The 57671-nt window shown below is 41.4% G+C and carries 37 protein-coding genes and 2 pseudogenes; 15 read left to right on the plus strand and 24 right to left on the minus strand.

Translation table 11 applies throughout. From position 1 onward, the window contains the following. Window positions 1-242: 242 nt before the first annotated feature. On the plus strand, window positions 243-866 hold the full coding sequence (locus V7K67_RS33710; protein WP_334733782.1) for a J domain-containing protein: 624 nt from the start codon (window positions 243-245) through the stop codon (window positions 864-866). A gap of 109 nt (window positions 867-975) precedes the next feature. Here the strand turns inward: V7K67_RS33710 and V7K67_RS33715 are convergent, their stop codons facing one another. Together V7K67_RS33715 and V7K67_RS33720 are read right to left on the minus strand one after the other, a co-directional pair. Beyond that, the gene (locus V7K67_RS33715) at window positions 976-2178 is read right to left on the minus strand and encodes an aminotransferase-like domain-containing protein (protein WP_335170274.1); all 1203 of its coding nucleotides are present in this window, start codon (window positions 2176-2178) and stop codon (window positions 976-978) included. A gap of 500 nt (window positions 2179-2678) precedes the next feature. Beyond that, a pseudogene (locus V7K67_RS33720) lies at window positions 2679-3076 on the minus strand (hypothetical protein); the annotation flags it as partial. A 122-nt stretch (window positions 3077-3198) separates the two neighbouring features. Here V7K67_RS33720 and V7K67_RS33725 point away from each other — a divergent pair. Beyond that, a complete protein-coding gene (locus V7K67_RS33725) occupies window positions 3199-4287 on the plus strand; it encodes a sulfonate ABC transporter substrate-binding protein (RefSeq protein ID WP_334733780.1) in 1089 nt (362 codons plus the stop codon). Between the two features lie 305 nt (window positions 4288-4592). Here the strand turns inward: V7K67_RS33725 and V7K67_RS33730 are convergent, their stop codons facing one another. After that, window positions 4593-5918 carry a DUF58 domain-containing protein gene (locus V7K67_RS33730; RefSeq protein WP_334709886.1) on the minus strand — a complete coding sequence of 442 codons (1326 nt, stop codon included), beginning with the start codon at window positions 5916-5918 and terminating at the stop codon, window positions 4593-4595. A gap of 252 nt (window positions 5919-6170) precedes the next feature. Between V7K67_RS33730 and V7K67_RS33735 the strand changes: the two genes are divergently transcribed. Beyond that, window positions 6171-6401: a DUF1989 domain-containing protein gene (locus V7K67_RS33735; RefSeq protein ID WP_334733779.1), complete on the plus strand. Its 231-nt coding sequence runs from the start codon at window positions 6171-6173 to the stop codon at window positions 6399-6401. On the opposite strand, the gene V7K67_RS33740 is transcribed toward V7K67_RS33735, so the two are convergent. Together V7K67_RS33740 and V7K67_RS33745 are read right to left on the minus strand one after the other, a co-directional pair. Continuing rightward, window positions 6391-7269 carry a peptidoglycan recognition protein family protein gene (locus tag V7K67_RS33740; protein ID WP_334733778.1) on the minus strand — a complete coding sequence of 293 codons (879 nt, stop codon included), beginning with the start codon at window positions 7267-7269 and terminating at the stop codon, window positions 6391-6393. The genes V7K67_RS33735 and V7K67_RS33740 overlap by 11 nt on opposite strands. A 303-nt stretch (window positions 7270-7572) precedes the next feature. After that, window positions 7573-7752, minus strand: coding sequence for a hypothetical protein (locus V7K67_RS33745; RefSeq protein ID WP_334733777.1), 180 nt, complete (start codon window positions 7750-7752; stop codon window positions 7573-7575). Between the two features lie 168 nt (window positions 7753-7920). Here V7K67_RS33745 and metH point away from each other — a divergent pair, with 168 nt between their 5' ends. The 3 genes from metH to rpmB all read left to right on the plus strand — a co-directional run bounded on the left by metH (window position 7921) and on the right by rpmB (window position 14241). After that, complete coding sequence (gene metH, locus V7K67_RS33750) at window positions 7921-11448, plus strand: methionine synthase (RefSeq protein WP_335170277.1); 3528 nt, start codon at window positions 7921-7923, stop codon at window positions 11446-11448. Between the two features lie 403 nt (window positions 11449-11851). Beyond that, window positions 11852-13840 (plus strand): molecular chaperone HtpG, encoded by a 1989-nt coding sequence (htpG, locus tag V7K67_RS33755; RefSeq protein ID WP_334733775.1) that lies wholly within the window; start codon window positions 11852-11854, stop codon window positions 13838-13840. Window positions 13841-14004: 164 nt separating this feature from the next. After that, window positions 14005-14241, plus strand: coding sequence for a 50S ribosomal protein L28 (rpmB, locus tag V7K67_RS33760; protein ID WP_292718775.1), 237 nt, complete (start codon window positions 14005-14007; stop codon window positions 14239-14241). Between the two features lie 185 nt (window positions 14242-14426). Here rpmB and V7K67_RS33765 read toward each other — a convergent pair whose 3' ends face one another. Continuing rightward, complete coding sequence (locus tag V7K67_RS33765) at window positions 14427-15077, minus strand: DsbA family protein (protein ID WP_335170280.1); 651 nt, start codon at window positions 15075-15077, stop codon at window positions 14427-14429. A gap of 670 nt (window positions 15078-15747) precedes the next feature. On the opposite strand from V7K67_RS33765, the gene V7K67_RS33770 reads away from it, so the two are divergent. From V7K67_RS33770 to V7K67_RS33780, 3 genes are read left to right on the plus strand one after another with little or no spacing between them, the layout of a single operon-like run. Continuing rightward, window positions 15748-15957, plus strand: a complete 210-nt coding sequence (locus V7K67_RS33770; RefSeq protein WP_334710035.1) for a DUF2997 domain-containing protein — start codon at window positions 15748-15750, stop codon at window positions 15955-15957. Between the two features lie 39 nt (window positions 15958-15996). After that, window positions 15997-16383: a DUF1257 domain-containing protein gene (locus V7K67_RS33775; RefSeq protein ID WP_012406942.1), complete on the plus strand. Its 387-nt coding sequence runs from the start codon at window positions 15997-15999 to the stop codon at window positions 16381-16383. After that, window positions 16383-16844 carry a ferredoxin gene (locus V7K67_RS33780; RefSeq protein WP_179067272.1) on the plus strand — a complete coding sequence of 154 codons (462 nt, stop codon included), beginning with the start codon at window positions 16383-16385 and terminating at the stop codon, window positions 16842-16844. The genes V7K67_RS33775 and V7K67_RS33780 overlap by 1 nt, the downstream gene beginning before the upstream one ends. Before the next feature lie 918 nt (window positions 16845-17762). Here the strand turns inward: V7K67_RS33780 and V7K67_RS33785 are convergent. From V7K67_RS33785 to V7K67_RS33815, 7 genes are all read right to left on the minus strand, one after another. Next, entirely contained in the window at window positions 17763-18047 is a 285-nt protein-coding gene (locus V7K67_RS33785) for a YiaA/YiaB family inner membrane protein (protein WP_179067271.1), read from the minus strand. A 611-nt stretch (window positions 18048-18658) separates the two neighbouring features. After that, window positions 18659-20272 carry a DUF4335 domain-containing protein gene (locus tag V7K67_RS33790; protein ID WP_334733773.1) on the minus strand — a complete coding sequence of 538 codons (1614 nt, stop codon included), beginning with the start codon at window positions 20270-20272 and terminating at the stop codon, window positions 18659-18661. Between the two features lie 244 nt (window positions 20273-20516). Continuing rightward, window positions 20517-21122 (minus strand): DUF3038 domain-containing protein, encoded by a 606-nt coding sequence (locus V7K67_RS33795; RefSeq protein ID WP_334733772.1) that lies wholly within the window; start codon window positions 21120-21122, stop codon window positions 20517-20519. A gap of 566 nt (window positions 21123-21688) precedes the next feature. After that, the gene (locus tag V7K67_RS33800; protein ID WP_335170283.1) at window positions 21689-22339 is read right to left on the minus strand and encodes a Uma2 family endonuclease; all 651 of its coding nucleotides are present in this window, start codon (window positions 22337-22339) and stop codon (window positions 21689-21691) included. Between the two features lie 17 nt (window positions 22340-22356). Beyond that, entirely contained in the window at window positions 22357-24837 is a 2481-nt protein-coding gene (locus tag V7K67_RS33805; protein ID WP_334733769.1) for an endonuclease MutS2, read from the minus strand. A gap of 622 nt (window positions 24838-25459) precedes the next feature. After that, entirely contained in the window at window positions 25460-26425 is a 966-nt protein-coding gene (locus V7K67_RS33810) for an acetamidase/formamidase family protein (protein ID WP_334733768.1), read from the minus strand. A gap of 332 nt (window positions 26426-26757) precedes the next feature. Further along, the gene (locus V7K67_RS33815; RefSeq protein ID WP_334733767.1) at window positions 26758-27378 is read right to left on the minus strand and encodes a hypothetical protein; all 621 of its coding nucleotides are present in this window, start codon (window positions 27376-27378) and stop codon (window positions 26758-26760) included. 152 nt (window positions 27379-27530) lie between these two features. Here V7K67_RS33815 and V7K67_RS33820 point away from each other — a divergent pair, with 152 nt between their 5' ends. Next, complete coding sequence (locus V7K67_RS33820) at window positions 27531-28763, plus strand: DUF4336 domain-containing protein (RefSeq protein WP_334733766.1); 1233 nt, start codon at window positions 27531-27533, stop codon at window positions 28761-28763. 615 nt (window positions 28764-29378) lie between these two features. Next, window positions 29379-30648 (plus strand): annotated as a pseudogene (locus V7K67_RS33825) (RNA-guided endonuclease InsQ/TnpB family protein). Between the two features lie 144 nt (window positions 30649-30792). Here V7K67_RS33825 and V7K67_RS33830 read toward each other — a convergent pair. The 3 genes from V7K67_RS33830 to V7K67_RS33840 form a co-directional block, all read right to left on the minus strand. Next, window positions 30793-32127 carry a GTPase family protein gene (locus V7K67_RS33830; protein WP_334730027.1) on the minus strand — a complete coding sequence of 445 codons (1335 nt, stop codon included), beginning with the start codon at window positions 32125-32127 and terminating at the stop codon, window positions 30793-30795. Between the two features lie 375 nt (window positions 32128-32502). After that, window positions 32503-35115, minus strand: coding sequence for a PAS domain-containing hybrid sensor histidine kinase/response regulator (locus V7K67_RS33835; RefSeq protein ID WP_334730026.1), 2613 nt, complete (start codon window positions 35113-35115; stop codon window positions 32503-32505). A gap of 324 nt (window positions 35116-35439) precedes the next feature. After that, on the minus strand, window positions 35440-36138 hold the full coding sequence (locus tag V7K67_RS33840; protein WP_334730029.1) for a rhomboid family intramembrane serine protease: 699 nt from the start codon (window positions 36136-36138) through the stop codon (window positions 35440-35442). Between the two features lie 191 nt (window positions 36139-36329). Between V7K67_RS33840 and V7K67_RS33845 the strand changes: the two genes are divergently transcribed. From V7K67_RS33845 to V7K67_RS33860, 4 genes are all read left to right on the plus strand, one after another. Continuing rightward, window positions 36330-38462, plus strand: a complete 2133-nt coding sequence (locus V7K67_RS33845) for a tetratricopeptide repeat protein (protein ID WP_335170286.1) — start codon at window positions 36330-36332, stop codon at window positions 38460-38462. A gap of 560 nt (window positions 38463-39022) precedes the next feature. Next, window positions 39023-41458, plus strand: coding sequence for a hybrid sensor histidine kinase/response regulator (locus V7K67_RS33850; protein WP_335170288.1), 2436 nt, complete (start codon window positions 39023-39025; stop codon window positions 41456-41458). Beyond that, a complete protein-coding gene (locus V7K67_RS33855; RefSeq protein ID WP_335170289.1) occupies window positions 41455-42750 on the plus strand; it encodes a hybrid sensor histidine kinase/response regulator in 1296 nt (431 codons plus the stop codon). Before V7K67_RS33850 ends, V7K67_RS33855 begins: the two co-directional genes overlap by 4 nt. Before the next feature lie 747 nt (window positions 42751-43497). Further along, complete coding sequence (locus tag V7K67_RS33860; RefSeq protein WP_335170290.1) at window positions 43498-44889, plus strand: right-handed parallel beta-helix repeat-containing protein; 1392 nt, start codon at window positions 43498-43500, stop codon at window positions 44887-44889. A gap of 158 nt (window positions 44890-45047) precedes the next feature. Here V7K67_RS33860 and V7K67_RS33865 read toward each other — a convergent pair whose 3' ends face one another. From V7K67_RS33865 to V7K67_RS33900, 8 genes are all read right to left on the minus strand, one after another. Beyond that, window positions 45048-47294, minus strand: coding sequence for a GumC family protein (locus tag V7K67_RS33865; protein WP_334730021.1), 2247 nt, complete (start codon window positions 47292-47294; stop codon window positions 45048-45050). A 607-nt stretch (window positions 47295-47901) separates the two neighbouring features. Further along, window positions 47902-49098 (minus strand): glycosyltransferase family 4 protein, encoded by a 1197-nt coding sequence (locus V7K67_RS33870; RefSeq protein WP_335170291.1) that lies wholly within the window; start codon window positions 49096-49098, stop codon window positions 47902-47904. Beyond that, window positions 49082-50383 carry a UDP-glucose/GDP-mannose dehydrogenase family protein gene (locus tag V7K67_RS33875; protein WP_334708383.1) on the minus strand — a complete coding sequence of 434 codons (1302 nt, stop codon included), beginning with the start codon at window positions 50381-50383 and terminating at the stop codon, window positions 49082-49084. The genes V7K67_RS33870 and V7K67_RS33875 overlap by 17 nt, the downstream gene beginning before the upstream one ends. Before the next feature lie 88 nt (window positions 50384-50471). Beyond that, complete coding sequence (locus V7K67_RS33880) at window positions 50472-51725, minus strand: O-antigen ligase family protein (protein WP_334730019.1); 1254 nt, start codon at window positions 51723-51725, stop codon at window positions 50472-50474. Window positions 51726-52181: 456 nt separating this feature from the next. Then, window positions 52182-53180, minus strand: coding sequence for a glycosyltransferase family 2 protein (locus V7K67_RS33885; protein WP_334708381.1), 999 nt, complete (start codon window positions 53178-53180; stop codon window positions 52182-52184). Between the two features lie 66 nt (window positions 53181-53246). Beyond that, the gene (locus tag V7K67_RS33890; protein ID WP_334708380.1) at window positions 53247-54680 is read right to left on the minus strand and encodes an oligosaccharide flippase family protein; all 1434 of its coding nucleotides are present in this window, start codon (window positions 54678-54680) and stop codon (window positions 53247-53249) included. Between the two features lie 355 nt (window positions 54681-55035). Then, window positions 55036-56487, minus strand: coding sequence for a sugar transferase (locus V7K67_RS33895; protein ID WP_334730017.1), 1452 nt, complete (start codon window positions 56485-56487; stop codon window positions 55036-55038). 772 nt (window positions 56488-57259) lie between these two features. Next, window positions 57260-57385, minus strand: coding sequence for a hypothetical protein (locus V7K67_RS33900; protein WP_335170292.1), 126 nt, complete (start codon window positions 57383-57385; stop codon window positions 57260-57262). Window positions 57386-57671: the final 286 nt, after the last annotated feature.

Here is a 57671-nt window from a genome sequence, read left to right on the forward strand (position 1 = left end):
ACTCCTAACTCCTAACTCCTAACTCCTAACTCCTAACTCCTAACTCCTAACTCCTAACTCCTAACTCCTAACTCCTAACTCCTAACTCCTAACTTCCAAATCCCCACTCCCCCCTCCCTTCTTTAAACAAACTGTCAACATTGAACTTTAAAAAAGCAAATTAGCCCTTATTATTGATAGTTCAGGCATAAAGCTGATAGCTGATAGCCTCTAGCTGGATATTCGATAGCTCATAGCTCAAGATGGATCTTGGAGATTGCTACCGTTTATTGGGTTTAAGGTCGGGAGCTTCTTTTGCTGACATCAAAGCGTCTTATCGACGACTGGCGCAGCAATATCATCCCGATATCAACCCAGATGACAACAAAGCCAAAGATAAATTTATTGCCTTAACAGAGGCTTACAAACTCCTGCTGACAGTAGTACTGCCAGAGGAAACTGCTGCACATTCAAGTCAAGTGTCAACGTCTGGGCGTGATGATGCCAAGACAACGCAGCGGCAAAAAACACCAGTAACAACGGTAACAAGCCAAGAATCAGGGAAACCAAAGCCGCCTAATCTGTTGGAAATAGAAGAACGGCTGAAGTGGAAGACTTATGAGCAATTGCAGCGCTTTTTGCAAGAAAGACGATTTCCCCAAGCGATCGCCCTGGCGGAAGCTTTAGCAGATCGGTTGTCAACAGATGCAGAAGTTCGCCAATGGCTAGCGATCGCTTATCAAATTTGGGGACGGGCGTTAATTTCTGAAAAACAACTACTTAAAGCCAGAATTTATCTCAAAAAAGCTCTGAAGACAGACCCCCATAATAAAAGTCTCTGGTATGAAGTCCAGCGCGATTTCCAGCGCTTGGAGCAAATTTTTTAATATTCAAACCATTTGTAGTAAAGGCACAGTCATGCTGTACCCCTACCATTTAATTTTGTTTGGGTTTTAGATTATTATCAATCCAAAATCCAAAATCTAAAATCCAAAATTAGTTTCGCCATCCACGCAACACTGTTCCCAAGACAGCAATTCCCTCGACAATCTTCTCCGTTGTTTGAAAGCTAAAAGCTAGTCTGATGGCATCATCTCCCTGGCCATTGGCATAGCAGCGAGTTCCTGGCAGAAAACTGATGCCGTATTCATTGGCAGCAGTTAAGAGTGCTTTGGCGCTGATATGTGGCGGCAATTTACACCAAACGAAAAAGCCGCCACCTGGTCGTAAAGCAACTACATCACTGGGAAACTCTTGAGCGATCGCTTCTAACAACAAATTACACTTATGTTTGTAGCAGGCGATTAGCTCCTGAATGTGATGATCTAGTTTGCCTGTAGCACAGTAGCGGGCGACCACGTGGCTGATAAATGGCCCCACAGGCCCCTCACTTTTGAACATTGCCAGCCTTTGAATAATTGCTGGATCGCCGCAAGCCCAGCCCAGCCGAATACCAGGCGCAATAATTTTTGAGAAGGTACTCACGTATAAAACCCACCCCTCTTTGTCAAGGCTCGCCAGTGAGGGCACTATTTCCCCTTGGAAGCGCAAATCGCTATAAGCATCGTCTTCCACCACTAGCACGCCATATTCAGCCGCTAACGCTACTAGTTTTTGGCGGCGAGATAACGGCATGGTCGCACCTGTGGGATTATGAAAGGTGGGGATGGTGTAAATAAATCGGGGTCGAATCCCCTGTTTCTTCAAATCGCTCAAAGTTTCTTCTAAAGCGTCCACATCCATTCCCAATTCATCTACAGGAATGGTAATTAGGCGTGCGCCAGCCTGGAAAAATCTAGTAACTACTCCCAAGAAGGTTGGCCCTTCCACAATTACCACATCACCAGGTTCGACAAACACATTTGGTAGCAAGCCCAAAATCTGACCAGAACCGTAGCCAATAATCACGCGATCGCGATCGGCAGGGATTCCTTGAGCCTGCAACCGGAAGATAATTTGCTCATAAAGTTGGGCTGAAGGTGGCCCGTAATTGAGAGCGATCGGAGCCTCTTCTGCCAGCACAGCCGCACTTGCAGTAGCCAAGTCGGCATGGGGAAAGAGAATTGGGTCAGCTAGTCCGTAGGCAAAGCTAACAGTGATAATTTTGGTTAACTCAGTGCCGTAAGTTGGTGGTGCGATCTTTCTAGCTCGTTCGGCGAATAAATCAGTAATTTGGTAAGCAGGGGTAGTAGGAGCCATAGAGGGCAAGTTGTCTTCTAGGTTGATGAATATATCAGAATTTTCGGTAAGAAATACTGATAGTCAGCTTTATTCTAAATCTGAATAATGCTACCGTATTTTCTAAGTAAAGTTTGGCTAATGTTTCATAAATATCTCATAGCAAAAATTTCGGATCATTTTTGAATCGAGCGTTTGTAACCTTCTGAAATGTTTAATATTTTTACTTTTGGAAAATTAAAAACACCCACATTTTTGTGTTTAACACTATGGCTAATTCTTAAAAAACTTTAGGTTAACAATCACCGAACAGGGCAAAAGTAAAAAGTTAAAAGGCAAAAGAAAGAAAATTGAAGAAGAATTCAGAAGTCAGAATTCAGGAGCGGAGCCGGAGACGTTTCCGTTAGCTCCGGTCAGCAATCTTGACGCTCGTTCGCTCTTAGCGTCTCCCCGAATCACATTGGGAGAGGCTAACGCCAAGGGAGAAGACAAAGGCTTAGCTGCGCTATCAATCGGGGATTCAGACCGCCATAAATTGTTTTAATCGGTATATTGGTTTCATTGAATTTTTGTGCGGCAATCATTTCTGCCGCACATTGCCCTAAACCAGGTTTTAAATCACCTTTTTTGGCTTCAATAATCACGATGACAGGAGCTTCAATAAATATTTGTTCGGGTGAGCGGCTAATTAAAAAATCACATACTCCACTTAAGCCTAGCTCTGATGCGACGGTAAAATCTTCACCGGAAAAAAGCTGACTTTGCATTCCAGAATTTTCCGAACTTCTACGAGTATTGGACTAATAATTAACTCTGAACGAGCTTTTTCTGAACCAGTTGCCGTTGCTAGTGGTAGCCCTTCGCTTAGTGCTTCTTTGAGGTAAAGACTAGGTTCTATGGACTGTGTTTCGGGTAAAAAGATGCGAACCCATGTTTTGTGTCCAAAGTCCAATATAATACGGTAAGTCAATAAACTTGTCGGAGTTTTGCCGTAGGTTTACTGGAATCTAATATTTCTTGACCCCTGAAAGCAGAGTGATAATGTTGACTAAGTTCTCTCCAACCCAACTGTTAGGTATGGCTTTTGCCTTCCTCCAGAGGTTCCAACAACGAAGAATCCGCACTTTTTCCATACTGTTTGCAGTAGGACTTGGCTTAACTTTGGCTCTCTCTGCTTGTTCTCCAAGTGCAAGCGACAACTCTAACTCTGGCACACCGCAGACAACCCAAACCACCACCCCCAGTCCAGCAGCTAGCGGTATTACAGTTCGCATCGGCTACCAGAAAGCCTCAACTGTCCTCTATGCCCTGAAGGCAAGAGGGGAATTAGAGAAAGCTTTCGCGGCTTCGGGATCTTCCGTAACTTGGGCGGAATTTCCGGCTGGCCCCCCAATGCTAGAGGCATTGAATGCAGGCAGTATTGATTTTGGCTATACCGGAGAATCACCACCTATATTTGCTCAAGCTGGGGGTATTCCTTTGGTTTATGTTGCCTACGATCCTTGGAGTCCCAAGGCTGAAGCTATTCTAGTACCTAAGAATTCACCTATTAAAAGTGTAGCTGAACTCAAGGGCAAAAAAGTTGCCTTTGCCAAAGGTTCTAATGCTAACTACCTATTAGTGAAAGCGCTGGAAAAAGCAGGGATACAGTACAGTGACATCAAGCCAGCAACTCTGCCACCAGCCGATGCTCGTGCTGCCTTTGAGGGAAATAACGTTGATGCTTGGGCAATTTGGGACCCTTACTTAGCCGCAGCAGAAGCAGCAACAGGCGCACATACTCTAGTAGACGCGACGGGATTAGCCCCCAATCGTGGTTATTATTTGGCTGCAAAATCTTTTGTTGATGCCAAGCCGGATGCTTTGAAAATAGTTTTGGATGGAGTCAAGAAAGTTAGTGACTGGGCAAAAAATAATCCTACTGAAGTTGCTAAGTTTCTTTCCCCAGCCTTGGGTATAAATGCTCCTGTGCTGGAAACAGCAGAAAAGCGGCGTGAGTATGATGTACTTCCGCTCACCGATGAAGTGATTACTAAACAACAAGAAGTTGCAGATACCTTCTACAAAATTAAATTGATTCCAAAAGAAATCAAAGTTAAGGAAATTGTTTGGCAAGGTAAATTGAATTAGGACTTACGCAAAAACCCTCTCAAACTCTCATTCCTCCGTCGCCATGGAAACACTGGAAATACTTCTCCAATCAATAAGCGAAATAATCAACAGTTTTAATTTCTTTACCCCTCACGGGGATGGAAACGGCTATTTCGTGGCAGCCATTAGTCACGAAAACCAATTTAACTGTTTTAATTCCTTTACCCCTCACGGGGATGGGTGCGACTATCGGTTGCACGTAGAGTCAGAATTCTAAACCAAGGTACTCAGGACTGAGTGTGGTAAAGAGTCTGGGAGCGCCTATTACTTACCCTCAACCTTGGTCAAAGTTGATTTCGCGCTTTGAGTTGCAGATATCGCTCAACTAACTGATCGGCAATTTGATTTGCTGGTGCATCTAGTACCAATACACCTTTTTGTTTTAGTTGGGCATAAGCCACTTGTCGTTGCATTAATAAATCTAGTGACACTGCACGCGCATAAGCACCTGTAACATCATCTGTGAAGGTGTTTGCTAAACGATCAACTTGCGGATCTCGCAGAGTAACGCAAAAGGGGAGATAGCGGGGCGCTAGTTTGGAGAGTGCGGCTAGGAGTTCTGTAGAGGCAGTGACATCAACTAAATCGGTAATCACTACTACCAGCGCCCTCCGAGTTTGTCGCTGCAAAACATTTGTCACCGCCCCCAAATAATCAGATTCAAATAACACTGGTTGAATTGGAGTCAGGCGATCAATTAGCTGATTCAGATGATGTTGACCGCGTTCTGGGGGAATCCACGTATGCATCTGGCGATCAAATACACCAACACCCACGCGATCGCCTCGATGTAAACCTGCCAAAGCTAAGGATAAAGTTGCATTTAAACCCCAGTCAAATCGCTGCAAACTCTGCACTTTTGCTGTCATCAACCGTCCACGATCGAGTAATATCAGTAATGTTTGTTCTTGTTCTGGTTCCAGCACTCTCACCAGTGGCGTGGCATTACCATAAGCGCCAACCCGACGGGCGGTAGCTTTCCAATCAATAAACCGCAAATCGTCACCGGTACGATAGTTTCGCAGTTCGGCAAACTCTGTACCAATACCAGTTTTGCGAGATTGGCGCATTGATCCCGATGATTGCAGTGTCAGACGAATTGTGAGCGATCGCAATCCGACTAAATCAGGATAAACTTTCACTGGCAGACTTTGGGGGATTTGCCAATCATCCCAAGCTAGTCCCCAAAGCCCCAACTGTCGGACTTGGATATTGCCCCAAGGAAACTCTCCCCGCTGTGTCGGGTGGACGGTATACGTCAATTCCTCCGTGCTGTTGCTGGGAATAATCGCGTTCAGTGCAAGTGCAGACACACCAAATCCTGTTGGGTAATAGTCGCGAATTTCAATTTGGGCGTTGGTATTTGGCGATGTCACCTTCAGCACCACGGGATTATCCCGCCCAATGGATAACCGTAATGGTAATTCGCGGGTAATTTGCACACGAGAACGCCGCACCCGTAAACCATCTACAACCATCAGCCCGAGAACGATGGCATCAAATAGCACAGTGATGGCGATGGCTGCTCTAACGGTCAGAAATAAGGATAGGATCGGGGCGATCGCTATACCCAAAACCAATAATAAATAAACTCGTCTGGAAGGAACCATTTTTTAGGGCGAGAAGTTAATTTTTTGGGGGCAGGGGGGAAGAGGGGCAAAATGTAGATAAGTAAGTCGGTGAGAAAAATTCAATGTATATGAAGAAATATAAATTAGCTGTCGGGTGTGTTATGCCTTATAGCAACACACCTGAGATTGTTGACGGTGCGGCGCTTGGCGACAACACACCCGACATTAAAATTCCTTAACATAGCTGGAAATATTAGCACCGACTTACTTAATCAGATTTCGAGTCTCATTATGGTCGCAACGTTACCCATTGAACTCGAACTAGCAACAGCAATTTACGATCAAGAGTTGGCTGCCCGTCAGCCCTGGTCTGGGATCGTCAAAAAATGGCAAATTTTGTGGATTATCGATCTACTAGGCAGTCAAGCTGTTGATACATTATTTTACAACGCTGATAATAGCTCAGAGCGTTATAGCGCTCCCGATACTATTGTCCGTCAAGGCAACATTTTTACTTACTAATTCGATAAATTGGTCTAACCTGACGAAAAGTATTAAGTAAGTTCAGAAATTTATTCCCATCAAAATTTATTGGGTCAACTTTTTTACCAGAACGGTCTACTAAACGGTGGGTAGTAATGCGATGGTCTGGGACTTGACTTTGAGCAATTAACCAAGCAAGAGAATGATATTGAGCTTCCGTGTAGCCGCTATGGGTTTGTTGACTACTACTGTCATAACTATCTGGCGGTGTTTCCAAAGAGACGTGATAAGCAAAATTATTCACAGACGCAGGCAAATTCGGATTAGTCTGTACAGTTTCCACTCCCTCTGGAGTCTCAAATACTGAGTTAGCAGCACCAAAAGCCCGCTTTTCTGGCGGTACTAGATAAACCACTACCCCGTCTAACTTGACTAAAGCGTGGTAACTTGCTTGCACACCTTCATCGTTATGGGCTTCTTGAAAAAAATTAACGGCGCTGGAAGCAGAATAACCAGTTTCATGGATAACGATAATTGGTTGGTTGTGGAGAGTAACGCCGTTCACATCTTGGGTGTACCGTTCTCCATAGTTACTGGGGTCAACTGAAGCAACTTGATAACTAGGTCTGTAGCGTGTAAAAGCTTGAGTGGTTATATACCTTGCTACAGGCTTGTTAATCTTGACTGGGGACTTGATAACATTTTGAAATTTCTTCTCTGGCTCTTTCGCTGATTGGAATTGCACCTGCGGATATTGACTGAAGGCCATAACCGATGGATTGGATATATGGGATGTTGTCGGATTATTGTGTAATTTTGTCGCTCGTCCAATTATCAGCACTACAACTAAAGCCATGAACATCAGCGAGATTAGTAGCACCCTAGTCGCCCAGTCTTTAAACCTCATTTTTCTAATACCCGTAAAAAGGTAGATATTAACTTATAGCTCAACTCGCGTGTCCCTTATAGAGGCACATTTCTGTAAACCCCTACCGCTTATGGTATCCAAAGAATAATCGCTATAATACCTTAATTCTAGTCAAATATACTTTTATAATCCCTGCAATAGTACACTCATTCACGAGTATCAAAGGGTGCGTTACGCTTTCGCGCTAACACACCCTATGATCGCTTGATAATTGCGATGTCTACGACGGGCTGTTCGGTGACGCACCACCAACAGGCGATCGCTTATTGTAAGATGGGTTTATCATCTTGGATAACGTTTATCAAAATCTAATTGACGAAAACGAATGGGATAAATGCGAATCCACTGAACTGCTTTCTCATCATCATCTAATAAAACTCCTGCTGTACAGACTGTTTCCTGATATTTGGTGCTAATTGAAGGGTATGTTTTAGTTGCAATTAAAATTTTCCTTCTTTCCATACAGCAACCTCTATATGAACTAGCTAACTAAGTGATATTATAAACACATTACTACTTTCAGTATGGTATCAAAATTTTCCATTATATACTGCCGAAACTCTCAAAATTTGGGAAAATAATAAAGTAAGTCGAATTTTATACGACTAACCCAAATTCTTCTAGGAAAATATGACTCATCCTTTCCTTGAACGCCTGCGTAGTCCAGATAGCCCAGTCCTCGTTTTCGACGGGGCGATGGGAACCAACTTACAAACCCAAAACCTCACCGCAGAAGACTTCGGCGGCCCACAGTATGAAGGTTGTAACGAATACTTAGTCCATACAAAACCCGAAGCAGTTGCTAAGGTTCACCGAGACTTTCTCGCCGCTGGTGCTGATGTCATTGAAACGGATACCTTTGGCAGTACCTCCCTGGTGCTGGCAGAATATGATTTGGCAGATCAAGCCTACTACCTCAGCAAGACAGCCGCAGAATTAGCCAAGCGTGTCGCTGCGGAATTTTCCACGCCAGAAAAACCCCGGTTTGTGGCAGGTTCCATCGGCCCCACAACGAAACTTCCTACCTTGGGACATATTGACTTTGACACCATGAAAGCTACTTTTGCGGAACAAGCAGAGGCGCTGTGGGATGGTGGTGTCGATTTATTTCTGGTGGAAACTTGTCAAGATGTGCTGCAAATTAAGGCGGCGCTGAATGGTATTGAAGAGGTATTTGTTAAGAAGGGCGATCGCAGACCGTTGATGGTGTCGGTGACAATGGAAAGCATGGGCACAATGTTGGTAGGTTCAGAAATCAGCGCTGTGCTGACAATTTTGGCACCTTACCCAATTGACATTCTCGGTCTAAACTGTGCCACTGGTCCAGACTTGATGAAACCACACATCAAGTATCTGGCAGAACATTCACCTTTCATCGTTTCCTGTATACCCAACGCGGGTTTACCTGAAAACGTTGGCGGTCAAGCACACTACCGGCTGACACCGTTAGAATTACGGATGTCGCTGATGCATTTTGTTGAAGATTTAGGTGTCCAAGTGATCGGGGGTTGCTGTGGGACGCGTCCAGAACACATTCAACAATTGGCAGAAGTTGCTAAAGACCTGAAGCCAAAAGTTAGACAGCCTAGCTTAGAACCAGCAGCAGCATCAATTTACACCACTCAGCCTTACGATCAAGATAATTCCTTCTTGATTGTTGGCGAACGTCTCAACGCCAGTGGTTCCAAGAAGTGCCGCGATTTGCTAAATGCCGAAGATTGGGATGGACTCGTTTCAATGGCGAGGGTACAAGTCAAAGAAGGCGCACATATCCTCGATGTCAACGTCGATTATGTGGGACGCGACGGTGTGCGGGATATGCACGAACTAGTTTCGCGCATTGTTAATAATGTGACACTGCCGTTAATGCTTGACTCCACCGAATGGGAAAAAATGGAGGCGGGTTTAAAGGTTGCCGGTGGTAAGTGTTTGCTGAACTCCACCAACTACGAAGATGGGGAACCGCGCTTTTTAAAGGTGCTGGAGTTGGCGAAAAAGTACGGTGCTGGTGTAATCATTGGTACTATCGATGAAGATGGGATGGCCCGAACAGCAGACAAAAAGTTTGCGATCGCGGGGCGCGCATACCGTCAAGCTGTAGAATATGGCATACCACCCACAGAAATATTCTTTGATACCCTCGCGTTGCCCATTTCCACCGGGATTGAAGAAGACCGAGAAAACGGTAAAGCCACGATTGAGTCTATCCGGCGGATTCGTGAAGGATTACCTGGATGTCATGTGATTTTGGGTGTTTCCAATATTTCCTTTGGTTTGAATCCAGCCTCGCGGATGGTGCTGAACTCAGTATTTTTGCACGAGGCGACAACGGCGGGAATGGATGCAGCCATTGTTAGCGCTAACAAGATTTTACCGCTCTCTAAGATTGACGCACGCCATCAAGAAATTTGTCGCCAGTTGATTTATGATGAGCGGAAGTTTGAGGGTAATGCTTGCGTATACGATCCTTTGGGAGAGCTTACCACAGTGTTTGCTGGGGTGACAACTAAGCGCGATCGCTCCTTAGATGAAAGTCTCCCTATCCCAGAACGTCTCAAACGCCATATTATCGACGGCGAACGCATTGGCTTAGAAGAACATCTGAAAAAAGCCTTAGAAGAACATCCCCCCTTAGAAATTATCAACACCTTCCTGCTAGATGGGATGAAAGTTGTCGGGGAATTATTCGGTTCTGGACAAATGCAGCTACCCTTCGTTTTGCAATCTGCGGAAACCATGAAAGCGGCGGTGGCGTTTCTAGAACCCTTCATGGAAAAATCAGAATCAGGCAACAATGCCAAGGGAACCTTTATCATTGCCACAGTCAAAGGCGATGTCCACGACATTGGTAAAAACTTGGTGGATATCATCTTGTCTAACAACGGTTACAAGGTGATTAACCTGGGAATTAAACAGCCAGTAGAAAACATCATCAACGCTTACGAACAGTACAAACCTGATTGTATTGCCATGAGTGGTTTGCTGGTGAAATCCACCGCCTTCATGAAAGAGAACTTGGAGGTATTCAACGAAAAGGGAATTAGTGTCCCCGTGATATTAGGTGGTGCGGCGTTGACTCCCAAATTTGTGCATGAAGATTGCCAAAAAACCTATAAAGGTAAAGTTGTTTATGGCAAAGATGCCTTTTCTGACTTGCACTTCATGGATAAATTAATGCCAGCAAAGTCCGCTGGTAACTGGCAAGATTTGCAGGGGTTTTTGAATGAAGTCGAAACGGCTGAAGTTTCGACGAATGGTAACAAAGAACCAAAAGCTACAACTGCTGAAGAAATATCTACTGAACCAAAAGTAGTAGATACGAGACGTTCCGAAGCTGTGGCTATAGATATTGAACGTCCCACTCCGCCTTTCTGGGGAACGCAGTTGTTGCAGCCTAGTGATATTCCCATTGAGGAAATATTCTGGCACTTGGATTTACAAGCTTTAGTTGCTGGACAGTGGCAATTCCGCAAACCAAAGGAACAATCTAAGGAAGAATATCAGGCTTTCTTAGCGGAGAAAGTCTACCCAATTTTAGAAACTTGGAAACAGCGGATTATTGAGGAAAATCTGTTGCATCCCCAGGTGATTTATGGGTATTTCCCTTGTCAAGCCGAGGGGAATTCTCTACATATATATGACTCAGAGAATCAATCACAACAGGTTGCAACTTTCGAGTTTCCCAGACAGAAGTCTTTAAGGCGGCTGTGTATAGCAGATTTCTTTGCACCGAAGGAGTCGGGAATTATTGATGTCTTCCCGATGCAAGCGGTGACTGTAGGGGAAATTGCCACAGAGTTTGCCCAAAAGCTGTTTTCTGCTAATCAATACACCGATTATCTGTATTTCCACGGTATGGCGGTGCAGGTGGCGGAAGCTGTGGCTGAGTGGACACACGCCAGAATTCGCCGGGAGTTGGGCTTTACTGTTGAGGAACCTGATAATATTCGGGATATATTGGCACAACGCTATCGTGGCTCGCGGTATAGTTTTGGGTATCCAGCTTGTCCAAATATTCAGGATCAGTACAAGCAACTGGAGTTATTGCAGACTGACAGGATTAATTTGTATATGGATGAAAGTGAACAACTTTATCCAGAACAGTCTACCACTGCGATTATTGCTTACCACCCATTAGCAAAATACTTTAGCGCGTAGAATCTGACCCTAATACCCTTTGGTGTTAGTACCCCCAACCCCCAATTGGGGGGCTTAATTCAATTTTTAAACGCAGAGGGGCGCAGGGGAAAGCGCAGAGGAACACAGAGGTTTGCCTAATTTATTCGTTACTAATTAATGAAATGTTGTACTTAGACGGCAGTCTCAATTAAACTAATAGACCTGCGTTGATGAAAATCGGAAGTTGGGAGTAGGGAAATCCGAATCAGAAAATGGGGGCAAACAATGCTCAAAAAAGGTGCGATTGCCTAAGTTATGCTTTTAAAATCCTAATTGGTATCATGTCCTTCTGTGTTCTCCGGGTTTATCCTGGAAAACAGAGGGTTAGGCTGTATTAGCCACGATCATCATTTCAGATACTAACATCGAAAAATTACCAATTATGCTAGAACAAGGCACTATCAGTATTCATACTGAAAATATTTTCCCGATCATCAAGAAGTCGCTTTACTCAGATCACCAAATCTTCTTGCGGGAACTGGTATCTAACGCTGTAGACGCCATCCAAAAGCTAAAAATGGTATCCCGCGCTGGAGATTACGCTGGAGATATCGGCGAACCAGAAATTGAAATTGCCATTGACAAAGATAAGAAAACCCTATCCATCTCTGATAACGGTATCGGGATGACCGCAGATGAAGTTAAGAAATATATCAATCAGGTTGCCTTCTCTAGTGCTGAAGAATTTATTCATAAGTATGAAGGCAAATCAGATCAACCGATAATCGGCCACTTCGGTCTTGGTTTCTACTCTTCCTTTATGGTGGCGCAAAAGGTAGAAATTGATACTCTATCTTATCAAGAAGGAGCGCAGGCAGTTCACTGGAGTTGCGATGGTTCTCCAGCTTTCACTCTCAAAGACTCGCCCCGGACAACTCGCGGTACTACTATTATTCTCAGTCTGCAAGGGGAAGAGGAGGAATTCCTAGAATCAGCACGAATTAAGAATCTTGTCAAGACATACTGCGACTTTTTGCCAGTCCCAATTAAACTTGATGGCGAAGTAATAAATAAGCAAAAAGCACCGTGGCGAGAGTCTCCGAATAATCTGACTCAAGAAGATTATTTAGAGTTTTACCGCTACCTGTATCCTTTTCAGGAAGAACCTTTGTTATGGGTACATCTAAATACTGACTATCCCTTTATCATCAATGGGATTTTGTATTTCCCGAAAATGAGGCCGGATGTAGATGTTACCAAAGGGCAGATCAAGCTATTTTGCAATCAAGTTTTTGTTAGCGACAACTGCGAAGAAATTATCCCGCAATTTCTGATGCCGATGCGGGGTGTGATTGATAGTACCGATATTCCTCTAAATGTATCGCGCAGTGCCTTGCAAGGCGATCGCACCGTGAAGCGAATTGGTGACTACATTGCCAAAAAAGTAGGCGATCGCCTCAAAGAACTTTTCCGCGATAATCGTGAACAATACATTAGTGCGTGGAAAGACCTGGGCACTTTTGTCAAATTCGGCGTTCTCAATGATGATAAATTCAAAAAACAAATCGAAGATATCATCGTCTTCCGCACCACTGCCAAGCTGACAGAAAAAGTTGCTGCTGAAACGCCAGTGGTTGAAGTCCAATCTTCAGACGGGGATGCTTGGCAAGATGTCACTCCTTCACCCAATTCTGAGAACTCAGCACCCAGCGCTCCCTATACTACGCTGAAAGAGTATCTAGAACGCAACAAAGAACGCCACGAAAACCGCGTTTTCTACAGCACCGATGGAACAACCCAAGCTACATACATAGAACTGCACAAAAATCAAGGTTTGGAAGTCCTGTTTATGGACTCCTTTATCGACACCCACTTTATCAACTTCCTAGAGCGGGAATATCAGGATGTCAAATTTACGCGGGTGGACTCAGATTTAGATAACACCCTGCTAGAACAAGACAAAGCGACGGAAATTGTCGATCCTAAGACGAACAAAACTCGGAGTGAGACGATTAAAGAGTTATTTGAGAAATCCCTCAACAAACCCAAACTCAATATCCGTACCGAAGCTTTGAAATCAGACGATCCTCAAGGTACACCACCTGCGATCGTGCTTTTACCAGAAATTCTCCGCCGCCTGCGCGAAATGAACGCTATGATGCAGCAGCAGTCAGCAGAGTTTCCCGAAGACCACGTTTTGCTAGTGAATACCGCTCACCCGCTAATTCAAAATCTGGTAAATATCAACCAAGGTAGTATCATTCAAGGTGACGGTCAATCGCCTACAGATCAGTTAGTCAACTTGATTTGCCAACACGTCTACGATTTAGCGCTGATGTCTCAGAAAGGATTTGACGCTGAAGGCATGAAATCCTTCGTCGAGCGATCGAATGAGGTACTCACCAAGCTGACGGAACAAGCTAGTAAGTAGTGCTGAGTTAGGAGTTAGGAGTTAGGAGTTAGGAGTTAGGAGTTTGGAGTTATTTCTCCCCTGCTTCCCCCACTCCCCACTCCCCACTCCCCATTCACCACTTCTGTTGCCTTAGACCTAAAATGGAAAGGCTGTATTAAAATAACAATCTGGAGATACTTGCTATGTCCCGTCGCTGTGAACTAACTGGTAAGAAGGCAAATAACGCTTTTGCTGTTTCCCACTCCCACCGCCGTACTAAACGCCTTCAGCACGCTAATCTGCAAAACAAGCGTGTTTGGTGGGAAGGCGGAAATCGCTGGGTGAAGTTAAAGCTGTCTACTAAAGCAATCAAAACCCTACAAATTAATGGGTTAGAAGCAATGGCAAAAGAAGCTGGCATTAACCTAAATCATTACTAAGTAATGTGGATTTCATAACCCGATACTTTTGTAGGGTGTAATATAGGTGATTTGTCGGGGCGCACAGCTAGCTGTGCGCCCCTAATGTTTATTACTTGGAGAACTTACTTGCGTTGCAAGGAAACTCTTAACGGGGAACAGAAGCGAATAGATGTGTACTGGTACAAATTCTGTATAAAAATGGGCTAAATTATACATAATTTTTTTACCTTTTCTGTTACCCAATCAACACGATCCTTTCCCCAAAATCTCTCGCCTTCGACTACCCAAGTCGGGACTCCGGGACAACCAAACTGCTCATATTCTGCTAAAGCTGCTACTGCTGCCTGTTTGGCTGCTTCGCCGTATGCTAATTCTAGAATGCGATCGCCATTTAACCCAACATCATTTGCAACTTTCCTAATCACAGACTCATCGTTGACATCAAGTAGGTCAATGTATGTCGCTCGAAAAAAAGCGGCATCAAGCAAATGCTCTTTCCCAGTTCCACAAGCAGCGTAATACGCTCTGGCCGGAAGTTCTTCGCGACCAAGCTGCATTTTCTCCCAGCGCTTCACCCATCTACCAAATTCTTCAAACTCTTTGAGCCGAATTTCAATACCGTACTTTTTTGCCCACCGCAGACAATCTTCTTTGTGATACGAAGATAATAGGGCGTTTTCAGTTCGTCCTTGCAGTTCAGCTACCTTTATACCCCGCTCCTTCGGTATATATATTGGTCGTCGTTCAATATCAACAGGTAAACCCTGCAATGCTTTTTCGGCAAGAGTAATACCAATATAAGAATTTGACGAGTGGTATATAGAGTAGGAGTACACTTTGATTTGCTGCGACATCTTAGCTACCGTAGTTAATATACATAGCCCGGATTTCTCACCACATCTCAATAATTAAATAAGTAATGAGTAATGAGTAATGAATCTTACTTATTACTTATTACTTATTACTTCGCCCGTGAGGGGAGCAGGGGAGAGTTCAATCTGCCAAGTTTATCCTTCGGCATCGGTGCAATAATCATGCTTTTAAGAAAAACCTTGTCCAGTCAGGATATTTAACTCATTACGTGCGACATCGAATCGCACACTTACGTATACCATAGTATCTTGCTGTAAACTAACACTGCGTTGCATCCAACCTACTAGAAGAGAATAAGTTAAAACCAATAGTAATAATAAAGTTTTTCAAGAAATTTTATATTTTTATGAATTTACTTGCTGCCTATAGTACCTCTAATGCTTATTTATAGGACATTTGCAGCTTACTTCGCTAGCTTCAGTAGTTACCTTGACTAATCAATGAGGTTAAGAGAAACTAACTAAATAATGATGTGTGTACCTATAATACTAATAAGTTTTGTAAAGATTCTGAGATATATATGTTGAAAGATGGAACATTAGTTAACAAATATCAAGTTTGTATCTAAGTAAAAATGTTCCTACGGCTATATTTGTAGCCTTCTGCTAAGGCAGTACAATTTAAGCGTACTTATCCTGGTTGGCCAAAAGCATGGAGACATTAGAGTTCATAATCTATCCAGACGGTCGGGTACAAGAGAAAGTCACTGGCATTGTGGGTGCTTCTTGCGCTGAGGTTACAGCAGCAATAGAGGCACAGTTGGGGCAAGTACTTAATCATGAGCCAACCTCAGAATATTTCGCCGCTCAGGTGCAGCAATCTAATCTGGCGAATACACACACCACTTACAGCGATTGGTAAGTTTTCACAGTAGTTTAGTGTTATTAATTCAGAACCACCATGTCACACTTTAGCCAAATTAAGACTCAAATCCGTAACCTTGATTCTTTGAAAGATGCTTTGACTGAATTGGGCGTAGACTGGAAACCCGGTCCACGCGAAGTCCGTGGCTATCGCGGTCAGACCCATCCTGCGGAAGTTAGTATTGAGCAGGAAAATGGCTACGACATCGGTTTTAGATGGAACGGCAAGGAATATGAATTGGTGGCTGACTTGCAATATTGGCAGCAAGATTTGTCTGTAGACGGATTTTTGCGCCAGGTAACACAGCGCTATGCTTATCAAACAGTTGTGAAAGAAACCGCTCGTGTTGGTTTTCAAGTCTCTGAACAACAAAAAAATGAAGATGGTTCAATTCGCCTGGTAGTACAGCGCTGGAGTGCGTAATGGCTGATTTTCTGCCGTCACCGGAAGAACAAGAAGATAACCGTTCCGGTTTGGAACCAGAATTAGGGGGTTTTTTACGGGATGCCCCAGAACGTTCTGGTTTAGAACCAGAATTGGGCGGTTTGCTGCGCCAAAATGGTGTTTATGTTGATGAAATTACCTGTATTGGTTGCAAGCATTGCGCTCATGTTGCGCGTAACACCTTTTATATTGAACCAGATTACGGGCGATCGCGCGTAGTTCGGCAAGATGGGGACGCTGAAGAAATTATCCAAGAAGCAATTGACACTTGTCCGGTTGATTGCATTCACTGGGTTGATTACACTGAACTGAAAAATTTAGAAGAAGAGCGCAAATATCAGGTAATTCCTGTAGTAGGTTATCCGGTGGAACATGCAGTTGCGGCTAGCGAACGTCGGCGTAAAAAACAAAAGTTAAAGACCAAAAAATCTCGTTATTAAGATAAAAACGTTAAATCAATATATAAAGGACTGGTATATCCAGTCCTTTTGTTTTTCGTCATATATAGCACAATACGGTTCAGTTAGCGCCAAAAACCCTTCATCTGCGTAGGTTGGGTGGAGGAACGAAACCCAACATTTTCGCGGGTTTGTTGGGTTTCACTACGTTCCACCCAACCTACGATTATCCTTAACTGAACCGTATTGATATATAGCAATCCGATTTGATTCCTGAATCACTAATAGATAGGACTTACGCACAGGTAACGAAAAACGTAGACGCGCTGCTGTTAGCGCAGCGTTAGCGACGTTAGGAGCGTCACCCGGAGGGCTTGCCGCAGGCTACCACAGAGAACGCAGAGGCCACCGAGGAATGAGAGTTTGAGAGGGTTTTTGCGTAAGTCCTAATAGAGAAAGGGAACAAGAATTAACAATTCAAAATTCAAAATGACGCTCTCTACGAGACGCTGCGCGAACGTAGACTCGCTCTAAGCGACTCCTATGGAGAAGCAAGCTACGCGTAGCGTGTCGCAGACAAGCCATACCGAAGGCATTGCCTCTCGTTCGCGTTAGCGTCTCCGTTCGCGCAGCGTCTCCGACAGGAGAAGGAAAAGAGAAGGCTTTACGCTGCGCTAACAAAATTCAAAATTAAAGAAATTTCAGACGTTCGCGTAGCGTCTCGTAGGGAAGTGCCAAGCGATAAGTTAAGAGCGTTGTGGCAACTGACGCTCCTCCGTCGCTAACGCTAGCGCTAACAGGGGATTTAAACCCCGACTGAAATGGGTGCTACATGTAGATTGCAGGTTCTTAATTTAATTTACGATAAAAATATACTGAGTTTTTTCCTGAAATAGGTTTTTGATAAAGCCTTTTAATCCAAAATTGGCAATCAAAAATCCAAAATTGCGATAATTGCCTTCATTTGAAACTTAGAGGATCGTGCTGTGAAAGCAATTTTTCTACCTTCGCCTCGTCTAACCTAGCAGTTAATCTCCTAGTTTCATGCAAGTCTCTAGTAGTTTTCGCCAAAGTAAAAGTTGAGCCAACAGAGAAAGCTAAACCCATACCCATAAAGCCCTTCACCCAGCTATCTACAGGTAAGTTTACAATACCGAAGGTGGTCATAGAAATTGACAACATAAAAGCTGCCCAGGTTTGAATAATCCAAGCTGCACTATCTTTTTGATTACCAATTGTTTGCATATTTACTACCTTTGATATTAGCTATTTATACCAATTACTAATTAAGAAGTTTAAGATTTAATCTGGGTTTCCAGACTTTTATCTGTAGTTTAATTTTGGATAATTGGTATTAACAGTAATTGTATTGACTAGTAGGTTTACTGGTATCAATAGTAAGACCAGTTTGATAACTGGACTTCAAAAGCAAGCTCAAGAGCAATTGGATTAAATAGAAACTGGCACAAGATTTGTACCAGTTATACAAGTGGCATTGAAAAAGGGATTAGGGACTAGGGACTAGCCCGGATTTCTCACCGATGCTCAAAGCCTGTGCTTGTGCAGGGGAGCAGGGGAGCAGGGGAGCAGGGGAGAGTTATTGTACAAGTTCTTTCCCCTCTGCCCCTCTGCCCCTTCCCTCAAGCTTGTGAGAAATGCGGGCTAGGGACTGGGGATTAGGGACTGGGGATTAGGGACTGGGAAAATTGTTCGGGGATTCAGACCCCAACCAAGTTTTAAAAAAACTCTTCCTAGTCCCCAGTCCCCAGTCCCCAGTCCCCAGTCCCCAGTCCTCCCCGATAAGAGACGCCGAAGTCGGGGAGGAATGGCGCGACCCGTTAAACGGATTAGCTTACTTACTCATCTGGAAAAGTCTGTACCTTGCCATCAGGACTGAGAACGACTCGAATTCTGACATTTTGTCCGCGTTTATTGGCGGAAACAAAAGGTTTACCAACTTCAGGCATCCCAGCGCTATCAACAAACTCTCTTGCTGCCTTATTCAGGGGAAAAATTCGTTCAACAGTGCCGTCAACACTAACTATCACACTGTACTCTAATGTTTGTGCTAGTCCAGTGGGTGGTTGCCAACGCTTTATTAGGTATTCTCTAGCTTCTGCTACTTGAGGTGTATCAAATAATGTGCCAGTAGCTACTTCTGTGGATGTGGGAGATTTGCGTGCGTCCCCCAATTGATCGATAAAAGGATTATTCTCGGCAGTTCTAGAGGAGGGAACTTGTGAAGCAGGTTTCTCTCTAGAAGAAGGTTGCTGTAGGGAATTAATTCTTTCATCTAGCTGTTGTGAGTTTAGTGGGGCGGGTTGGGTAGGAGCATTGACACGATTATTATTGGGTATGGTGTCAAGAGATGGAGGAAGAACTGGTGAGATATTAGTTGGTAAGCTGCTGGCGTTAGAAGATAGTCTAGGTGGCAAGTTTCGCAGTTGAGGGATAGCACCAGGTTGGGAACTTGACCTTGTAGGATTTTGCCCCAGATTTGGTAATATGGCAATTTCCTGACCTGGGAGTTTTTTGCTAGATGGTGCGATTGCACTATTTTTGGGAAGGGTTGCAGTCGTCCCCTGAGGTATTGTCAATGTATTTAGAGGTGGCGGCGTAGAGAAACTAGAACTAGGGACTGTTAGAGGTGCTTGGGGTAAAGTGGATGTGGCAAGTGGAGGAGTAGAACCTAGCAAGTTATCTGATGGATTGGTTGGAGTGGTTAGCCCAGGATCGGGCGTAGGAAAGTTTAGTGAGGATGAAGGTTCTAAAGCAGTCTTTACCGCTGCTGAATCTGATGTTTTGGCTGTTTGCTGTTGCTTTTCTCTAAGATTGTTAGCATATTGCCAAGTAACTGGTAAAAAACCTACACCTATTACTAATACTGCGGCAATAGGCGCCCAAGTCGGGAATCTCAGAGTCGAACTAGTGTTGTTGAGAGTTGGGAGTGCCATGACATCAGTCGAGTATTCATCTAAAGCACTTGCCAAATCAAATAGTTGTAGCAGACTGAGTTGAATTACAGGGCCAGATGAGTAATTGGCAAGAGAACCGAGAAATAGATTGTGAGTTAAATAGCTGCTTGGTTCTAAGTGGATATTTGCCCCTGGAATCTGGGTATTAAAGGCATTTAATGTTTTTGTTGAAGACTTTAATTCCGGCTCATCCAATACTGTGCTTGACTGCTGGGTACCGGAGAAACTGACCCAAAAGCTTTCTGGAGACTGTTGGAGGAATTGCTGTACGTAGCTGGTGACAGCATCACATAAAGCTTCGAGTTGCTCGCGATCGCCCCGAATTGGAATTCTGTTTTCTTCTGGTAATCGGGGATCGTCAAAACGTAACTCAAAGCTTAGGTGTTTGAGGACAGTTTTACCCATCCAACGGGACAGAGGTGAACTTTGCGCGAATACTTCTAGCGTGCAAGTCGGGGGTGTGTAGCGACGAATGACAGAATTTGATAGAGGCATAGCAGGAACAACAAGGAAGACTATTTGGGATTTTGCAAAAAATTGAGCCAGTTGCTTGCAAAGAAAAGTTGGAACGGCGGATTCCTCCACTTAGAACTTTGTCAGGTTCCTTCAGTTATGCAAACTGGTGTGGAAGGAGGAAACAGTGCTGACAGTGCATCGCCCAAAAAGCTAATGACCATCAAAAGGGTTTTCTGATCTAGCAAACAAATCACAAGTAAATTTTGGTTGAGAAATTTCAAATCTAAAATTTTGTTGAACGGTCTATAAGTGCTAGCCAGAGACGGCGATGCCCACCAGCAGCACTGTAAAAAAGTAAATCTACAAGCAGTTTTAGAGCCAGGTTGGTTAGTAAATCCGTTGAGATTTTCTCGTCCTCTTCCATCCGCTCTTGGTAGGTGTTGCAAAAAGCATCAATATAGTCTCCAAGTAAAGCAGCCTGGTGAGGTTCCCGGTTATTTTCTGCCATTTGTTCTAACAGACCGACAGCGCGGCGAATCAATTCCTGGTGCTGTTTGGCTAGATAGCAGATGATCAAAACAAGCGATCGCGCTTCTTCGACATCTAGCTTTTTCCGCCCTCCTTGACCTTTGCGTAGGGGATTTGATTGGCGCAGTCGCCATAAAGCTACGCGGTCTGGCACTCTTGACTCTAAATTCAGATCAGTTGCCGCCGAAAGCATAGCCTCTGAACCAATCCCAGTTAAGGTTTCTAGCGCCAACAGCACCAAGTCTAATTGGGTTTTGATATTGTCCCATTGGACTGTGTTTGGGGCTGGAAGCTTGATTAAATCCTCCCACTGGGAATTTGAAGTGGCTGAGTTGGCGGCCGAGTGCATAACTTTTAGCATAGGTGATCAAGCTGATAGGGGATGTTGCTGTTACCCATTTTGAAACCAGACTCTTCAGAATCAAGCTTGGTTTCCCATAGCTATGAGCCAGAGGCTCTAGCTAGCTTTTTTATGTGGTGAACAGTAAGTATCTTTGTCCTACTCTAGATGAAAATTTATTTTGGACAAAGTAGAAAATTATCAATTCTAGTTAAGGTTTACTTGACTTTTGGTGCTAGCTCCGTACAAGAGTATTAATAAACTATTGTTTTGAATGCTAACCGCTAATTATCACTAAGTAATCATTTAGAATACCTCATAATTTATTTGCAGTTTTAAATTTTGAAATTTCTTGATGTTTATTACTTGGTCTTCATGTATACAAAATTACTATACAAATCTTTTGCCTGTTTGCTAAAGGCGTTTCTTACCGAAAATTTGGGTAAAAGCCCCCACCATAATTTTAAGGGTTTGGCACCCAGTCCCCAGTCCCCAGTCCCCAGTCCCCAGTCCCTTTTACCAAAATCTATGGTTCAATATGGATATTAGGCACAAACTTTTTGAGGAGTAATTTTTGACAATTTCAACTAAATCAGGCTACTAACTTGCTGTCTTATGTAAGCACGAAATGCTTTGATTGTGGCATTTCTGCCATTGATTTTACTCAGCATCAAATATTCGGGAATCACTTGGCAAATGGGGAGATTAGGGAAAATAGAACTGATATTTGATTCTACATATTGACTATTGAACAGCACGTTTATTTGCAATTTGGTTCCATTCCATCGCCACAACTCCGGTACTCTTAAGGCTTGATAATTGTTAAAACGAGTACGGGAGGTAATATCAATTTCAATAGCTAAATCTGGAGATGGGTCGATTTCTAAATTGATTCTATCTTTGCCCCTAATTCTAGCTTCATTTTGGATATAGAAACAATCATCGGGTTCTACCCCAGCATCCATACTTTCTTTATTAAAAGTCGTAGAACCCAAACTCCAAAATTCCCAATCGAGTTCTTCTAATAAAACTTTTACCAAGTCCCCAATAATAACTTTAGCTACTTCATGCTCTGGCAATGGAGCCATTATTTCCAGCACCCCTTGACTGTAAGCTATCCGCGAACTGCGATTGTCTCCCAATTCTGCTAAAATGCGTTTGTATGCCGACCAGGAGATATCTTTAATCAACAACTGATGACCGGCTCTAACAATTAGTTGATTGAGTTCAAGTAACATCGCAAATTTCCTGCTCTTTATTTGATGTGAGCAACGGTAACACCTGTGCCGCCATCTGCTTGTTCTGCTGGTTCATAGTTCTTCACTCTGGGATGCTGTTGCAAAAAGGCGTGGACGCCTTGTCGTAGCTTACCAGTGCCATACCCGTGAATAATCCAGACTGGGCCTGTAGCTTCCGAAATGGCTTTGTCTAAAATATATTCGGCATCAGCTACCCGTTTACCACGCAAATCGATGGTATTTTGAGAAGTCCGAATTTCTGGGACACTTTGCGGTGGCGGGGTTACTGCTGCTGGGGTTGGCTTGGCTTTGACGACTGGTTCGGCTTTTTGACCATCTAAAGATTCTATATCTTCTAACTTTACAGCCATTTTCATTAGCCCAAAGCGAACGCTTAACTGGCCATCTTCATCAGGGGCGGTGATTACGTCGGCTGTCTGTCCCAATTTTGGAACACGGATGCGATCGCCTACTTTGGGCATAAATCCAAGTTTTGGTTTTGCTGGCGTTGCTGGCTGATATTGCTGGCCAATTTGATTCAAAGCGTTGGTGGCTTGCTGCGCCTCTTGGGCTGTGGGCGTACCTTTCTGCAAACGACGAATCACTTGGGCAATTTCACCTTTTGCTTGAGCGATCGCTTGTTGCACTGCTACTTCTTGTGAAGCCCGCAAACTGCTTTCCCTTTCCTCCAAACTTGCGGCTTTTGCGGATACTTCTTTGTATAAACGTTCCGCTTGCTGCAACAAAACTTGGGCTTCAGCAGCTTTGGTTTCTTGACGGCGGCGTTGCGCTTCTAAGCCAGCAATCACCTGGTTAACTTCATCTGTGGCCTCTCCCACTTGGGTTTTTGCCTGTTGTACTACTTCAGGTTTTAATCCCAAGCGCAGGGCAATAGTTAAAGCATTAGAACGTCCGGGGATGCCCCACAGCAGACGGTAAGTGGGCGAGAGAGTACTTTCGTCAAATTCTACAGAGGCATTTTCAAAGCGATCGTCTTCGTATTTTAGGGCTTTCAGTTCGCCGAAGTGAGTAGTGGCAATAGTTAGCTGGGCATGGTTAGCGAGATATTGCAATAAGGCGATCGCTAAAGCACTACCTTCAACTGGATCAGTGCCGGCGCCGACTTCATCAAGTAAGACTAGGGAGTAGGGAGTGGGGAGTGGGGAGTGGGGGATAGAAGAAGAGGGGGGGAGGGGGAGAGGGGGGATTTCTAAATTTTGTTCTTCCCCATTCCCTATTCCCCACTCCCCACTCCCTTTCCCCAATGCTTCTAAAATCCGACTAATTCGGCGGATGTGTCCAGAGAATGTGGATAAACTTTGCTGTAAGGATTGTTCATCGCCAATATCTGCCAGCACTTTATCAAACCAAGGTATTTCTACTGGTTCGCGGGCGGGGACAAATAAACCCACTTTGGCCATCAATGCTGCTAATCCCAAGGTTTTTAAGCTTACAGTTTTACCGCCAGTATTTGGCCCGGTAATTGTCACTACCCGAATTTGCGGACTAATCAACAAATCTACAGGAATTACTGGTTGCCCTTGTTCGTGCTGTTGTTGCCACACTAACAGAGGATGTCGTAAGTTCCGCAAGGTAATGATTTCCTTGTCTTCCCGCTGGATAAATCGCGGGGGATTCGCCCCTAGCCAGTAACTATATCGCGATCTCGCGGTTGCCAAATCTAAGGTGGTGGCGATCGCTAACAATCTCTCTAAATCTGCTTTGACTGTGGCTACTTGTTCCGTCAAAACGCGGCGAATGGTTTCTTCTTCGGCTTGTTCTCTTCTGATGATCTGCCGCAGTTGGTTGCCTAGAGGCACTACTGAATTCGGTTCCACGTACAAGGTTGCACCGCTGGTAGAGGTATCGTGGACTATACCGGGGATGGCATCTTTTTGGGGTGCTTTTACAGGGATGACAAAGCGATCGCTGCGTTGCGTAATTAGCTGTTCTTGAACTGCGCCAGATTTTGCCTGTAAGATATTTTGCAGTTTTTGAGTAATTTGGCTGCGTAATCGCCGTAAGTCTGTGCGAATTTCTCCCAGTTTTTGACTTGCGCGATCAGTTACCTGGGCCCGCTCATCAATACAGCGGTGAATTTCTTGTTCTAGTTCGGGATAAGTCCGCAAATCGGCAACTAAATCAGTGAGTATCGGCAAATCTTCCTGATTGTCAATGACACGGCGCAAATTTCTCGCACCAGCGAGAGTGGTGGCGAGCGCTAACAGTTCATCCCCTGTCAAAGTCCCACTGCGTTCTGCACGTTCCAAGGAATCGCCAATATCTTGAATTCCTTCAAATGACAGCCCCGTAGTCAGGCGATTTTCCAGTTGGTAGACTTCTTTGGTTTGCTCTAACAACTGTTCGCTTTGGATCTGAGAATCGGGTATTTTCAGATGACGCGCAGCTGTCGCCCCTAGCTTAGTTGCCGCAAAGGTGGCAAGGTGCTGGCAGAGGCGATGCCATTCTAATAGTTCTAAGGTTTCAGATTGGATCAAGGTTTCAACATCTAATCTGAAATTATCGTAACAATTATAGTTCCTAGATGGATAAATCTTAAAGAAGAAGATTTTGCTTTAGTCAATAGTCAATTAATTTGGGATTTGGGATTGACCGGATACAGCTTGGCGAAACCAGGAGAAACACACCCAATCCAAAAACCTTACTGAAAAATCAGTAGCCAGATCCGGCACACCTTTCGGGATCTTGCTACTGAATTTCCGCAAACAAAATTCAAACTTGGTAGTCGAGAGTTATTTTACCCTCTACTTACCTTCATCTTTTTCTAGATTAATGTCTTTTATGATACATCAGTTACAGTGACAGGCTATCTCTTAAAAAGTTAAATTAAATATTTATAGGACTCGTATTTGATTTTTGAAAAAGGGACTAGGGACTGGGGATTAGGGACTGGGGACTGGGAAAATTGTTCGGGGATTCAGACCCCAACCAAGTTTTAAAAAAACTCTTCCTAGTCCCCAGTCCCCAGTCCCCAGTCCCCAGTCCCCAGTCCCCAGTCCCGGAGCGCCAGGATTCCCCGACAAGAGACGCCGAAGTCGGGGAATCCTGGCGCGACCCGTTGAAAAACTCAGTACACGTCTATTCCCTTCTTCCCTTGATTTAGATAAAATCTAGCTTAGAAAAAATTGATTTGGGTAGCATTCCATGTACACCTTTTTGGGGACTGTTTACAACTTGAGTAATGTGAAAATTCACAGCTAAACTACATAATACATAAGCATCTTCTGGCGACAAATTTACAAAGCGTTCCAGAAAATCAATCATGTTTTTTAAAGCCAGTTCTAAGGCTTCATCTAAGGTTTGAGCAAAGCCCATTGTGATGATATGAGTTGGAGTTTCGGCAATTGGTGTTGTTAGTTGTAAATCCTTGCGAAGTTTCAGTGTGATTCTACCGTTCATGGAAGTTTCAATGGCGGTGACATTTACTTCGCCGTCTCCTTGTGCCGAGTGTCCATCACCAATGGAAAATAATGCACCTGGTACGAAAATTGGCAAAAATAAACGAGAACCAGCTTGTAATTCCCGATTGTCGATATTACCACCGTAAGAACCTGGTGGGATGGAAGTTCGAGAGGTTTCTGGAGTAGCGACACCAAGAATTCCAAAAAACGGTTTGAGGGGAATTTTTATGCCAGCACCTACTGGAAATTCAGCGATGTTGTTTACCAAATCTAGAGGGATGAATCTCAAAGCAGGTTGAGGAAACTGGTGTGGTAAAGCTCCCCAACCTGTACGAATAGCATTGAAACCGATAGGTAAAGGAGGTGCGATCGCATCTAATTGTACTTCTAAAACATCCCCTGGTTCGGCATCGCGTACATAAATCGGCCCTGTGAGTAAATGCGGCCCCTCGGCAATTTTTCGTTCTGGTAGAAGATTTTGGCAGATGTCGAGAAATTCTGGTGTGAGAAACTCAGGTGGTGCTTTGTCGTAAACGTAGTAACCAGTATAAGTTTCTACGTCAACGGTATCGCCAGAGTCAATAATGAGTGCTGGTTCTAGTCGATGGGAGAAGCCACCCAGATGCACGGTTTCTTTTGAAGCTTTTAAAATGTAATGAGTCATGTCGCTTCTCTACGAGACGCCAAGGGCGAACGCTCCAATTCAAAATTCAAAATGACGCTCACAGATTCGCTAACAAAATTCAAAATTAATAATCTCCATAAATAAATTTACTTGCTCTGTATCCTTTTCTCTTTCAGTCATATAGGACTCCGATTTGATTTCTGAAAATATACTGAGACTGAAAAGCCTGTTTTATAAGGGTTTTATCTGAAATCTTGTTCAAAAATCAGATATGAGTCCTATATCATATCTGCCTAATCACTTATCAAAAAAACCTTTGCGTCAGAACGTCCCCTCAAACAATAAGTATTTAAGCTGTTTTTCCACTTCCCTCAAGTCTCAGATGAAAGGATGCCTACAAGTACTCGTACCAAATTTTCTAAACCTTCAGGAATACGATAAAGTTTAATATCTTCTGTAATTAACTTTTGTTGTCTATTGAGTGTACCAAATTTCCAGTCATCTCCATTAGTAACTGCGCCAAATACAATTGATGATTGATCGTCTAGAGACTGATCCAGAGCTATTAATTCTACTGCTAGTTGTGTAAAGCCTCTTCTGATATCTGATTGTTTTGCTTCAATCACCAATAGAGAATTAGATTTATGTAAGTAATAATCTAAAGTGCCTTTGAGCTTTTCATCCACATGAAGTGGATATTCACTATATAGTTGAGCTTTTGTCTGATCGCAAATTTCAGCAAGGATGGGAGCAATCATAAATTCTCTGATTGATATCTCAGCCATTGGGTTAAAAAGCTTTATATTGCGCTGTAAGTAATTTTGTAAAAATTCTAAATAGCTAATATCAGCAAAGGATATTGGTAATTCTAGCTCTGTGCGATCGTAGCCATACTCAAACTCAGCTACTACATCTATGGTTGGATTAGGCAACAAAAAATATTGACTAAAAGTGTAACTTTGCTCAGGTTTTAAAATTTTATATTTGCTCATAATTTTTATCGTGAATGAACTACATCAAAGATATTACGAATTACGAATTACGAATTGGTATTGTTATTGTTATCTCAATAATTTGCTAAACTCCAACTTTAGGGATAGTAAATAAAAACAATTTGAGCAGGGAATTTAGAGGGGGTTGCAGAGTGGCTGATGATGAACGCATAGTCAATAGACAGCAGATTTATCCAAGGGATTTTTCCTGGGGATTATGGCCTGTTTTGCCACTCTACCCTTATGGCAGGCGGCAGACAATCCGTAAAGAAGTCCTTAAGGACACAATTTGGAATTTTGACCAGATTCAGGGCATTTTCTACGTTGTTGTACCGATTCGCATGACTGTTGTTAAGCTCGAAGCGGGGGGTCTTCTCGTTTATGCGCCTGTTGCGCCAACCCCAGAGTGCATCCGGCTTGTGAATGAGTTGGTGGCAAAACACGGTAATGTTAAGTACATCATCCTGCCAACTATCTCTGGTATAGAACACAAGGTTTTTGTCGGCCCCTTCGCCAGATACTTTCCAACTGCACAGGTGTTTGTGGCTCCCCACCAGTGGAGTTTTCCGCTAAATCTACCCCTTAGCTGGCTTGGCTTACCCCCAAAACGAACTCAATTACTCCCAGAAAATAGTAGCAAAACACCCTTTGCTGATGAGTTTGATTATGCAATGCTGGGCCCCATCGCTCTTGGGACTGGTCGATTTGCGGAAGTTGCTTTTTTTCACAAGCGATCGCATACTCTTTTAGTAACAGATTCCGTGCTTTCGATCCCAGACGATCCACCTGCGATCGTTCTATTAGATCCATATCCGTTGCTATTTCATGCCAAGGATCGTGCTTCTGATCTTGTTGCAGACATTCAGGAAAATCGCCGTAAGGGTTGGCAGCGCATCTCGTTGTTTGCTTTGTACTTTCAACCAAGGGCACTAAATATACCCCAATGGAGTCAGGTGTTGCAAGATGCCCTGAAAGCACCAGAACGCTCAAGAAAAGCCTATTTTGGATTGTATCCTTTTAAATGGCATCCAGACTGGCAGCGATCGTTTGATGCTTTGCGAGGAAATGGGCGTTTGTTTGTCGCCCCAATTTTACAGACATTGATTCTGAACCGCGCACCCAAAGAAACCATTGAGTGGGCTGATAAAGTTGCAAGTTGGGACTTTGAGTGGATTATTCCCTGCCATTTTGATTCACCGATTAAAGCCGAACCGCAGCAATTTCGCCAAGCTTTCTCTTTTTTGGAAAAGCAGCCTGCTGTCAGTGTGGGTTTGTTTAGCAGTAGTAGCTATCCCTTACCAGAGGAGGATTTTAAGGCACTGAGGGAAATCGATGCAGGTTTAAATAAGTTTGGCATTGTGCCAGCAGCAAAGGAGAAGGTGTAGGCATAGAGCAATACGCTTGGGTTAAGAAATTTATCCGTTGAGGCAGGCAGGGGGAGCAGGGGATGCAGGGGATGCAGGGGGGGAAAAAATAGCTTATCTGAACTGTATTGAGGCATAGAGGGCTAATTAGATTTTGTTACCCCTTCAGTTAATTACATTTGAAGCATAAGTGAAAGGGCAAGGACATCCAGGAAGGGTTAAGAGTCTAAGATGTCCTTGATGATGCTTTTTATATCTGTGTCGGCAGGACGTTTTGCAAACTGCTCGTGACTATAAATCCATACAAGTTTAACTTTACACCGTAAGTCCCCCACTGAACCTGTACCCAGGTCAGTGGCGGGATATAAGGTGGGCAATGAGGAATTGACCAACAAGCGACAATAACCGCAGGTTATTCAGAAACGTTGGTCGATGACGAATTGCCAATCTTCATATTTGGAAGTGAATCAATATATTCTTCTATTAGTTGGGTCAAGGTCTTGTCTTGATTCACTGCATAGTTCCTGAACTTACTCATTCTCCTAATGGAAATTCTCAAGCTTATTCTACATTCTTTCATTAAGTCCACCCAATTGACACACGTTTATGTTATCCTAATTTGAGGAGGAAAAACAAATGAGAACTTCATATCAGTATCGATTGCGCCCAACAAAACAACAAATAGTTCAGATTGATAGATGGCTAGATATGCTACGATACCAATACAATTATTTGTTAGCTGATCGTTTTCGCTGGTATGAAGAAAATAGATGCTCTATCAATTCTTGTTCTTTATTTGTTTGTCATTTACCAGAGTTACGAGATAATCCTGACTACTACAGCCAACAAAACTCATTACCTCAACTAAAAAAAGATAGGCCGTGGTACAAAGAAATTCACTCGCAGGTTCTGCAAAATGCAGCAAAACGAGTAGAGTTAGCTTTTGATAGATTTCTAAGTGGAGATTGTAACGGAAAACGAAGCGGAAGACCTCGGTTTAAATCTCCCAACCAATACAAAACTTTTACCTATCCATCGATGAAAGCCGATTGCATCGATAAAGGTTTCATAACTCTTCCTAAGATTGGAAAAGTGAAGCTGACACTACATCGTGCAATACCCGACGGATTCAAAATTAAGACTTGCTCTATCACAAGAAAGGCTGATGGATATTATGTAACTCTTAGTTTAGAAGATCAGACTGTACCTACAATTAAGTCTGACTTCAACCCTGATTCTATAACCGGGATTGATGTTGGCTTGAAAGAATTTTTGACTACCTCTGATCATGATGTGGTCAAAATCCCACAGTATTACCGCAAATCTCAAAAACGTTTGCGAGTCATTCAAAAACGAGTATCCCGCAGAAAAAAAGGGAGCGTTGGTAGGCAAAAAGCTATCAAACAATTAGGTAACCAGCACAAAAAAGTTGCAGATAAAAGAAAAGATTTCCATTTCAAAACCGCGAACAATTTGTTGAAAAAATACGATGTTATTGCGGTTGAAGATTTGAACGTCAAAGGACTTGCACGAACACGATTAGCAAAGTCTATTCTTGATGCTGGATGGTCAAGCTTTCTGTCGATACTACAAATCAAAGCCGAAAACGCTGGATTATGTGTTATCCCAGTTAAAGCATCTGCCACGAGTCAAGATTGTTCTAGTTGTGGGGTGAAAGTTCCCAAAAAACTGCATGAAAGATGGCATGATTGCCCTGGTTGTGGGTGTAGTCTTGACCGCGATCATAATGCAGCGATAAATATAAAGAATAGAGCGGTAGGGCATTCCGTTCTCAAAAGCCAAGAGCCTCCTAAGCGGTAGCCGGATTGTCTTGGAAGCCCCCACTGAAACGGTACTCCGTTCAGTGGCGGGAGATGTCACTTACGCAGTCAATACAATTGACTAAATACATCAATCTGATTTTTCCAGAAGCTCCTTTGGAAACCTTTAACTCGATCTTGTGAAATGACCATCCTTGAGGTAATTTAATCTTTGCAGGTAAAAAATCAATTCCAGATGCAATCCTTATCCCCCGCTCACAATCCCCACCTTATGAGTACATTGAAGGTGGGGACTTCCGCGACACGTTAAACCGTTCTTGCGCGGCTTGAAATGCTTCTTGCATCACCAACTGAATTTTCTGGGGATCGGGTTTTTTACCTCCCATTAAATCACCAAAGTAAACGCAGGCTGCTTCCCCTAGTGCCCAGGTATAAGCGGCTGCCCAAGAGGCGGCGATCGCACTCCCAAAACCTGGTATAAATTTAATTAATTCTCGTGCAATGGCCTGTGCTAAAAAACCACCTGCGATCGCACTTACAACACCTCCCGCCTGAGATGGGGTAACTGTCTGCCCATATAATTTACCCAACAGACCTACCATTGATACTTGCAAGGCAGTGAGTACGGGCATTGTGGCAAATGGCAGAGGTACAGCGGCGAGGGTGGCAGACATAATTGCAAATGGCAAAATATAACGGCGTGCAGCATCTCGGTAGAGGTTGCTAATTTGCTGACCTACTTCTTCTCGATCTAATAGCTGATAAATCGCCTGGGCTTCTGCTTGTGGGAGTAGTTCTGCTAAGGAATCTCGCAGTGCTTCTAAGCCGTAAAATACCGGAGTATAGCCATCTTCTTCTAAGGTAAAGTCGATGAGTACAGAGCGGTCAGTTATTCCTGTGAAGGCTTGTTGGATTGCGGCAAATGGGCGGTTGACTTCCTCATAGTCTGGCGGATAGATGGGATGATCGACGGTATCGGCAGGATAAACCTCATGCAAACAAGTAACTACCAGGAGACAGGGGATGTCTGGATACTTCTGGCGTAGCTGTTGAGTAATTTGTCGTAGGGTGTCAGTTGCAAAATCATTGATTTTAACGGTCAAAAGGAGGATTCTGGCGGAACGAGTTTCCTGTTGTAAATCGCCAACTAACTCCTGAATGATTGTTTGAGTATCTTGTTTGACATCACCCAATCCCACCGTATCAGTAAAAATCAGTAACGGCAGGTCATTGGAAGGATAAGCATAGCGCTGGGTGTGTTGCGTATGAGGACGAAATCCCTGACCGATAATTTCGGCAGAAACTCCCGTCAATCCCCGGACAATTGAACTTTTTCCGGCTTGGGGTTTACCAATTAGAAGGGCTTCTGTGGTTGGTAGTTCGGCTCGGATTTTCTCTAAAATCTCTGCAACCTGAGTTTCACTCACACTAAACCATTCCACAACCGTCTGTGCCACTTGTTCTACGGGTAGGAGTTGCGTTAGACGTGTTGTTGCTTTGTTCCAGACACCACCGAGGCGGTTTGTCCAGGAATTATCGACCGATTTGGTAGTTGCTCCATCGGTCGGTTCACTCAATTGCTGAGAATCATCTTGCTCAGTCATTCCCATGAAAACGGTTGATAGAATTCAATACATCCTGTCTATACTTATCGTACTGTCAAACTTGGTTTCCCTGGAGTTACAATCTAAGGAATTGGGAGCAGTAGACAATTTATGACCGGAAACCACGATCGCGCACAATTTTTGCAAGTTAATGGTTCTGAAAACTCAATACGCTTGGGTTAGCGCCAAAAACCTTGAAATGTGTAGGTTGGATGGAGGAAGGTAGACCCAACCTACCCCGGAGTGTTTTTGAGGCTTAACTAATAGACATCTCCAGAAATTAAATATGCGTTATCCAGAATCCTTGTAGAGACGTAGCAGTGCTACGTCTCTACATTCATTTTCACCAGATGTCTAATGACCAATGACCAATGACTACTTGATCAAATCAGCGATCGCTTTTACCAATACATCTGGATCTACTGGTTTGGAAATATGCATTTGAAATCCTGCTGCTAGTGCTTGCTGTTGATTCATTTCTCCAGCATAAGCTGTCAGAGCGATCGCTGGTACGCTTCCTCCTTGTTGGGGCGATCGCGATCGCACTTCCCGCATCAGCATATAACCGTCTGTCTTTGGCATTCCAATGTCACTAATTAAAACATCTGGTATCGACTCAGATAGTGCTTGTAGTGCTTCTTGTGCTGATGCTACGGCGGTTACTTTTACACCGTAGTCTTGCAAAATAAAGGTAACTAAGTCGCGAATATCGGGTTCATCATCTACTACTAAAACTTGAGTGTCCGAAAGGAAGGAGGATTCAGTCTCACAAGGTAAAGATTGATTCTCCTCATGTCGAACCTGTTCACTTCTAACCAAAAGTGGTAGCTCAACTGTGAAGGTTGCACCCGCTTCTTCTCCAGGACTTTCGGCTTGAACTTTTCCCCCATGCATTTCTACAACCTTACGCACGATGGCTAGTCCTAAACCTAGTCCGCCAAATGTCCGCGTAGTTGTGCCATCAGCTTGGCGAAAGTAATCGAACACATAAGGCAAAAAGTCTGGGATAATTCCCTTACCTGTATCACTGACCTGAATTTGAATCTGATTAGCGGCTTCCATGAGTCGAATTTCTACCCGTCCTCCTGTTGGTGTAAATTTTACTGCATTGGAGAGCAAGTTCCACACAACTTGTTGCAGCCGATTTGGGTCGCCCATCACTTGTCCCAAAATTACATCAAATATGGTCTGAATTTGAATTGACTTGGCTTCTGCTGCTAGTCGTACCGTTTCTAGTGCGGCTTCAACTACCATTACCAAGTTAACTGGACAGACATTCAAGTTTAATTTTCCTTGGAGGATGCGAGACACATCTAACAAATCTTCAATTAGTTGGGTTTGTAACTTGGCGTTGCGTTCAATGGTTTCTAAGGCGTGGTTAGTAGTTTTTTCGTCAAATTTGCGAGTCCGCAGCATTTTCGACCATCCCAGGATCGGGTTGAGTGGGGTTCGTAGTTCATGGGAGAGAACTGCTAGAAATTCATCTTTAATTTTGTTGGCGATTTCTGCTTGTTGGCGTGCTGTCCTTTCGCATTCGAGGAGGCGATCGCATTCTTTTTCTGCTAATTTGCGATCGGTAATATCTAGTACAAAAGCAACACCATGTTCTTGAGAGTCATTCAGCAGGGCCACCCCCAAGACAATTGGTACTCGCTTGCCGTTGCGGTGGATGTACTCTTTTTCGTAAATTTTGGAAATTCCTTTGGCTTGCACCTCTAAAATGGCGCGATCGTCTAAATCTTTATACTCAACAGGACTAAGTTCTCTCCAATTAATTTTACCTAAAGTGGCAAACTCATCACGAGTGTAGCCAGCTAGTTGAAGAAAGGCATCATTAGCATCAATAACTAATCCATCTACAGTCCAAAAGGCGACCCCAATGAGGTTAGATTCAAACAAACGCCGAAATCGTGCTTCACTTTCACGTAATGATTTTTCTGCCCGTTTGTGTTCGGTAATATCACGAGAAACAGCAATTACGCCTTCAATTGTTTGGTCAATATTGCGTAATGCGGTGAGGATGTATTCATAATAATGAATGCCATCAGTGGAAACATATTTACACTCATCCTTGAGCGGCTCACCAGTTTTCATTACAGCTTGTCGTTGATGATCTACCTGCATTATTAGGTCTGCGGGTAAATCCAATTCTGGCAAAGTTTTGCCGATAATATCTTGGGGTTTTAAGCCTAGTATTGTTGCTCCGTCACGACTGATATATTGATAACAACCTCTACGATTAAAGATATAAATATGATCGACGGAGGCAGTAAGGATAGCATTTAAGATATTTGCCTGTTCTTGGACTTGGGTTGTTAGTTCGCGAGTGCTTTCTTCTGCCTGCTTGCACACAGTAGTTTCCATACAAACACCGATCATTCGCACTGCTTGACCCCGAACGTCATAAATAAATTTTCCTTTAGCAGAAATCCAATGTACGCTTTGGTCTGACCGAACTATACGAAATTCATCGTTGTAGTCAGTTTTGTGTGCCAAAGCGTGAGCGATCGCCTGCATGACAGATTGCTTATCTCCAGGATAAACGCACTTTTGAAACGTCTCGTAAGGACCATCAAAACTACTTGGAATTAGACCAAAAAGCATTTCATAATTTTCAGACCAGATTACTTGATTGGTAACAACATTCCAATCCCACAAGCCCATCTCAGAAACATCTAGAACTAGTCTCAGCCGTTCTTCACTCTCTCTTAAAACTACTTCTACTTGCTCTCGCTTGGCAATTTCTTGTTGAAGTTGTTGTAAAATCACTTCCACATTTTTTGGTATATTGATAGTAGATGTATCCTTCTCAATATGTAACTCTACAACTGGAATATGAGGATTTTCTACTTCTTCTGGTAGATTTCTTTTTAATTCTATTAATTCTTCCTCAAGCGCTGCTTGCCTTTGCTGATAAGATATCTCTAATTGCTCTAACTCAGCCACACGCTGCCATAAAAGTGCTAATTCATTATCAACATTTGGCATCTTGTACACCACTCATACTTAATAGTATCGACTTGAAGAGTCGGTATCCCCTAGTTCAATCTAGGAATTTTTAGCTAAAAAAAATACAATCTATCAAAAGGTATATAAACACTTAAAAATTCCAAACTTAAAATATTATCACAGCAATCATTTAATCTATCCTATCAACTATATGTTTTTTTAAGCAAAAGCATCTGATAAATTTCAGTCAAAAGGCATATATGAGTCTCAATAACTGTAGGGTAAGTACTGCCACAGATATCAAAATTGAGGTTTTCGGCACCAGTCAATAATGCCCACCCTACAAAAGTAGCTAAAGAAAGTTTATCTCTTTAATCGCATGACGGCTGCACCTATTAATAATGCCACTACCTGCCCCCAGAAAACAACACCCGATTGATTTACGCCAACAGGAGGAATATTTAAGCTGCCGATACCATAAAATAATTGTTGCCCAAACCACCAAAATATATAGAAAAAGGCCGGTACTTGGATAGGGATATACAAGATTATTAACGGTAAAATCGTGTCAATTTTAGCTTTAGGAAACTTCATAACATAAGCTCCTAATATAGCTGCGATCCCACCATTCGCCCCAATCAATGGTACTGTCAAACTCGGTTCAGTCAGAATTTGGACTACCTCTGTAATCACGCCAGCAGCTAGATAAAATCCGAGATAGTGTTTGTGTCCCAGAAGATTTTCTACAGTTTTCCCAAAAACCCACAAGAATAGCAGATTTCCTAATATTTGACTAAAACTGCCGTGCAGAAATATTCCAAAAAGTAGCGAAAATGCTCGCCAAATTACAATTATCCAAGCAGCATTGTTGAAAAAGAGTGCATTTGTAATTGCCCCACTAATTTGCGCTGGAATTACACCCAAAGTATTGATAAAATAGCCCAATTCATCATTAAATTCTAGTTTAAGTTCCCATAAAAACACAGCCAGATTAATGCCAATCAACCAATAATTAATAATCGGCTTACTTCGACAACGAATATTATCACTAATAGGAATCATATAGATTTGGGGCATTGGGCATGGGGCATGGGGCATTGGGCATGGGGCATTGGGCATTGGGCATTAGGTATTTGCTTATTCTCCTCTTGCCCCCTCATCTCCCTTATCCCCCTCATCCCCCTCATCTCCCTATTCCTTAACGTGTGGCAAGATTGAAATCAGATCGCATCGCACTTAATTAGGTAAACGAGATGCTGGGAAACACACTTGTAGGAAGATACCAAATTATTAGTAACTTGGGAGGTGGGGGTTTTGGTGAAACTTTTGTGGCTTCTGATACTCAATTACCTGGTTCACCTCTATGTGTTGTTAAGAAACTCAAACTCCAGGCAAGCGATCCAGTAACTTTGGAGACAGCTAGGCGTTTATTTAATACGGAAGCACAAGTTCTTTATAAATTAGGAACTCACGATCGCATTCCCCAACTTTTAGCTTATTTTGAGGAGGATGCCGAATTTTATCTCGTACAAGAATTAATTGAAGGCCACGACCTGAGTCAAGAATTAACACCAGGTAAAACCCTAAGTCAAGAGCAAGTAATTTCACTTTTACAAGAACTTTTGACAATCTTAGAATTTGTCCATCAACAGAATGTAATTCATCGTGATGTCAATCCGCGAAATATTCTCAGACGCCAACCAGATGGCAAACTAATTTTAATTGATTTTGGTGCGGTTAAACAAATTGCTACTCAAGTTATTACTCCCCAAGGTCAAACTATTGCAACAGTAGCTATCGGTACACCTGGTTATATTCCTAGTGAACAAGCTCATGGGACACCAAAATTAAGCAGTGATATCTATGCTGCTGGAATAATTGCTATTCAAGCTCTCACTGGATTATCACCAGAAGAAATAGTCAAAGATGCTGATACTAATGAAATTATCTGGCATAATCAAGCCACGGTTACGCCAGAATTCGCTCAATTCTTAGATAAAATGGTGTGCTACGATTTTCGTCAACGTTATGCTTCGGCAACGGTAGCATTACAAGCGCTGAAAGAATTAACACAACCACCGACAGAAACAATAGCTTTAACTCCCATTTCGCCGCCAAAAAATATTAACAAACCTCAGCCGAAAAAAGGTACATTGAGTAAGATTTTACTATCAATATTTTTGCTTGGGGTTGGCGGTGTAGCATCAATATTTATTTGGAATAATATTAATTCAAATAATGCCATAGAATTATCTAAGCAAGGAAATACGCTTTTTGATTTGCAACGTTATCAAGATGCGCTAGAAGTATATGAAAAAGCCGTTAATATTCGACCAGATTATCCTCAAGGCTGGAATGGTCAAGGCAAAACGTTAGATAAATTAAAAAAGTACAAAGAATCATTAGTGGCGTATGACAAAGCAATTCAAATTAAACCAGATTATTTAGATGCTTGGGTTGGAAGAGGCTTTGTATTAGGAAATTTACAACGATATCAAGAAGCAATCGCTTCTTTTGACAAAGCTTTACAATTAAATAACAACAACTCAGAAGTCTGGAATGCTAAGGGCGAAGCTTTCAGTAATTTAAACCAATATGACCAAGCAATTAAGTCTTATGAAAAGGCAATTGAACTCAAACCAGATAATTACGAAGCTTGGTACAAAAAAGGATTAGCGTTGCAGAATTCTAAACGATATGAAGAAGCGATCGCAGCCTTGGAAAAAGTTGTTGAACTCAAACCAGACTACGAGCAAGCTTGGTATAACTTGGGAAATAATCGAGTGAAGATCCAACGCTATCAAGATGCATTCACCGCTTATGATAAAGCAGTACAATATCAGCCAAATTATTACCAAGCTTGGTTGTCAAGAGGTAATGTACTGCTGAATCTACAACGTTATCCAGAAGCGATTGAATCTTTTAATCAAGTAATTAAATCCAATCCTAGAAACTACCAAGCATGGTATAATTTGGGCTGGTCGCTGCATCAAAACCAACGTTATGAAGAAGCAATAAAATCTTACAATAAAGCGGCAACAATTAAGCAAAATGACTATCAACTCTGGTATAATCTAGGGAATTCACAATACATATTGCAGAAATACGAAGATGCGATCACATCTTATAATAAGGCAGTTCGTTATAAACCAGATCATTCTGAAAGCTGGTATAGCAGAGGCAATGCGCTATTAAATTTGAAGCGGTTTAAAGATGCGATCGCCTCTTACGATCAAGCAATAAAATACAAGTCTAATTACCAACAAGCAATAGACGGCCGTAATCAAGCTCAAATTCAACTGCAAGGCGAAATATCAAAGCCTAAGCCTGTAATTGTGCCAGTTCTCCCATTTCCTAATTCCACCAATCCACCGCAAGGGAATTAAAAATTAAAAATTAAAAATGAATACAGTAAAAAAATTGTAAGTTGGGTGGAGGCTTTGCGTAACCCAACCTACGTCTAATGCACTGTTTTAAGCTTTCATACCCTACATATATTTCAACAATCAAATAGGAGTCCTATAGTACGTTAACAATTCGTAATTAGAAGCAATAATTGGAATTTTAGTTTATTTGAAAGCATATTTTGAGATAAAACAGGAGTCAGAATTCAGAATACTCTACCCATAAAGGGATAGAGTTTTAAGGCGAGAATATTTTAATTTTTTCGCCCACCAAGGGCGAAAGCGCGTAGCGGGACGAAGTACGGTTTTAACCAATATTCAGACGCTCGCGGACTCGCTAACGCTGCGCTATCACCCACTCGTACAGAATTCATACTGAATTCTGACTCCTGAATTCTTCTTATAAAAACTTATAATTCGTGGCATTACTATAAATTTCTGGTTTATTTTACCAAAAGCTGTGAGCATCGGTAATTTCTGGGGAAGTCTAAAGATAACCTAGAATTTTTTCTTACCGAACTATGTGATTAAGGAGCTAACCCTTGATACAACAAAACTCCAGCCTATCGGCATCTAATAAAAAAAATCATCCATCGCGAAATTTACTGATTCGATTTATTCTTGGTGGTACTACCCTGATAGTCAGTATTTCTGCTTATTTCAGCTATCAAGCCACTAGAAATCTGATGCTCAAAGATTTGAGACAGAGCGCTTTTTTAGAGGTACAGAGAGGAGTTGCAGAAATTGAGGAGTGGTTACATGTTCGCCAAGTGGAGGTAGAAACCTTGGCTAATACTTCAACTGTACGCTCCTTAAACTGGTCTGTGGCAGAACCCTATTTAAAAGCAGAAGCGAAGCGGATAAATGAATTTTTCTTGTTCCAAATAGCTACCCCAGATGGTTCATATTCCAATACAAAAGTTGGTCGATCAAATAAAAATATTCAGGATCGAGATTACTTTCAAAAAGCAATTGCGGGAAAGAGTGACATTTCCGATCCCTTCATTAGCCGTTCTACAGGAATTCCTTTAATTGCCATCTCCACCCCGATTTGGTCAAATTCTGCTAGCAATAGTTCACCGATAGGGACTTTCCACGGCAATGTGAAAGTCGATCACATTGGAGAGGTTGTCAACTCGCTGCAATACGGCACAAACAGCTATGCTTTTGCTCTCAATTCCCAAGGACAGGCGATTGTCCATCCAAACTCGGCGTTAATGTCAACCGTAGAAAAACCTGCACCCAGCCTGCTGAAAATAAGCGATCGCAATTTAAATGCGATCGCCCGGCGGATGGTAAACAAACAACAGGGAATTGAGTTGATGGAAATTGACGGCACTCAAAAGTATGTAGCTTATCTACCGTTGACACAAGCTAATTGGTCTGTGGCTTTGGTGATTCCCCGCCAAAATATCGAATCTCGATTGCAATTCCTCGATTTAATTGCCTTAATTGTCGGTGGACTGACTGTCACTATGATTACTGTCTTGTGGCAGGTGCAAGCATTTGAACAAGGTGAACTGAAAAAGTCTAAAGCTGCGGCTGATACAGCCAACCATGCTAAAAGCGAATTTTTGGCTAACATGAGTCATGAACTGCGAACGCCCTTGAATGGCATTCTCGGTTGTGCCCAAATTTTACTGCGTTCTTCAGCTTTACCTAAGCAAGAGCAATATCACGTCAATATTATTGAACAATGCGGCTCTCATCTGCTGACTTTAATTAATGACATTTTGGATCTCTCCAAAATTGAAGCAAAAAAGTTAGAACTGCATCCCGATGATGTGCATTTCCCCTCCTTTCTTCAAGGAATTGTCGAAATATGCCACATTCGGGCAAAACAAAAGGGCATTTCCTTTGTCTATAAACCTGCGATCAACTTACCTACAGGAATTCATGTCGATGTCAAAAGATTCCGTCAGGTACTATTGAATCTCTTAGGAAATGCCATCAAATTTACAGATAAAGGTCAGGTTACTTTCAGTATTGAAGTCATCGATCAAGCTCCCAGTGATGGGCAAACAGTGAAATATCGCCTTCGCTATACCGTAGAAGACACGGGAATTGGTATAACTCCTGCAGAATTGAGCAAAATTTTCTTGCCATTTGAACAAGTAGGAGAGAAAAAGCGCCAAGCTGAAGGCACTGGGCTGGGTTTAGCTATTACTCGGCAGTTAATACAGATGATGGGTAGCGATATCCATGTTCAGAGTCAGATCGGCCAGGGGAGTAGCTTCTGGTTTGAGTTAGAGATTCCCGAAGCGGCTGACTGGGTACAATCTGCGATGACTGCATCAGAGAAACAAATCATTGGCTTTGAGGGTAGCCCCTACACCATCCTGATGGTTGACGATCGCTGGGAGAATCGCACAGTGATTACAAACTTACTGCAACCACTGGGTTTTAATGTAGTTGAAGCCAGCAATGGTAAAGAAGGTTTAGAAATAGCGATCGCTCTCAAACCAGACTTAATCATCACAGATTTGCTGATGCCAGAAATGGATGGGTTTGAATTAATTAAACACCTGCGTCACACTCCAGAAATTCAGGATGTATTGATTATCGTCTCTTCTGCTAGTGTCTTTGAAGCAGACAAATATCGCAGTCTGCAAGCCGGAGGTAACGCCTTCTTAACTAAACCTATACAGGTAGATGAATTATTGCATCAACTAGAACAATACTTAAATTTGGTATGGATTTACAAGCAATCTCAGCCTGATGGAGAAAAAGCTAAAGAAGCAATAACAGCAAATAGCCAATCTGCTCAATTAACTCCTCCTTCGCCCCAAATCTTGCAGGAACTAGTTACCTTAGCTAGTAAAGGTAACTTTAATGCCATTCTCAAGTGGGCCGACCAACTTGAGGAAAGAGACACAATCTTCGCACTATTTGCTAATGAACTACGGCAACTAGCAAGGCAATTTGATGAAGATTTAATCCTAAGTTTTTTGACTAAATATGCGGTGGAAACAGTATGAAAATGATTATTGAAGACCAAAAGAATTCTATCAATTATACTCCTTCTAGGGGAATTGTTTTAGTCGTTGATGATAACCCTACCAATTTACAAGTTTTATCCAGTTTTCTGGATCAGTCTAGCTTTGAAGTTTGGGCAGCACGCAGCGGTGAAAAAGCCCTTCAGCGATTAGAAAATGATGATTTACCTGATTTAATCTTGTTGGATGTGATGATGCCGGGTATAGATGGTTTTGAAACCTGTAAACAGCTAAAAACCAATCCTCGTGTCCAAGATATTCCGGTCATTTTTATGACAGCACTCTCAGAAACGGCTGATAAGGTCAAAGGTTTGCAATTGGGAGCCGTAGACTACATTACCAAACCTTTTCAGCATGAAGAAGTCTTGGTGCGAATCGAAAACCACCTAAAACTAAGAAATTTGACGAAAACCTTAATCGCGAAAAATGCCGAATTGCAACAAACTCAAACTCAACTAATTCAAGCAGAAAAGGTAGCAACTTTAGGACAACTGACAGCAGGAATTGCTCATGAAGTAAATAATCCGATCAATTTCATAGCTGGCAACTTAAATTTTGTGGAACAGTATGTACAAGAGGTAGTTAATTTACTACATCTCTATCAAAAATATCTGCCCGATCCACCAAAGGAAATTCAAACCGCAATTCAAAAAAGCGATCTCACCTTTTTGTTAGATGATTTATCTAAAATTATTCAATCCATGCAGGTTGGTACAGATCGCGTTACAGAAATTGTGTCATATCTAAACAACTTCTCGCGCCACAGAGAAGCTGGTAAGAAGCTAGCTAACCTGCATGAAGGGTTAGAAAGTACATTACTCATTCTCGGACATCGCTTTAAACAAAATGCTCATCACCCAACCATCCAATTAGTTAAAGAATATGGAAACTTGCCACTTATTGAGTGTTTTCCTGGCGAAATCAATCAGGTTTTTATGAATTTAATTTGTAATGCGATCGATGCCATTGAAGAAAAAAATAAAAATAAAGATATTGATACAATTTATCAAAATCCTGGGATGATTAGAATTAAAACTGAGGCAATTGGAGAGCAAGTTATTTTAAGAGTTGCCGACAATGGTTCAGGTATAAATAATGCAGATAACACAAAAATATTTGATGCTTTTTACACAACAAAACCTGTCGGCAAAGGAACCGGGCTTGGTCTATCTATTGCTTACCAAATTGTGGTTAATAATCATCATGGTAAGCTCACATACGATTCAAAACCAGGTGAAGGCATAGAGTTTATCATTGAGCTACCGATTCGATAAATGAAAATTTGCAAATTAATTGAAGAAGAATTCAGGAGTCAGAATGTAATCTGTGGAGGATTAATATGATATAGACTACATGACGCGTCGGGGCCTTGCTACGCATAGCGCCTTGCAGAGAAGGCATCGCTTCTTCCAAAATTGTCTTTTCTATCCCTCATTATAAAAAATCAAGTAATATTACTCATTGACAAATTGCATAGACTCTAAAATACCCACTAAAAATTCTTAGTGTGCATTGATAGGCTTTTGCAAACTTTGCTATAGATACTCAAATTTATTATGATAATGATAATCTTTTGAAAGGGATAGGCAATATAGCCCATTCCCTGCCTTCTTATTCGCAATTTAGTGATTCTTATTATCATAAGAATTATTTAATTAAATTCACCAATTGATGACAGATATACTATCTTAACCACAGATACCGCATATACACAGTAGAATGATTTGCAATTGGAAATGACGCTATTTGTACGGTTGCTTAGTGTTCATTAATAGAGCTGCTATCGATACTGATAATTTTCTCTCAGTATTTTCACTAGGTAGATGCTATTTTTTGGAACACAAGCTAGAAAGGCAGTTTAGCCATATTTACGCGAAAATTCGCAGGTGTAAACCTAGAAAACCGTGTATAAACTTACAAATAGCAGTTATACGACCGTATCCAATACTGAGTTACTGACTAAGGCTAGAGTTACTGACCGTTGACAATTTAGTTTTTGCAACATACCCTATTTTTTCCCTATGATGATTCATGGTTTAGGTTTTCTCAGTTTGAGCGCATCTCTTGTACTTCCCTGGGCATTAGCAGGTCTGGTTCAAGGACAGAAAATAACAGAGTCTTTAGTTAAAGATGTTCGCCAGTCATCCACCGTTCAGCAAATGCCACTACCTAGCCGCAAGCTGATCAGCCTGGTTTCAACTGCGACATACTATGTTAGCGCTACAGGAAATGACAGAAATAGCGGACTCACTACCTCATCCGCTTTTCAGACAATTCAAAGGGCCGCAGACCTTACCAACCCTGGTGACACAGTACTGATTATGAACGGGGAATACAGGAATGCACCCGGACGTGGATCTGTACTAAGCATTAGTCGTTCTGGAACTGCAAATGCCTGGATTAAATTTAAAGCCTATCCTGGCCATTCTCCAAGAATTCGGCACAATACATGGAATGGTATCGGGTTTGGAAAGCGAGTTTCATATATTGAGATCAATGGGTTAGAGGTCATAGGAAACAATGCCAATGTCACCCTTGCTTATGCATTAAGTCAGAAGAGTAACTCATCAAATAGCCTGACAAACGGAAACTGCATAAGCATTGACGGACGCAATGGTGGTGGCGTTCATCACATAAATATTCTGAACAACAAAGTGCATGACTGTGGAGGAGCTGGTATTTCAGTAGCCGGAGCTGATTATGTGAGAGTGGATAATAACACTGTGTATAATAACGCCTGGTACAGTGTCTATGGTACTAGCGGCATTTCCTTCTTACAGAATTGGAATTCTGACAACAACCAGGGATACAAGATGTTTGCAACCAACAACAGGGCATACAACAATCGTATGTACGTTCCCTGGATTCAAACTGGAACTATCACAGATGGTAATGGCATTATTGTAGATATTTCAAAAAGTGGTACAAATGGTGCATATAGAGGACGGACTTTAATTGCCAACAATATTAGCTACAGGAATGGTGGCTCGGGTATTCATGCCCATGAAAGCCAGCATGTGGATATTGTCAACAACACGGCATATTTGAATCAGCAAACTCCAGGGCTTAAAAATAAGGGGGACATTTATGGTGGTTATGCATCTGATATCAAGATTTTAAACAACATTATTTATCCTTCTCCTGGTAGAAATGCGAACAGCAACGTGATGAATAGCAACGTCACCTATGACTACAATCTTTACCCCAATGGTGCCCTGATCGTTGTGAGAGGTCTTCACGATGTTATTGGAAACCCACAGTTTGTGAATCCCTCAAGTGGTGACTTTAGACTCCAAGCAACGAGTCCAGCAATCAATAGGGGTTACTATTGGAGTGGTTTGACAACTGATTATGCAGGTAACCCTCGTCCTACTGGTAGTGGATATGATATTGGGGCATACGAATATAGGTAACTGCCCATAGTGATGTCAAACTGAAGTCTACAGCTCCAAAAAAGAACAAGCCTGCAAAAGCAGGCTTGTTCTTTTTTGGCTAATTAAATAGACATGATATACAAGTTATGCTCTTCAGTTCACTAGTATTCAGTTCATTAGTAAGACAAAATCCTGCTTTAGACAGAGCTTTTGTTCGGAATACGTTTTTGTTGCTTAACCTCTCTTCTCAAATCTTGATCAGTAAAGTATTCTTTGGCATGGTTGAAATAACTACTAGATTCATTTTTATCAATGATACCGTTCACAACTAAACCTAAGACGTTGTGACTGGATTTCTCTAGCATTTCTTGAGCCGCAGCTGCACTATTAGAATCAATTACCCCAGGTCTAGCTACTAACAAAATCCCATCAGTCATTTGGCTTAAAGTCAAAGCATCAGCTGCTAAAAGGAGAGGAGGAGCATCAATAATGACAAAATCATAGTTGTATTGAGATGAAAAATTTTCAATTAGTGATGCCATCCGTTTTGAGTCAAGCAAAGCAAGTGGGTTCGGAGGTCTAACTCCAGCAGTTAAAACATCAAGGTTATCCATTACCTTAGATACAGCAATGTCAAATTCAGCCTGACCTACAAGAACCTCACTCAAACCAACTGCATTGGTTAGTTGCCAGAGATGATGCTGAGAAGGAATTCGCATATCTGCATCAACTAGTAAAACTTGACGTCCTAGTTGAGCGATCGCCGCTGCCAAATTAGCTGAAACTGTAGACTTGCCTTCCTTAGGAACTGCGCTAGTTACCACGATAGTTTTGAGTACTTTATCTGAACTCAGGAATTTCAGATTGGCTTGAATCATCCGGTACATTTCGCTCGTTAAAGAGTGGGGAGTATCTCTAACGGCAATTTTTTGAGCTGTTGATTCTGCATTGGAATAACGGGAGCGAATCTTTTTAACAGACAAAGGAATAATTCCCAGTAAGGTATATCGAAATACATCTCTAACTTCTTTTAGTGTTTTTAGAGATCTATCTCTCATAGCAAGGAAGAGTACGGTTGTAGTCGCAAAAAATAAACCGAACATCACTCCTAGCACCAAAACAATTATTTTTTTAGTTAATACTGGGTCTTCGGGAACTAAAGCCTGAGCAATAATTCGGGAATTGGCTGTATTTGTATTCTCAACTAACTGTAATTCTTGAACCTTTTTCAATAGAGTTTGATAGGTAGAGTCTGCAACTTCAACTTTCCGTTCTAACTCCCGCTGATTTTGTGCCAACTGGGGTATGATTTTCATCCGCTGTTCGTAGCTAGAACGGGAATTATATAGAGAGTAGAGTCTTTGAGTTAAACCCAAGCGCTGTATTTCTGACTGGACAAAATTTTGTATCAGACTTTGTCTGAGTTCTCCAATCTGTAATTGACCCTGGGGAACTTGTGTTTGATGGCCAACAGTCTGACCAATTTGCTGTTGCAGGAGGGATTTTAAACTAGCTTTTTTTGCTTCTAGGTTAACAACTACGGGGTTGTCATCTAGGAAACGGCTGCGTTCAATTGCTAACTGCCGCTCGGTCTCTTGAAGTTGTGTAAGGACTCCCTGCACTGCGGGTGACTGACTGATAGCACTTACTGCCATAGCTTCCTGAGAATTTAGCTCTACTTTCTGTCGCAGTTCATTGGTTTGGGCGTTTACCTCATCCAGTTGAGCCTTAACAGTATTCATCTCATTGTCTAAATTTCCAATAGTCGCAACGGCTGACCTTGTCTCCTCTGTTAAATCTGCAATGTGATGCTTTTGTTTAAATATACGTAGCGCTACTTCTGCATTATTAACAGCCGCTTGAGTTTTAGGAAGCTGCTTGGCCATAAATTGACGAGTTGCTCCTGCCTCAGAGCGATTTGTCAAAATATCATTTTCCAAATATAAATTCATAATTGTGTTGACCACTGCCGCTGCTTCTTCAGGGTCACGGCTGCTATAGCTAATTCGCAATACATCTGTCCCACCCACAATTTTGAGGGTCAGGGATTTTTGTAGCCCTTTTATTTGCAGAGGTTCACCTTTATTATCTTTAAGTTTTAGTTTGTCTATTGTTCGCTGCAATAAAGTAGGGGAAGAAATAACTTCTATCTGACTGCTTATGGGATTTTGAGTTGCTACCAAGGGTTTCAAATCTCCTGAGTCTCCTCCTTCAGAGGTGCCAGGCGAAAGATTAGTTCCTGCTACTTTAAAAGAGGGAATTTTGAATAACAGTTTTCCTTCTGCTTCATAAGATGGCTTCATAAATTGTATAGCTACAGCACTCAACATAACTGTTGCTACAAATATCGCAGTACCAGGTAACCACCATCGTTTCAATATCAATAAGTAATGATTAAGGTCTAAATCAATAGATTCTCTAGATTCCATAGATTTTTCTGACATAAATCTTCCAAAGTACAGGTTTTAAAGGAGAAACTCAATATTGATCTACTCAGATTAGCTACAAAGCACACCTAGTGATACTATTTTACAATATGACATATAGTATAGACTATTTAGGTAAAAAAACCCGAAATCATTTACAGGCTTTGGTTTCAGGAATCTAATAGCCAATACTTAGGAGTGTAGAGGAGCATCATTAAAAATACATACGATAACAGTTCATCCTTCATTTATGCTTTAATTAACCTTTTGAACCTTTCTATAAAACTGCGATCTTAATGCCCTACCATAAAACCAACGCAAGAGCCAGATATAACTCTCATAACTTAGTCTTTATTATTTGCTGCTCAAAGCCGTAAAAAAGCTTTAGTCAATTTGAGGTTTTTGAAGATCAAAATTTCCTCCTGATTGCTTAACCTCCTTGAGTTCAGAATATAATTTCACTAAGACTTACGCAAAAATTGCTAAAAAGCTTAATTTATCGAACCGCCTTCTCTTCGAGAGGCTGAGGCCAACGCGCAGCGTCTCGTAGAGAAGACGCCAAGAGCGCCGAGAATTCGTAGAGTGTGCGTAAGTCCTATTCACGATATTTTCATCTGTCGTGTTCCTACTTAGGTTGCCAAGCTTTATCATAAGCCTCTAACAGCTTAGGTATTTGATGTCGCCACTCTAGTTTTTCCTCCATTCTTTGTCTACCTAGCTCTCCCATCTTTTGTCGCCGCTCACTATCCTCTAGAAGTTCAAGAATGTTTTCGGCAAAATCCACCACATCGTTGCCTTTGGCATAAACAGATGCTCCCTCTGCCGATCGCCTTCCTTCCAAAAGGTCAAACTGAACAATAGGTTTTCCCATTGCCATGTATTCCATGATCTTGTTCATTGTCGAACGGTCATTGTAAGGCATTTTTTTATCGGGATTAGCACATATATCACAGCTAGAAAGTCTTGCCAGAAGTTCATTATCAGGAATACGCCCCGTAAATTCTACAAACTCATTAACTTCTAACTCTTCAGAAAGTGCCTGAAGCTTCTCAAACATCGGCCCACTACCGATGAGCATAAAGTGAATATCCTGGCGTTTTTTTTCATAGACAATGTAGCGCACTGATTGCAGCAGATAATCGATTCCCTCCGGTTCTCCCATGACGCCAACATATCCCACCAAATACTTCCGACCTTTACGGTAGACTGAGTTGGGCGGTACGGGTTGAAAGCGAGAAAGATCAGGACCACTGCGAACAACAAAGACATCCTCTGGACTTTTACGCCCACGGGTAAGTGCTACTGAAAGGTAAGACTCATTAGTTGAGATAACTACATCTGCTGTTGCAAAGGTTAATCGTTCAACTAGAGAAAGTCCATAGTAGAAGATATCTCTTCGTCCATACTTGGCTTCGTACATCTCCAGATTGATATCATGGTGATCAAATATGACTTTTACACCTTTAAATAACTTAAACCATCCCGCCACCAAAAATAGCAAATCTGGAGGATTGCAAATGTGGACAATATCAAAACCTCGCTCTCGCCACACCCGATGGGCAAGGCGAAACTCCCAAAAAAGCGCTGTACCATACTCCTTTAGATAACCTGATACCGAACTGATATCAGGTGGCATTTCATGACGATAAATGTGAACCTGATCAATAACCTCATATTCTTGTTCAAATCCTTTACCTTTAGGACAAATCACCGAAACTTCATACCCGGCTTTTATCAGGGTAGTTGCTTCCATCCATACGCGCCGATCAAAGGGAAGGGGGAGGTTCTCGACAATAATCAGTACCCTACCAAGCAATGCCATGATAACCTAACTCCTTACTTGTTTGATTAAAGACCCCGGCTAGATCCAAAATTTGCATTTCTTTGGGAGCCTCAAGTAGTACTTGGCGAAATTCTGGTGTAGCATGGTTAACTACTGCCAGTTCTGCTCCCTCTAAAGCTTGCTGGGAATTTGGTACTAGCAAAGCCTCAAAGTGAGGGATGTTACTCTGGATATAGGCAAGGTTGGTTCCCATCAGTCGAGCCTCATATACAGCAGGGTCGTATATTTTCACCTGGCAGCCTTCCCCAATCAACCGCTTGACTAACAGTACCGCTGGACTTTCTCTTAAATCATCTGTACCTGGTTTGAATGCCAATCCCAAAACAGCAACCTGTCTAACTCCAAGACGTAACACCTGCTGGGCAGCCAAATCCACTTGAAGGCTGTTAGTAGTTGGGAGGGCGTTTAGTAGTGGAACTGGAACATCCATGTTCCTTGCGTGGTAAAGCAAAGAACTCAGATCTTTAGGCAGACAGGAACCACCGTAGGCAAATCCAGGACGCATGTAAACAGGGGAAATATTTAACTTCGTGTCCTGCACGATGATGTTCATTACTTCCCGTCCATCTACGCCAAAGGCTTTAGCGACTCGTCCGATTTCATTAGCAAACCCTACCTTGGTAGCGTGCCAGCAATTGGCCACATATTTAACCATTTCCGCCACAGATGGCTGGACTACAGTGAACGGTGCATCCACAGCGGCATACATCTGCCGTACTGCTGCTTCTGCTACAGGAGATTCAGTACCAATAATGGTGTACGGTGGTTGATCGTAATCTTTGATAGCCGAACCTTCACGTAAAAACTCTGGGTTAAATGCCAGATGAATAGAATTATCACCTGTGATACCATCTAACAGATTTTGACACTTTTCCAATGTTCCTGGGGGGACAGTGCTACGCAACACAACTACATGGCCTTCAGTCTTATGGATGGCGGCTTTCCCAATCTGCTTGCACACATTCCAAACATAAGTAAGATCGGGTTCTCCTCTCTCCATTGGAGGTGTACCGACGCTAATCAGCGAAACATCTGATCCTAGTACCGCCGCTTCCGCATCTGTAGTAGCTGTGATTAACTTAGCTGCCACTCCATCAACTAGTAACTGACTCAGCCCTGGCTCTACAATGGGTGACTCTCCCTTGGCAATCAAATCCACTTTTTCGGGATTGACATCTACCCCAATGACTTCGTGCCCATCTCGTGCCAAGCAAGCTGCTGTTACAGCACCGACATATCCCAAACCAAAAATGCTAATTTTCATATCTATGCTCATAGTGGTACTAGTATGTTCTGGATTACGACCATAAAAACAATTACTTTAGAACGTTTTTACAATTAATTATTAAGTTCTATGCTGTAAATTGCTTTTTTGCATTTATTATTCTTGTTTCATCTGTCATTCTCACTGAGAAAGATAACGCTACATACAGAATCCAATTCAAGCTATTAGATTCAAGCAAGGCAGATTCAGTAAGGCTAGCTAAGGCTATATATGTCATATGTATAAGTGGCCAAATATCTAATGCTGTTTTACTACCACGCACCCAATTCAATCCTTGCAGATAAGTGCGCCAAAATCCTAAGAAGAATACCCCCAATCCTAAAAAACCCAAATCAAGGCAAAGAGCAAGATAACCATTGTGGGGGTGGGGTGCCAGCCATCCTGCATTAAGCCAAATATAGGCAGACTCACCATTCCATCCTTGCCAGAATCCACCATAACCATAACCAAGCCAAGGACGTTTCCAAATCATATCCATCACTAGTGGCCACAAATCTGTTCGACCCGTTAGTGTTGAATCTTTACCAAGTGCAGTGAATACTACATCGACACCGTTAGACAACCAAAAATATAAAATTTGACCTATGATTGCCATCATTATTAGGGTTGGTATCATGATCGAGTATGACAATCGCCAAACTTGAAAAGCAAAAAATGCCAATACTAAAATTACTAAATTTACTAGAGATGAAGCTGAACCAGAAAGTAGTAATAGCAGTATTGACAAGCTAACTCCCCCCCAGAAAAGCCAACCATATCTTTTACTTTGATAACCAAGGACTAAAAAAACTATACTACTAGTAACCATCCTTCCTCCCAGACCGTTTTTGTGAGTGAATACTCCACGCCACTTTCCTGCGTCGGACTGTATACCGTATTTAGGCAAAGCTACGGCAAAAAAGACACTAAGTATTATAATAATTCCAAAAACCCAAGCTAATAAATGTAATTGCTGTTTTAAGCTGTATCGCGAGGCAAAATACACGCCAAACAAGCTGGAAGTAATGAGAGTAAAACTATTTTTTAATGTTGTTGAGGGTTCAGCAGACCAAAGAATAGAAACAACTGCCAATATGAATATTGGATAAAACCAGAGTCCTTTACTCAGGATATATAGAGTTTTCTTCCAACGCAAAACTAGTAGTAAGAATGTAACTGCGTAGATTAAGGCATAAATAATCCGAATTGAGGAGCTATCATATTCTACCTGTTCCTGCTGTAATGCTCCTCCTGAAAGGATAAGGGTGAAGATAGCGCCTGAATAAATCAGCAACGTTACAACAGTGAATCCATATTCAGCAAAAATTAGCAGTTTTTTCATATTTTCATAAATTGACTAAAACATTTATTTTTTTATATCTTTGTGAGAAATATTGCCGTTCAAACAGGTAATATTTCAGCAACTCAAACCTTGCTAACTGAAGGCTAATGCCGTAATTTGTATTCTTTGTTGCACGTTATCACTTAATAAACAAATTATAGCATCAGCCATAACGCGGACATAACTAAGTGGAACTAATACCCATCTTTATTTATAGCCAACTACCCCGTCCAAGGCATTCACTTTTTACGAGTTCGCTGTATTTTTAGGATTGACATTTATTTTTTATGAAGATAGAACTAATCCGCACTGAAAAGCTAGAAAATTAAGCAAAGAGGCTTTATATATCGCGCTATGCTTATCTTTAGAAGTATTTTTTTTGGGAGACTTGAAATTCACGCTTTAAGGTTTTTTGTCATTATTCTTATCTTCTGCCTTCTTTTTGGAAACAGTCTCCTATATTTTGGGCTTTTTGAGGAAAACAGAGCGAATTTGCTGCCTGAGTTGCTGAGGGAACAGCCACATAGTTAAGTACAAGAATATATCAATGGGTCGGGGATTGCCCCAGCGTATAGATTCCCCCAACAAAGGAAAGAAGGCTTTCCAATCACCTACTAAGGATGCAGAAGGAGTAATAATTGTTGTAATAAAGCCTGAATAAGCTTTTGGTGTTACTAAATTGCGAGTGGAACGAATCCAATCCAAGGAATATTGCCATTCGTTGATGTTGCTTAAGCGCTTGATTCCCATATCTGAATGCCAAATTGCCATAGGTTCAGGCACAAACTCAACTCCTACACCTTCCATAGCAGTAACCCGAAGCAACCACTCCCAATCCTCATGTCTGTAAAATTTTTCTTCTAGAGGCATTTTTTGCACTAACTCTTTTTTCACAAAAATAGTTGATGTTTGTATGCAGCCCTCTCCTTTAAAAAATGAGTTACGTGCGAAAAGATATTCACTTAGAGGTTCAGAGATGTTAGGTAGCCTTCTAGGACAAATCAAGTCACCTTTTGGAGTCTGGGAAATGAAACGACTAGCAACAACTGGAAAATCATAATGGGAACTATTTGCTACTTCAAGTTGACGCTCCAGTTTTTGTGGAAGCCATTCATCATCATCATCTAAAAAGGCTATCCAAGCACTTTTAGCTTCTCTCACGCCAGTATTTCTGGCCCCTGATGGCCCAACATTTTTTGATAGTTCTATCACTCTTAATCTTGGATCAGTTATCTGAGATAGTACATTCACTGTTTCCTGATCGGGACCGTCTATGATCACAATCACTTCAATTGATTGCAGCGTTTGATTTAATGCACTTGTGACACCCCTAGCAACAATTTGTGGTCTATTGCGTGTAGGAATTACGACGCTAACTATTGTTTGGTTACTTTCATTTACCATTGCTAATTCTTGGTTTCTTGTTTTTTCTGATTGAAAAGATTCAATATTCATTGCTCTAGTACTTATCTTAATTTTTGCAATTTTCCTGTTTTAGAAACAAGATTAGTGATTAAAGCTTCATCCCTTTCTTACAAATTTTTCCAAGACAAAATCAATTCCGCCTAAAGTATAAATACCCAGAGAACTAACAAATAAGATATAGGATGAAACCGAAATAATAAGAGTTAATGAAAAGTCTAAATTAATTTTCTTTAAAATTAAGAATACAGTTAGCATTAAAGCGCCAATTATAAAGGGACGGCGAACAATTCGCCATAAATTTAATGGAAAGAGGAGAGTATAGCTGAAGTAAACATATTGACTAAAGCCAATAATAGTCATTAGCGATGCCATGATAGCTGCACCGAGTAGCTGATATTGTGAAACTAATGCCACACCTGCCAAGCTTCCTAATGTAGTTGTAATAACCACTTCACGTAGGTTGACTATCTCAAAATGATTGGCAACAAGTAGATAGCAGAGTGTGCGTGTGAATGGCAGTAAAAGAAGTGATACAGCACTTATACTAAGAGCTAAACTTCCTTGGGCAAAGCTAGAGTCATAAATAAAAATGAGTAAATCTTCGCCAAAAAATAACAATCCAAGGAATAGGGGTAATCCCATAATTAGTAGAATTTCAATAAAGCTTTCAGTGATTTGCTGCTGCTTTTGCCGCCCTTGGTCTACTACTTTGGAGAGTCTGGGAAACATTGCTACAGTTATACTGTTGGCAATAATTAAAAAAGGTTGCAGCAGTTGTACTATTCCACCAAAAAGACCTACTAAAAACTCATTGCCTAACAATGAAAGAATCAAGATTTGAATTCTGCTACTAACTACAGATATTGCTTCAATAGCAAAAAATGTCCGTGCGGTCTTAATTATATTCCATACAAAAATTCTATCGATCTGCCATTGTATTTTGACGAACCGTGTAATCAGAATCCATTCAATTATCAGAATTAATGTTTCCGAAAAAAATAGTATTGCTCCTAGATATTCAATTCCATACTTCAGTTTCATTGCCCAGATCATTATTAGTACGCGTAGCACATATACTGGGACTGTAGCAATAGCAATCAAATGCATCTTTTCTTTAGCTTGGAAAATTGCCTCCGTTACGTTGGAAAGTCCAAATGGAATGATGGTTAAGCCCATGATGTAGCAAACAGTAGAGGTTTTGGAACTGTAGGGAAGTAAAAATACTACAATAACTAAAGCCCCATAGCTCAAAAAAGTAAATATTAATTGTAAGTAAGTGCCACTAATTAAATAGACTGATGTTTTTTGTGGTTCACTGGCTATTTCTCTGGTAAATAATGTCTTTAGCCCTTGTGAAGCAATGCCCACAAAAATAAAATAGTAGCTATACGCTAGTAGATACTGACCTAAAGCCTCAGCTCCTAGAGTACGAGCAATAGCAGCGGTTAATACAAAGGCTGTAATGCTTTGTGCTAACCGATTGACTATCATTGAAAGGGAATTACTTATTAATTTATACTTTTCTACCATTCTGAATTATTAATCAGCCTATATCGTTAGTTTTAAATCACCAATACTGATAAAATCTTAGAAGTTTTCCTAGATTTTTCATACATACCAGTCATACAAGTTAAGTACAAAAATACATTTTTTTAGCTTCCATAAATCATAATCTTGAATTTGGCATTCCTCACAATCAATATTTTATTAAATTAACAAATACTTTAAGTGTCTCTTCAGAAAATAATTAACTACTCAAAGTAGGAAAATCTAAATTTAATGAGTGAAAAACTTCACTGTAAATTGCAATAGTTATATCAATACATAAACCCTATAATTTATATAATTATTGCTATCTACTATGATTGATTTTATTTTCATCAAATTAGTAAGCACCTTCTTTTTTCAAAACTACCATAACTGTTTTGAGTAGAATTTCAAAGTCTAATCCAAGAGACCAGTTTTCAATGTAGCTAAGATCAAGATTTATAACTTGTTCAAAATCTAAAATATCCGAGCGCCCTGAGACTTGCCAAAGACCTGTAATACCAGGCAAAACTTCATGTCGAATAAAATGATGTTCAGAAAACTTATCTACATCTCTAGTAGGTAAAGGGCGAGGTCCTACTATACTCATTTCTCCAAGAATAACATTAAAGAGTTGGGGTAATTCGTCTAAGCTGTAACGACGGAGAAACTTACCAACACTGGTAATACGAGGATCATCTTTAATTTTAAAGATGATCCCATCTTTCGTTTCATTTAAAGCTTCTAATTCTTTCTGTAATTTTTCCGCATCCAACCTCATGGTTCTGAATTTCCAGACTTTAAACTGTTGCCCATGTAAGCCTATACGTGTTTGCCTATAAAATGCTGTGCCGGGAGAGTCCAGTTTTATAGCTATAGCTATAGCTATATAAATAGGAAATGATAACATTACAAATAAAGTCGCGAAACAAAAGTCACAACTACGCTTTATCCAAAAATCTTTACCTGTAATTATTGGGCAATCCAAACTCAGGCAAGGCATTCCTCCTATTTTGCTAAATTCTATGTTTCTATAAATTGGTTTTAATTCCATCGGTAAAATATGTACTTGAATGCCGGATGCTTGAAATAACCAGCACAAAAACATTCTATTTTTTAGAGCATCCCAAGATATAAAAACTTCTGTCACACCTAATTCATTAAGTTGATTCAATGTTTTTTGACGTTGATATCTGTCTAATGAATTAGCATTTGCAGTTCCAGATACTAGATAATGTTTCTCTTTTTTTATAAAGCTAGCAATCTGCTCATGATCTTGAGGATCACAAATAATAAATACAGAAGAACGAACTATTTTTTTCTGCTTGCGGAGATATTCGAGAGTAATATTTACAGTATATCTACCAGTGCAAATAAATAATATACTTAGCAACCAAGATAATAATATTAATCTTGGGTGTGTAATATCAACAACTGGTTTATACAAAAAACAAACAAGGAGTATTAATCCATGAGCAAAAGTTAGCGATTTAATAATGTTCAAATAGTCATAGCGTTTTTGACCTTCTCGATAAATACCTTGGACAGCTAGTGAACCTATTTGAATTCCAATAGTTATTAAAATCGGTAAATAATGACTCGGTATATAGCGAGTCAAATCCTCATAATCATAATAAGATTGATATCCAGCTAAAATCCAAGCTAAGGATAAAAGAGTATAGTCTACTAAAAATAGTGTTGTTAATCTCAACCACCATGATCCTTTACGTACCCTGACAAATGCGGATGCACGTAAATCTAAAGGCACTTCACTCAATTTATGATTTGTTGCAATGCTTTGATTACTCATAGTTAATAACACTTTGTGTAGTTAAAATTTGATGAAAACCTATACAAGTGGGGTATCTCACATTTGCTATCAAAGAAACCTGTCCTTTATAGTTTACTATTAACCATTTTCTTCAGAGTAACTTTAATTTTATTGATAAAAAGCATATCTTAGGGTTGATCTTTCCTAATTGCAGTTACTACCCGAATGCTTAACTTTTGTTGTAGATTAGCACCTGGTTTAGCCCTTACACTTTGAGCTTTGATGCCAAGGAAAGAATTTTTTGGTGAGCCAATCTTAATAGTTAAATGAAAATAAAAACCCCTGGCATTAATAATTAATCAGGTTAGATGGAAATATAGAATTTTTAGGGGTCGTAATAAATAATTGGACTGTATGACTAGAGTTTTATTGCAGATTCACATTTTTATGAATGATACAATTTGTATCTCTTCATAAACTACTGTAGCATGTTTAGCTAGACTAATTCAGTTTTGCTTAAAAGTTTCTTTGGTTTGCTTACGCATAATTACTGATTCACAAAACTTACATGGATAACGTATAACGAAAAGCATCAAAAATTTGATTATTGTTACAAAAATTTACATAATCTAAGTATCAGGGTTGAACTTGGGTTATTTTCATGGGCATCTTTTTAGATAATTGGTAACAGGTTAATGAAAATCAACTCCAAGAACTGAAAGTAAGATGAACAATGCCTGATATCTGTGAGCATTGTCATATATACGTTGTAGATATTTTTATATCATGAGAGAGAGTAAATTTTTCTGATCTACTGTTCTTGGTCATTGGTACTAACGACTTCGATTTTCCCACGGCTTTTTATGAAAACGAGCGATCGCAGCAGTGCGTCGGTAAAGACTTGCGATGTTTTCATAGCCGTAGGATGAATTAACATTTCTATTTGCTACAATCAGAGACTTGTTGCTGAGTGCTAAGTAAAGAATACTGGCTGTAATTTCCAGTGCCCAGTTGCTATCTTATGTTTTTGTGTATCCAGTTTATTGCGGCTACTGGCTACTTACTTAACTATTTAAGCAAATGATAATCATGACTTTACAGGATTTTTACATAGCTAGAAACACAATGAAGATTTAGTAATAATTATTTCTGACTTCAGCAAATTTTTATAAAAAAGGATAAACTTTTTTTAGCTATGTACATATATTTTATTTACTTGGCTG

This window comes from Nostoc sp. (assembly GCF_036917155.1).
Lineage (GTDB): Bacteria > Cyanobacteriota > Cyanobacteriia > Cyanobacteriales > Nostocaceae > Nostoc.

Coding starts and splice junctions, on each gene's coding strand:
- V7K67_RS33710 (WP_334733782.1), top strand. CDS start 243: ATGGATCTTGGAGATTGCTACCGTTTATTGGGTTTAAGGTCGGGAGCT.
- V7K67_RS33715 (WP_335170274.1), bottom strand. CDS start 2,178: ATGGCTCCTACTACCCCTGCTTACCAAATTACTGATTTATTCGCCGAA.
- V7K67_RS33725 (WP_334733780.1), top strand. CDS start 3,199: ATGTTGACTAAGTTCTCTCCAACCCAACTGTTAGGTATGGCTTTTGCC.
- V7K67_RS33730 (WP_334709886.1), bottom strand. CDS start 5,918: ATGGTTCCTTCCAGACGAGTTTATTTATTATTGGTTTTGGGTATAGCG.
- V7K67_RS33735 (WP_334733779.1), top strand. CDS start 6,171: ATGGTCGCAACGTTACCCATTGAACTCGAACTAGCAACAGCAATTTAC.
- V7K67_RS33740 (WP_334733778.1), bottom strand. CDS start 7,269: ATGAGGTTTAAAGACTGGGCGACTAGGGTGCTACTAATCTCGCTGATG.
- V7K67_RS33745 (WP_334733777.1), bottom strand. CDS start 7,752: ATGGAAAGAAGGAAAATTTTAATTGCAACTAAAACATACCCTTCAATT.
- metH (WP_335170277.1), top strand. CDS start 7,921: ATGACTCATCCTTTCCTTGAACGCCTGCGTAGTCCAGATAGCCCAGTC.
- htpG (WP_334733775.1), top strand. CDS start 11,852: ATGCTAGAACAAGGCACTATCAGTATTCATACTGAAAATATTTTCCCG.
- rpmB (WP_292718775.1), top strand. CDS start 14,005: ATGTCCCGTCGCTGTGAACTAACTGGTAAGAAGGCAAATAACGCTTTT.
- V7K67_RS33765 (WP_335170280.1), bottom strand. CDS start 15,077: ATGTCGCAGCAAATCAAAGTGTACTCCTACTCTATATACCACTCGTCA.
- V7K67_RS33770 (WP_334710035.1), top strand. CDS start 15,748: ATGGAGACATTAGAGTTCATAATCTATCCAGACGGTCGGGTACAAGAG.
- V7K67_RS33775 (WP_012406942.1), top strand. CDS start 15,997: ATGTCACACTTTAGCCAAATTAAGACTCAAATCCGTAACCTTGATTCT.
- V7K67_RS33780 (WP_179067272.1), top strand. CDS start 16,383: ATGGCTGATTTTCTGCCGTCACCGGAAGAACAAGAAGATAACCGTTCC.
- V7K67_RS33785 (WP_179067271.1), bottom strand. CDS start 18,047: ATGCAAACAATTGGTAATCAAAAAGATAGTGCAGCTTGGATTATTCAA.
- V7K67_RS33790 (WP_334733773.1), bottom strand. CDS start 20,272: ATGCCTCTATCAAATTCTGTCATTCGTCGCTACACACCCCCGACTTGC.
- V7K67_RS33795 (WP_334733772.1), bottom strand. CDS start 21,122: ATGCTAAAAGTTATGCACTCGGCCGCCAACTCAGCCACTTCAAATTCC.
- V7K67_RS33800 (WP_335170283.1), bottom strand. CDS start 22,339: ATGTTACTTGAACTCAATCAACTAATTGTTAGAGCCGGTCATCAGTTG.
- V7K67_RS33810 (WP_334733768.1), bottom strand. CDS start 26,425: ATGACTCATTACATTTTAAAAGCTTCAAAAGAAACCGTGCATCTGGGT.
- V7K67_RS33815 (WP_334733767.1), bottom strand. CDS start 27,378: ATGAGCAAATATAAAATTTTAAAACCTGAGCAAAGTTACACTTTTAGT.
- V7K67_RS33830 (WP_334730027.1), bottom strand. CDS start 32,127: ATGACTGAGCAAGATGATTCTCAGCAATTGAGTGAACCGACCGATGGA.
- V7K67_RS33835 (WP_334730026.1), bottom strand. CDS start 35,115: ATGCCAAATGTTGATAATGAATTAGCACTTTTATGGCAGCGTGTGGCT.
- V7K67_RS33840 (WP_334730029.1), bottom strand. CDS start 36,138: ATGATTCCTATTAGTGATAATATTCGTTGTCGAAGTAAGCCGATTATT.
- V7K67_RS33845 (WP_335170286.1), top strand. CDS start 36,330: ATGCTGGGAAACACACTTGTAGGAAGATACCAAATTATTAGTAACTTG.
- V7K67_RS33855 (WP_335170289.1), top strand. CDS start 41,455: ATGAAAATGATTATTGAAGACCAAAAGAATTCTATCAATTATACTCCT.
- V7K67_RS33860 (WP_335170290.1), top strand. CDS start 43,498: ATGATGATTCATGGTTTAGGTTTTCTCAGTTTGAGCGCATCTCTTGTA.
- V7K67_RS33865 (WP_334730021.1), bottom strand. CDS start 47,294: ATGTCAGAAAAATCTATGGAATCTAGAGAATCTATTGATTTAGACCTT.
- V7K67_RS33870 (WP_335170291.1), bottom strand. CDS start 49,098: ATGGCATTGCTTGGTAGGGTACTGATTATTGTCGAGAACCTCCCCCTT.
- V7K67_RS33875 (WP_334708383.1), bottom strand. CDS start 50,383: ATGAAAATTAGCATTTTTGGTTTGGGATATGTCGGTGCTGTAACAGCA.
- V7K67_RS33880 (WP_334730019.1), bottom strand. CDS start 51,725: ATGAAAAAACTGCTAATTTTTGCTGAATATGGATTCACTGTTGTAACG.
- V7K67_RS33885 (WP_334708381.1), bottom strand. CDS start 53,180: ATGAATATTGAATCTTTTCAATCAGAAAAAACAAGAAACCAAGAATTA.
- V7K67_RS33890 (WP_334708380.1), bottom strand. CDS start 54,680: ATGGTAGAAAAGTATAAATTAATAAGTAATTCCCTTTCAATGATAGTC.
- V7K67_RS33895 (WP_334730017.1), bottom strand. CDS start 56,487: ATGAGTAATCAAAGCATTGCAACAAATCATAAATTGAGTGAAGTGCCT.
- V7K67_RS33900 (WP_335170292.1), bottom strand. CDS start 57,385: ATGTTAATTCATCCTACGGCTATGAAAACATCGCAAGTCTTTACCGAC.